The sequence below is a fragment of the Microbacterium sp. LRZ72 genome, assembly GCF_033792225.1.
In the GTDB taxonomy this organism is placed as follows: Bacteria; Actinomycetota; Actinomycetes; order Actinomycetales; family Microbacteriaceae; genus Microbacterium.
Genome location: NZ_JANGEX010000018.1, coordinates 1 through 49,359 on the forward strand (window position 1 = coordinate 1; position 49,359 = coordinate 49,359).

The 49,359-nt window shown below is 70.6% G+C and carries 48 protein-coding genes, 2 tRNA genes, 1 other RNA gene and 1 pseudogene; 22 read left to right on the top strand and 30 right to left on the bottom strand.

The window, feature by feature from the left end:
- Positions 1–150: 150 nt before the first annotated feature.
- A tRNA-Lys gene (locus tag M4I32_RS13900) sits at positions 151–223 on the bottom strand.
- A 100-nt stretch (positions 224–323) separates the two neighbouring features.
- Between M4I32_RS13900 and M4I32_RS13905 the strand changes: the two genes are divergently transcribed.
- Both M4I32_RS13905 and M4I32_RS13910 read left to right on the top strand, forming a co-directional pair.
- Positions 324–1,145, top strand: a complete 822-nt coding sequence (locus M4I32_RS13905) for an inositol monophosphatase family protein (RefSeq protein WP_319035081.1) — start codon at positions 324–326, stop codon at positions 1,143–1,145.
- A 28-nt stretch (positions 1,146–1,173) separates the two neighbouring features.
- Complete coding sequence (locus tag M4I32_RS13910) at positions 1,174–1,752, top strand: hypothetical protein (RefSeq protein ID WP_319035082.1); 579 nt, start codon at positions 1,174–1,176, stop codon at positions 1,750–1,752.
- Here the strand turns inward: M4I32_RS13910 and M4I32_RS13915 are convergent.
- Complete coding sequence (locus tag M4I32_RS13915; RefSeq protein ID WP_319035083.1) at positions 1,730–2,383, bottom strand: DUF4166 domain-containing protein; 654 nt, start codon at positions 2,381–2,383, stop codon at positions 1,730–1,732. The two genes, M4I32_RS13910 and M4I32_RS13915, sit on opposite strands and share 23 nt — an antisense overlap.
- 26 nt (positions 2,384–2,409) lie before the next feature.
- Between M4I32_RS13915 and M4I32_RS13920 the strand changes: the two genes are divergently transcribed.
- The 7 genes from M4I32_RS13920 to M4I32_RS13950 all read left to right on the top strand — a co-directional run bounded on the left by M4I32_RS13920 (position 2,410) and on the right by M4I32_RS13950 (position 8,825).
- Positions 2,410–3,405 carry an epimerase gene (locus M4I32_RS13920; protein ID WP_319035084.1) on the top strand — a complete coding sequence of 332 codons (996 nt, stop codon included), beginning with the start codon at positions 2,410–2,412 and terminating at the stop codon, positions 3,403–3,405.
- Positions 3,395–4,069, top strand: a complete 675-nt coding sequence (locus M4I32_RS13925) for a TetR/AcrR family transcriptional regulator (RefSeq protein ID WP_319035085.1) — start codon at positions 3,395–3,397, stop codon at positions 4,067–4,069. The genes M4I32_RS13920 and M4I32_RS13925 overlap by 11 nt, the downstream gene beginning before the upstream one ends.
- Positions 4,070–4,204: 135 nt before the next feature.
- Positions 4,205–4,939, top strand: coding sequence for a hypothetical protein (locus M4I32_RS13930; RefSeq protein ID WP_319035086.1), 735 nt, complete (start codon positions 4,205–4,207; stop codon positions 4,937–4,939).
- Between the two features lie 3 nt (positions 4,940–4,942).
- Positions 4,943–5,356 (top strand): phage holin family protein, encoded by a 414-nt coding sequence (locus tag M4I32_RS13935; protein ID WP_319035087.1) that lies wholly within the window; start codon positions 4,943–4,945, stop codon positions 5,354–5,356.
- Complete coding sequence (locus M4I32_RS13940; protein WP_319035088.1) at positions 5,353–5,931, top strand: DUF3618 domain-containing protein; 579 nt, start codon at positions 5,353–5,355, stop codon at positions 5,929–5,931. The genes M4I32_RS13935 and M4I32_RS13940 overlap by 4 nt, the downstream gene beginning before the upstream one ends.
- Positions 5,928–7,010 (top strand): YihY/virulence factor BrkB family protein, encoded by a 1,083-nt coding sequence (locus M4I32_RS13945; RefSeq protein WP_319035089.1) that lies wholly within the window; start codon positions 5,928–5,930, stop codon positions 7,008–7,010. Before M4I32_RS13940 ends, M4I32_RS13945 begins: the two co-directional genes overlap by 4 nt.
- A 420-nt stretch (positions 7,011–7,430) precedes the next feature.
- Complete coding sequence (locus tag M4I32_RS13950; RefSeq protein WP_319035090.1) at positions 7,431–8,825, top strand: lipocalin family protein; 1,395 nt, start codon at positions 7,431–7,433, stop codon at positions 8,823–8,825.
- A gap of 84 nt (positions 8,826–8,909) precedes the next feature.
- Here the strand turns inward: M4I32_RS13950 and ssrA are convergent.
- Positions 8,910–9,279: a transfer-messenger RNA gene (gene ssrA / locus M4I32_RS13955) on the bottom strand.
- A 152-nt stretch (positions 9,280–9,431) separates the two neighbouring features.
- On the opposite strand from ssrA, the gene M4I32_RS13960 reads away from it, so the two are divergent.
- On the top strand, positions 9,432–10,811 hold the full coding sequence (locus M4I32_RS13960; RefSeq protein WP_319035091.1) for a M20/M25/M40 family metallo-hydrolase: 1,380 nt from the start codon (positions 9,432–9,434) through the stop codon (positions 10,809–10,811).
- Positions 10,808–12,277 (top strand): MFS transporter, encoded by a 1,470-nt coding sequence (locus M4I32_RS13965; RefSeq protein WP_319035092.1) that lies wholly within the window; start codon positions 10,808–10,810, stop codon positions 12,275–12,277. The genes M4I32_RS13960 and M4I32_RS13965 overlap by 4 nt, the downstream gene beginning before the upstream one ends.
- Positions 12,278–12,283: 6 nt before the next feature.
- Here the strand turns inward: M4I32_RS13965 and smpB are convergent, their stop codons facing one another.
- The 4 genes from smpB to prfB all read right to left on the bottom strand — a co-directional run bounded on the left by smpB (position 12,284) and on the right by prfB (position 16,130).
- Positions 12,284–12,760, bottom strand: coding sequence for an SsrA-binding protein SmpB (smpB, locus tag M4I32_RS13970; protein ID WP_319035093.1), 477 nt, complete (start codon positions 12,758–12,760; stop codon positions 12,284–12,286).
- Positions 12,761–12,848: 88 nt separating this feature from the next.
- Complete coding sequence (ftsX, locus tag M4I32_RS13975; protein ID WP_319035094.1) at positions 12,849–13,763, bottom strand: permease-like cell division protein FtsX; 915 nt, start codon at positions 13,761–13,763, stop codon at positions 12,849–12,851.
- Entirely contained in the window at positions 13,760–14,956 is a 1,197-nt protein-coding gene (ftsE, locus tag M4I32_RS13980; protein ID WP_319035095.1) for a cell division ATP-binding protein FtsE, read from the bottom strand. The genes ftsX and ftsE overlap by 4 nt, the downstream gene beginning before the upstream one ends.
- 64 nt (positions 14,957–15,020) lie before the next feature.
- Positions 15,021–16,130 (bottom strand): peptide chain release factor 2, encoded by a 1,110-nt coding sequence (gene prfB / locus M4I32_RS13985; RefSeq protein ID WP_319035096.1) that lies wholly within the window; start codon positions 16,128–16,130, stop codon positions 15,021–15,023.
- Between the two features lie 92 nt (positions 16,131–16,222).
- On the opposite strand from prfB, the pseudogene M4I32_RS13990 reads away from it, so the two are divergent.
- Positions 16,223–17,453, top strand: a pseudogene (locus tag M4I32_RS13990) (MFS transporter).
- 22 nt (positions 17,454–17,475) lie between these two features.
- Here the strand turns inward: M4I32_RS13990 and M4I32_RS13995 are convergent.
- From M4I32_RS13995 to M4I32_RS14035, 9 genes are all read right to left on the bottom strand, one after another.
- The gene (locus M4I32_RS13995; RefSeq protein WP_319035097.1) at positions 17,476–17,913 is read right to left on the bottom strand and encodes a pilus assembly protein TadG-related protein; all 438 of its coding nucleotides are present in this window, start codon (positions 17,911–17,913) and stop codon (positions 17,476–17,478) included.
- Positions 17,913–18,386 carry a TadE family protein gene (locus tag M4I32_RS14000; protein WP_319035098.1) on the bottom strand — a complete coding sequence of 158 codons (474 nt, stop codon included), beginning with the start codon at positions 18,384–18,386 and terminating at the stop codon, positions 17,913–17,915. Before M4I32_RS14000 ends, M4I32_RS13995 begins: the two co-directional genes overlap by 1 nt.
- Positions 18,361–18,771, bottom strand: a complete 411-nt coding sequence (locus M4I32_RS14005; RefSeq protein WP_319035099.1) for a TadE family protein — start codon at positions 18,769–18,771, stop codon at positions 18,361–18,363. The genes M4I32_RS14000 and M4I32_RS14005 overlap by 26 nt, the downstream gene beginning before the upstream one ends.
- Before the next feature lie 4 nt (positions 18,772–18,775).
- Positions 18,776–19,006, bottom strand: a complete 231-nt coding sequence (locus M4I32_RS14010; RefSeq protein ID WP_413466832.1) for a hypothetical protein — start codon at positions 19,004–19,006, stop codon at positions 18,776–18,778.
- 49 nt (positions 19,007–19,055) lie between these two features.
- A complete protein-coding gene (locus M4I32_RS14015) occupies positions 19,056–19,985 on the bottom strand; it encodes a type II secretion system F family protein (RefSeq protein ID WP_319035100.1) in 930 nt (309 codons plus the stop codon).
- Complete coding sequence (locus M4I32_RS14020) at positions 19,982–20,836, bottom strand: type II secretion system F family protein (RefSeq protein WP_319035101.1); 855 nt, start codon at positions 20,834–20,836, stop codon at positions 19,982–19,984. Before M4I32_RS14020 ends, M4I32_RS14015 begins: the two co-directional genes overlap by 4 nt.
- Positions 20,833–22,038 (bottom strand): CpaF family protein, encoded by a 1,206-nt coding sequence (locus M4I32_RS14025; RefSeq protein ID WP_319035102.1) that lies wholly within the window; start codon positions 22,036–22,038, stop codon positions 20,833–20,835. Before M4I32_RS14025 ends, M4I32_RS14020 begins: the two co-directional genes overlap by 4 nt.
- A gap of 74 nt (positions 22,039–22,112) precedes the next feature.
- Positions 22,113–22,724 carry a CoA-binding protein gene (locus M4I32_RS14030; protein WP_413466833.1) on the bottom strand — a complete coding sequence of 204 codons (612 nt, stop codon included), beginning with the start codon at positions 22,722–22,724 and terminating at the stop codon, positions 22,113–22,115.
- Between the two features lie 4 nt (positions 22,725–22,728).
- Positions 22,729–24,018 (bottom strand): O-acetylhomoserine aminocarboxypropyltransferase/cysteine synthase family protein, encoded by a 1,290-nt coding sequence (locus M4I32_RS14035; RefSeq protein WP_319035103.1) that lies wholly within the window; start codon positions 24,016–24,018, stop codon positions 22,729–22,731.
- A 59-nt stretch (positions 24,019–24,077) separates the two neighbouring features.
- Here M4I32_RS14035 and M4I32_RS14040 point away from each other — a divergent pair.
- From M4I32_RS14040 to M4I32_RS14050, 3 genes are all read left to right on the top strand, one after another.
- Positions 24,078–24,159 (top strand) — tRNA-Leu (locus tag M4I32_RS14040).
- A gap of 59 nt (positions 24,160–24,218) precedes the next feature.
- Positions 24,219–24,983 (top strand): DedA family protein, encoded by a 765-nt coding sequence (locus tag M4I32_RS14045; RefSeq protein WP_319035104.1) that lies wholly within the window; start codon positions 24,219–24,221, stop codon positions 24,981–24,983.
- A 198-nt stretch (positions 24,984–25,181) separates the two neighbouring features.
- Positions 25,182–26,207: a hypothetical protein gene (locus tag M4I32_RS14050; RefSeq protein WP_319035105.1), complete on the top strand. Its 1,026-nt coding sequence runs from the start codon at positions 25,182–25,184 to the stop codon at positions 26,205–26,207.
- A gap of 99 nt (positions 26,208–26,306) precedes the next feature.
- On the opposite strand, the gene M4I32_RS14055 is transcribed toward M4I32_RS14050, so the two are convergent.
- A complete protein-coding gene (locus M4I32_RS14055; RefSeq protein WP_319035106.1) occupies positions 26,307–27,164 on the bottom strand; it encodes a Ku protein in 858 nt (285 codons plus the stop codon).
- A gap of 63 nt (positions 27,165–27,227) precedes the next feature.
- Here M4I32_RS14055 and M4I32_RS14060 point away from each other — a divergent pair, with 63 nt between their 5' ends.
- Complete coding sequence (locus tag M4I32_RS14060) at positions 27,228–29,699, top strand: ATP-dependent DNA ligase (RefSeq protein ID WP_319035107.1); 2,472 nt, start codon at positions 27,228–27,230, stop codon at positions 29,697–29,699.
- 18 nt (positions 29,700–29,717) lie between these two features.
- Here M4I32_RS14060 and M4I32_RS14065 read toward each other — a convergent pair whose 3' ends face one another.
- The 4 genes from M4I32_RS14065 to murI form a co-directional block, all read right to left on the bottom strand.
- Positions 29,718–30,635, bottom strand: coding sequence for a cation diffusion facilitator family transporter (locus M4I32_RS14065; protein ID WP_319035108.1), 918 nt, complete (start codon positions 30,633–30,635; stop codon positions 29,718–29,720).
- A 119-nt stretch (positions 30,636–30,754) separates the two neighbouring features.
- Positions 30,755–31,366: an RdgB/HAM1 family non-canonical purine NTP pyrophosphatase gene (rdgB, locus tag M4I32_RS14070; RefSeq protein ID WP_319035128.1), complete on the bottom strand. Its 612-nt coding sequence runs from the start codon at positions 31,364–31,366 to the stop codon at positions 30,755–30,757.
- A 17-nt stretch (positions 31,367–31,383) separates the two neighbouring features.
- Positions 31,384–32,133, bottom strand: coding sequence for a ribonuclease PH (rph, locus tag M4I32_RS14075; protein ID WP_319035109.1), 750 nt, complete (start codon positions 32,131–32,133; stop codon positions 31,384–31,386).
- Positions 32,134–33,003: a glutamate racemase gene (murI, locus tag M4I32_RS14080; protein WP_319035110.1), complete on the bottom strand. Its 870-nt coding sequence runs from the start codon at positions 33,001–33,003 to the stop codon at positions 32,134–32,136.
- A gap of 43 nt (positions 33,004–33,046) precedes the next feature.
- Between murI and M4I32_RS14085 the strand changes: the two genes are divergently transcribed.
- A complete protein-coding gene (locus tag M4I32_RS14085) occupies positions 33,047–34,372 on the top strand; it encodes a nicotinate phosphoribosyltransferase (RefSeq protein WP_319035111.1) in 1,326 nt (441 codons plus the stop codon).
- Positions 34,373–34,390: 18 nt separating this feature from the next.
- Here the strand turns inward: M4I32_RS14085 and M4I32_RS14090 are convergent, their stop codons facing one another.
- Genes M4I32_RS14090 through M4I32_RS14100 form a run of 3 tightly spaced genes read right to left on the bottom strand, consistent with a single transcriptional unit; the run spans position 34,391 to position 37,402 of the window.
- Positions 34,391–34,657 carry a DUF3039 domain-containing protein gene (locus M4I32_RS14090; RefSeq protein WP_319035112.1) on the bottom strand — a complete coding sequence of 89 codons (267 nt, stop codon included), beginning with the start codon at positions 34,655–34,657 and terminating at the stop codon, positions 34,391–34,393.
- A gap of 40 nt (positions 34,658–34,697) precedes the next feature.
- Entirely contained in the window at positions 34,698–36,230 is a 1,533-nt protein-coding gene (locus M4I32_RS14095; protein WP_319035113.1) for a hypothetical protein, read from the bottom strand.
- Positions 36,206–37,402 (bottom strand): ABC transporter ATP-binding protein, encoded by a 1,197-nt coding sequence (locus tag M4I32_RS14100; RefSeq protein WP_319035114.1) that lies wholly within the window; start codon positions 37,400–37,402, stop codon positions 36,206–36,208. The genes M4I32_RS14095 and M4I32_RS14100 overlap by 25 nt, the downstream gene beginning before the upstream one ends.
- Between M4I32_RS14100 and M4I32_RS14105 the strand changes: the two genes are divergently transcribed.
- From M4I32_RS14105 to M4I32_RS14115, 3 genes are all read left to right on the top strand, one after another.
- A complete protein-coding gene (locus M4I32_RS14105; RefSeq protein ID WP_319035115.1) occupies positions 37,401–37,871 on the top strand; it encodes a hypothetical protein in 471 nt (156 codons plus the stop codon). The genes M4I32_RS14100 and M4I32_RS14105 overlap by 2 nt on opposite strands.
- A gap of 286 nt (positions 37,872–38,157) precedes the next feature.
- Positions 38,158–38,850, top strand: coding sequence for a phosphocholine cytidylyltransferase family protein (locus tag M4I32_RS14110; RefSeq protein ID WP_319035116.1), 693 nt, complete (start codon positions 38,158–38,160; stop codon positions 38,848–38,850).
- Between the two features lie 47 nt (positions 38,851–38,897).
- On the top strand, positions 38,898–39,779 hold the full coding sequence (locus M4I32_RS14115) for a hypothetical protein (protein ID WP_319035117.1): 882 nt from the start codon (positions 38,898–38,900) through the stop codon (positions 39,777–39,779).
- Here M4I32_RS14115 and M4I32_RS14120 read toward each other — a convergent pair.
- Positions 39,776–41,062 (bottom strand): CDP-glycerol glycerophosphotransferase family protein, encoded by a 1,287-nt coding sequence (locus M4I32_RS14120; protein WP_319035118.1) that lies wholly within the window; start codon positions 41,060–41,062, stop codon positions 39,776–39,778. The genes M4I32_RS14115 and M4I32_RS14120 overlap by 4 nt on opposite strands.
- Before the next feature lie 136 nt (positions 41,063–41,198).
- Between M4I32_RS14120 and M4I32_RS14125 the strand changes: the two genes are divergently transcribed.
- Positions 41,199–42,224 carry a glycosyltransferase gene (locus M4I32_RS14125; RefSeq protein ID WP_319035129.1) on the top strand — a complete coding sequence of 342 codons (1,026 nt, stop codon included), beginning with the start codon at positions 41,199–41,201 and terminating at the stop codon, positions 42,222–42,224.
- Between the two features lie 13 nt (positions 42,225–42,237).
- Here the strand turns inward: M4I32_RS14125 and M4I32_RS14130 are convergent, their stop codons facing one another.
- From M4I32_RS14130 to M4I32_RS14140, 3 genes are all read right to left on the bottom strand, one after another.
- Complete coding sequence (locus tag M4I32_RS14130) at positions 42,238–43,701, bottom strand: CDP-glycerol glycerophosphotransferase family protein (protein ID WP_319035119.1); 1,464 nt, start codon at positions 43,699–43,701, stop codon at positions 42,238–42,240.
- Positions 43,698–44,984, bottom strand: coding sequence for a CDP-glycerol glycerophosphotransferase family protein (locus M4I32_RS14135; RefSeq protein ID WP_319035120.1), 1,287 nt, complete (start codon positions 44,982–44,984; stop codon positions 43,698–43,700). The genes M4I32_RS14130 and M4I32_RS14135 overlap by 4 nt, the downstream gene beginning before the upstream one ends.
- A gap of 97 nt (positions 44,985–45,081) precedes the next feature.
- On the bottom strand, positions 45,082–46,545 hold the full coding sequence (locus tag M4I32_RS14140) for a S1C family serine protease (protein WP_319035121.1): 1,464 nt from the start codon (positions 46,543–46,545) through the stop codon (positions 45,082–45,084).
- 147 nt (positions 46,546–46,692) lie between these two features.
- Between M4I32_RS14140 and M4I32_RS14145 the strand changes: the two genes are divergently transcribed.
- Positions 46,693–47,895: an aminotransferase class I/II-fold pyridoxal phosphate-dependent enzyme gene (locus M4I32_RS14145; protein WP_319035122.1), complete on the top strand. Its 1,203-nt coding sequence runs from the start codon at positions 46,693–46,695 to the stop codon at positions 47,893–47,895.
- 22 nt (positions 47,896–47,917) lie between these two features.
- On the opposite strand, the gene M4I32_RS14150 is transcribed toward M4I32_RS14145, so the two are convergent.
- Both M4I32_RS14150 and M4I32_RS14155 read right to left on the bottom strand, forming a co-directional pair.
- Positions 47,918–48,718 carry a carbon-nitrogen hydrolase family protein gene (locus M4I32_RS14150; RefSeq protein ID WP_319035123.1) on the bottom strand — a complete coding sequence of 267 codons (801 nt, stop codon included), beginning with the start codon at positions 48,716–48,718 and terminating at the stop codon, positions 47,918–47,920.
- The gene (locus M4I32_RS14155; RefSeq protein ID WP_319035125.1) at positions 48,715–49,242 is read right to left on the bottom strand and encodes a DUF6328 family protein; all 528 of its coding nucleotides are present in this window, start codon (positions 49,240–49,242) and stop codon (positions 48,715–48,717) included. Before M4I32_RS14155 ends, M4I32_RS14150 begins: the two co-directional genes overlap by 4 nt.
- Positions 49,243–49,359 lie beyond the last annotated feature (117 nt).

Consider the following 49,359-nt stretch of genomic DNA (forward strand, 5'->3'; position numbering starts at 1 on the left):
AGGACTCTGGCTCAGATCAGGATGGGCAGGACGCTACTGACACGCCCGCCCCATCCACACTTTCTGGCCGATAACCCCGCGCCGAACGGGACGACGGGCCGGGCAAGAGAAAAGCCCCGGAGACTGGCGAGAGTCTCCGGGGCGATCCCGTGCACCCCCAGGGACTTGAACCCTGAACCCACTGATTAAGAGTCAGTTGCTCTGCCGATTGAGCTAGAGGTGCGTGGGCGCGGCGGGTGGAGCCGCCACGACCGAGGATCAACGTTACCATCACGATTACGCCCGCCGCCAATCGAGCAGGCCGCCGCCGGTATCCTGAAGCGGTGACTACTCCCGCCGGTCCCCCGGGTGCGCCACCGCTCCCCTACGACGACGATCTGCGCCTCGCGCTGCGGATCGCCGACGCCGCCGACGCCGAGTCCATGGCGCGCTTCGACGCCGCCGACCTCGAGGTCGAGACGAAGGCCGATTCATCCCCGGTCAGTGAGGCGGACCTCGCCGCAGAGCGGGCGATCCGTCGGATGCTCGAGGCCGAACGCCCGGCCGACGGCATCGTCGGCGAGGAGTTCGGGCGCACGGGCGACGCGTCGCGCCAGTGGATCGTCGACCCGATCGACGGCACCGCCAACTACGTGCGCGGCATCCCGATGTGGGGCACGCTGATCTCGCTCGTCGAGCACGGCCACCCCGTGGTCGGCGTCGTCAGCATCCCGGCCCTGGGGCGGCGCTGGTGGGCCGCCGAGGGAGCCGGAGCGTGGACGAACACGTCCGCCCGGCCGACGCGGCTGCGCGTTTCGGCGATCGACGCGATCGAGCAGGCGTCCATCAGCTTTCAGAGCCTCGCGCAATGGCGCGAGGCGGGGCATCTGAACGCCCTTCTCGAACTCGCCGAGCGCGTGCACCGCGACCGCGCGTACGGCGACGTGTGGCCCTACATGATGCTCGCCGAGGGGCGGCTCGAGTTCGTCGCCGAATTCGACATGAAAGAGTACGACATCGCCGCGTTCGTGCCGATCATCACCGAGGCCGGCGGGCGTGTCACGTCGTTCGACGGCGACGCCGCCATCGACACCGGCTCGGCATTCGCCACCAACGGCGTGCTCCATGAGGCGCTGCTCGGCCACTTCCACCCCCCTGCTCCGTGACCGACGCCCCCGCGACGAAGGCCCCTGAATGACATCTGCGACGCCCGCCCGCACCCTCACCCTGATCGCCCTCGCCGCCATGCTCACGGCGTGCGCCGGGGCGCCGGAGGAGCCGCCGGAGGAGACGGGGGATCCCACCCCCACGGTCTCGGCGGAGCCCTCCACCGACGCGACCCCGGATGCCGGGCCCGCCATCTCCCCGGCCGACGTGGAATGCGCCGACCTGCTGCCCGAGAACCTGTTGACCACCTTCGATGAATCCGGCTGGACGGTGAAGGAGGAACCGTTCCGGCTCGGCAGCGCCGAGATCGCCGACGGACTCTGGTGCGCGTGGGGAGACTTCTCGGCCGCGGCATCCGACAACGTGCAGATCTACGGATGGGCCCTGATCGACGCCGATACGGCCGACGACGCCCAGCAGGACCTCGTGGGCGAGGGGTGGGTCCGCGAGCAGGGAGACGATGGCGTCTACATCACAGAGAATCCGGACACCACGGTCGCCACCGACGACGAGGGATACGGTGTGACGTATCAGTTCGGCGACGGCTGGGTGATCGTCTCGGACACGAAGGCGAGCCTGCTGGTCATCCAGCGCCCCGGCGAGTGAGCGTGCGACGCTCATAGGTGAACGCGCCCGAGTACCCATAGATCTCACCCACGACGGGTGCGTTGACCGTGAGTTCGACGTGCTGACAACGGTCACCCGGCGCTGCAGCACTCTCCTCCAACACGAGGGTCGCCCACGCGGGCAGCGGCACCCGCAGCCGGCCCAGACGAAGCGCCAGGCGCTGCGACGTCATTCGCAGTCGACCGTCCACCACCGACAGCGCGAGGTGCACTTCGAACTCGCCCCGCCGGCCGACTCGGTCGATGAGCAGCTCGTCGTCGACCCGCATGGAGTCCACCATCATCCGCGTGCTCGAGCCGAAGAAGAACGTCCGTCTCGCCGACAGCGAGCCATCGGCGTGCGCCGCGTTCTCGATGACGAACGGCACGAGCTCCTCACGTTTCGGGAAGGCGACGCCCCGCCATCCGAGAAGGACGAAGACCGGCCACAGCATGCGCATCCTCAGCCCCGCGGACGTGTATGTCCCGACACCCACGCCCCTCGAGCCCTCCGGCAGGAAGCCGAAATACTCGCGAAGCTGCGGATCCAGCGCTGCGAAACGCTCGCCCAGCACGCGTTCGTAGACGGACTGCCGGCGCGGGGTGAACGCGTCCCGAGCATTACTGAACATGTTCAGTAATGTAGTACCTTCACAGCATGAGCGATACGACTCGGCCCGTCGCGGTGATCGCCGGAGCGAGCGGCTTCATCGGACGCGCCGTCACCCGGGCTTTCGCCCGCGACGGCTACGAGCTCCGCGTCATCGGGCGTGAGACGGGCACGCGCTGGGGCGACATGGCAGGCGTTCGTCGGGCGGTGGACGGCGCGGATGTCGTGGTGAACTTCGCCGGCAGGTCCGTGAACTGTCGCTACACCGACCGCAACCGGCGCCGCATCCTCGACTCGCGCGTCGACACCACGCGGGCTCTCAGCGCAGCGATCGAACAGTCGGCGCGACCGCCGCGGCTGTGGATGAACGCGTCGACGGCGACCATCTACCGACACACGATGGACCAGCCGCACACCGAGGCGGACGGCGAGATCGGCGAGGGCTTCTCCGTGGATGTCGCCACCTCATGGGAACGCGCCTTCTTCGCGGCGCCGCTCCCCCACACCCGCCGCGCCGCGTTGCGCATGGCGATCGTCATCGGCGACGGTCCGGCGACACGGATGCTCCTGACCCTCGCCCGCGTCGGACTCGGCGGTCCGCAGCGCGACGGATGGACTGCGCCCCACCACCGGTATCGCGGTATCGGCGAGGAACCGAGCGGACCGGCGCGTGCGCCGTGGTATCGCACGCGCGGACGCCAGAAGTTCAGCTGGGTGCACATCGACGACGTCGTCGGGGCGATCCGCTTCATCCGCGACGACGAGCGGCTGTGCGGCCCCATCAACATCGCCTCGCCGCGCCCTTCCGACAACCGCACTCTCATGCGGACCCTCCGCCGAGTGACGCGAACACCCGTGGGACTGCCGACCCGTCGGTGGATGCTCGAGCTCGGAACGTGGGTGCTGCGCAGCGAAGCCGAGCTCATCCTCAAGAGCCGATGGGTTCTTCCCGGCGTGCTGTGCGACGCCGGCTTCACGTTCACGCATCCCGACCTCGCGGCCGCGGTGGCCAGTGTGCGGGCGGAAGCGCGCGATGGCCGGTGAAGCGGGGCAGGGCAGGGGCGACCGCACACGGCAGCGCATCCGAGCAGCGGCGCTGCGGTCATTCCTCGAGAACGGATACGATGCGACCACGATCCGCAGGATCGCCGATGAACTGGGGATATCTGTCGGGGCGACGAACTATCACTTCCCGTCCAAGAACCACCTCATCCAGGAGCTCTACCTCGACGTGCAGCGGGCCCATCGTTGCGCCGCCGAGCCGCGGCTCGAAGGCGAACACCGCCTGATCGAACGACTGCGGGTCGTATACGCCACCGGACTCGATCAGCTCGATCCCTACCACGCGCACGCCGGAGAGTTCCTCTCCGCCGCCGCGTCGCCCCGTTCGCCGATCAATCCGCTGTCGTCGGATTCTGCGGAAGCATTGGCGATCGTGCAGGGCCTGTTCACCCACGCGCTCGAGGGTGCGCACTCCCCCGGTCTCGCCGAAGACATGCGTGCTCTGCTGCCCCGAACCCTGGTGCTCGCGCACCTGCTGCTCGCCCTCTTCTGGGTCTACGACACCTCACCAGGACAGCGACGCACCCGCCGCCTCCTGGATCGCGGATTGCGATTGCTCGCCACCGCACTCCCGCTCGCTCGCCTCCCCTTCCTGCGTCGCCCGCTGAAGGATCTGCTCTCCCTCGTCAGCGGCGTGAAGGCGTAGCGGGAGCGGACGTCACGGGGCGGCGCACTTCAGCACATGCGAGCGCGATTGGCAAGCCCCCTCACGCGACGGCGCCGACCTAATACACAGGGCTCCTGCCGACTTCGAGTGAAGCGGCGTCAGGAAGGAGCAATCATGTCGGAGAGCCAGCATCCGGGATCGCCCACCTCTGCCGGGACCGCCCCGGACGAGCGCAAGACCGATACCGCGCGCCGGGAGGCCAGCGGCGTCAAGGACACCGCCGCGAACGATGCCGCCCACGTCGCCGACACGGCGAAGGACGAGGCGGGCACGGTCGCGCAAGAAGCCAAGACGCAGGTGCGCGACCTCTACGCACAGACGCAGCACGAACTGCGGGAGCAGGCGGGAGCCCAGCAGGAGCGAGTGGCCCACGGCATGCGCGCGATGAGCGACGAGCTCGGTGAGATGTCGCGCAATTCATCGTCGCAAGGCGTCGCGAGCGACCTCGTGAGCCAGGCGTCCACCCGGCTCGCGGATGCCGCGGACTGGCTGGGCAGGCGTGATCCGGGCAGCCTTCTGCACGAGGTGAAGAGCTACGCCCGCCGCAACCCCGGCACATTCATCGTCGCGGCCGGGCTCGTCGGTGTCGCAGCCGGACGACTCACTCGGGCGCTGGCATCGGACGCCCACGACGATTCCTCTCGATCCCACACGCAGGGCACCTCGCGAGACACACCCGAGACCTCCGTCGGGGAGTCAGGGACCCCCCGCGACGTGACGAAGCCGGCCGACAAGCCGAGTGTCCCGCCGGCGACGCCCGCGGCGGCGACCGGGCAGGGAACCCCACCGCAGGACACACCCGTCTATGCGGATGCCGCGAGGGGCACGCAGCGGCCCGGAGGGCTGTAGCCGATGGCCGAGCCGACACCGTCCGAGGAGCAGGCGGCCTCGACCAGCCTGGGCGACCTGCTGCGCGAGGTCACCTCCGATCTGTCCGCGCTGATGCGCCAGGAGCTGGCGCTGGCGAAGGCCGAGGCCAAGGAATCCGCGGCCCGCGCCGGGCGGGCTGCGGGCCTGACGGGCGGCGCGGCTTACGCCGCGCTGATGGCGGTCTTCTTTCTGTCGTTGGCCCTGTGGTGGGCGCTCGGAACACTGGTGGGAGGCGGCTGGTCTGCCCTCATCGTCGCGGCGATCTGGGCTGTCCTCGCCGGCATCCTCTTCGCCATCGGCCGTTCTCAGATGAAGCAGATCCGAGGCGCTCCCGAGACCGCCGAGACACTGAGCAAGATCCCGCCCGCTGTGAAGAGAAACGAGGAGAACCGATGAGTGAATCCACCGACGCGATCCGCGCCGACATCGAACGCCAGCGCACCGAGCTCGGGGAGGACGTCGACGCCCTCGCCGACAAGGTCACGCCGTCAAAGATCGCCCACCGACAGACCGACAGGATGAAGGGAGCCCTGGCTTCCGTGAAGGAGAAGATCATGGGTGCTGCCGACGACGTCCGCTCGTCGACCGGATCGCACGGCTCAGCCGGCGAAGAGCTCTCACAGGCCAAGGACCGCGTACAGGCCAAGGCCGAGGGCAACCCGCTCGCGGTCGGCCTGATCGCCTTCGGCGCGGGGCTTCTCGTCTCGTCGCTGATCCCGGCCTCGTCCAGAGAGCGGCGGGTCGCCGCCGAGGCCAAGCAGAAGGCACAGCCGCTGGTCGACGAGGCCAAGTCGGTGGCACAGGATGTGGGGGCGGGCCTCGAGGAGCCTGCACGCGACGCCGCGAACGCGGTGAAGGACACGGCGTCGGATGCGGCCGCCCACGTGCGCGAGGATGCCACCGAGGCCAAGGACGACGTCTCCCAGCGGGCGCAGGAGGCCCGCGGCAACGTCGGTGGAACGCCATCGTGACGGTGGGGCAGTCGAGCGGCACGTACGCCCCGGCCCCCGAGGACGCGGCGAAACCGAACAGCCCGGGCGACATCGACAAGAGCTCGTGGAAGTACGTCGCTTCGAGGACCGTGCGGGAGTTCACCCGCAACCAGTGCATAGACATCGCCGCCGCGCTGACGTTCTTCGGCGTGCTCTCGATCTTCCCCGCGCTGTTGGCGGTGTTCTCCCTGCTCGGCGTCTTCGGGCAGGGGCAGGCGACGGCGGATGCGGTGCTGCGCATCATCGAGCAGGCGGCACCGGGGGGTGCGGCCGATGTACTGCGGACCCCGATCGAGCAGATCGCGATATCGCCCGGAGCAGGATTCGCGCTGGTCGGCGGCGTCGTGCTGGCGATCTGGACGGCGTCGGGATACGTGAGCGCCTTCGGGCGTGGCATGAACCGCATCTACGAGATCGAGGAGGGCCGTCCGTTCTGGAAGCTCAAGCCGCAACAGCTGCTCGTGACCGTCGTCATCCTCCTCCTGGTCGGGACGGCTGCGCTCCTCCTTGTCGTCAGCGGACCTGTGACCGACGCGATCGGCAGCGCCCTCGGTGTGGCAGCGACGGCCACCACGGTCTGGAGCATCGCGAAATGGCCCGTTCTGCTCCTGATCGTCATCCTGGTCATCGCGATCCTCTACTTCGCGACGCCGAACGTCGAGCAGCCGGAGTTCCGCTGGATCAGCTTCGGCGCGGTCATCGCCATCGTGACGCTCGCCGTCGCCAGCGCTCTGTTCGCCCTGTACGTGGCGAACTTCGCCAACTACAACCGCACCTATGGCTCACTCGCCGGGGTGATCGTGTTCCTGCTGTGGCTGTGGATAGCGAACCTGGCACTGCTGTTCGGTGCCGAGTTCGACGCCGAGCTCGAGCGCGCGCGGCAGCTGCAGGCGGGCGTGCCGGCCGAGTCCGGCATCCGACTGCCGCCCCGCGAGCGCACGCAGATCGAGAAGACGCAGGAGAAGGAGCGCGAGGACCAGGCCGAAGGGCGTCGGATCCGTCGGGAGCACAGGGACGGCGGCGTACCCCCTCCCGAGCGCGGCGGGAACCGCACCTGAGCGCGAGCGCACGCAGGGAGGGGACGCCCGTGTGCCGCCGGCCGCGCGCCGAAAGGCGGGCAGCGGATGTGGAAGACTGCCCGGGTGAGGTCTTCGCGCGTCCCTGCAGTGCTGCTCGCCGCCGCCGTCATGTTCGGACTGAGTTCCTGCACGTTCGGCACGCAGGCGGCCGACCCCGACAGCGCCCCGTCTCCGCCGCCGACCTCCGCGCCGGCTCCCACGTCGACGACAGGCCCCGCGCCCACGCCCACGCCGACCGCGTCGCCTTCACCGACGTCGCCTCCGACCGCTCCCGGTGACCCCGGTGGAGGCAACTCCGGCGGAGGTTCCGGCGGAGGCAACTCCGGCGGCGGTTCCGGCGGCGGCAACGCGGGAGGGGGCGGCACTCCGGAGCCACAGCCGACCTCGCGTCCCACTCCGGTGCCGACCCCGACGCCCACGCCCACCGTGCCGCCGGCGTGCCCGACGAGCAGCACAGATCCCGCCATCCCGGTCCTGGATTTCGGTTCCATCGCCTCGTATTCGACGACGGCGCTGGCTCAGGGCGAGGACTGCACGGGCTTCCGGTCATTCCTCTCGACCGGGTTGCCGCAGTACGACTCGCAGTCGTTCGAGTTCTTCGGTCACCTCGTCGACGAACAGGGCGCGACCAACTCGATCGCGCTGATGTCGCAGGGCAACACGGTTGTGCCGGGGCTCCAGGTGCCGTGGTTGACGATGGAAGAGTCGGGCCTGATCTTCAACCGACTTTCGCTCGACCAGGGTCCGACATTCGGCGGCATCGACGGTCTCGCCGACATCTCCGTGCCCACCACGATCAGCTATCAGCCGTGGAACATCCATGTCGAGCAGCAGAACACCGGCGATCCCGAGCAGGTCGTCGACATGCGTGTCGTATCGGGGGCGATCGGAGCCGTGGGGTCGGTGTACGAGCTGACCGTTTCGGTCGAGACCGGGATGGCCGGATCGAACGCGCGGGAGTGGACGACGCTGTCGATCCGGGCGAAAGACGTCACCGGGATCATCCAGTGGGGGTACGGCCCGAACGGATTCTTCCCGCTGTGGATGTTCGACGGCGAGCCGTTGCCCGCATCCGGAGGGCCGATCCCCACCACGGATCAGCGCACGCCGATCATGAATCAGTACGACGGCGACATCGGCGCCTATCTGGAGGCGACCGGCGACCCCATGACCGGCCAGGGATCGCACTACTACTCGATGCCTCTAGTCGAGGTCGAGCAGTGGTCGGTGCAGGTCGGGTCGTCGTACGTCGCGAGCGGCACCGAGGGCCTGCTGTTCTTCGACAACCTCACCGAGACCTACAACGACGCGGCGCAGTACGTCGTGGGCAACGGGTACGAGTGGACCGAGTTCTCGGTGCAGCTCCCCGACAGCCTGGAGGGCATGCTGATCGCCACGACCGGCCAGCAGGAGGTCGGCCAGCTGCACTACGCGATGATCGGAGGCGCTGGTTCGTCGCAGTCGGCCAACGGCACCCTCCAACCCACCGCCAACTGGCCGCAGGACGCGATCCACATCACCCCGACCGCCAACACGTGGACGTCGCCGCATAGCTGCTACGTCTACCACCTGGACTACGACGTCCAGCTCGATGGCTCATCGACGCGCCCCGCAGCCGATCTCGTCTTCAGCGCCACCGCACCCGATCAGGAGCTCAACGCCCTGAACCGTGCGGTGTACGAGGGCCTCTTCTCCTACACGGGCACCCTGGGGGGCGAGGCCGTGAGCGGCTACGCCTGGGGGGAGATCCAAGGTGTGCCGCCGACCGGGAACCCCGTGCCGCCGCACTGCTGATTCGCGAAGATGGCCACACGACGAAGGGCCCCGACATCCGCGTGATGATGCGGTTGTCGAGGCCCTGTCTCGTGCGAACGGCGGTGGTGGAGATGGGGGGAATCGAACCCCCGTCCATCGCTGTGTCTCTGCGGTTTCTCCGGGCGCAGTCTGTGCAGACGTTCTACTCGGCCCCGACCTTTGTCACAGACACCTAAGTCGACGGGCCCAGCCTGAAAAAAGTCCCACACGACGCTCAGGCGCCGTCGTGCAGCAAGATCCCTAGATGACGCCAGGATCCGTGTCGGGATCACCCACGGTCTGACGGACTATCGGGCTCGCTTACGCAGCGAGGGCGAAGTCAGTGCGATTGGATTCGGCACTTATAGTTTTGCAAGGAGCGTTAACGAGATAACCCTGCATCCTCGGCCCGCTTGACGCAGATTCGCAGGCGATGTCGAAACCGATCATCCCCGTGAGTCCTTCTCGTCGAAGGAGCCGCTGTTCGCACGCTGTGGAGTTGTCTCTCGAGCGCATTGCACCCGAGCCCTTCACTGTACAACGGATGCCCGGGTCGTCGCATTCCCGGCTCCCCTGTGCGTCGCCCGGCGCCGCTAGGGTGGGCGCATGACACCCGATCCGTCATCCGTGACACCCAGACCCGGGTTCGCAGAGCGGCTCTCGCGCATGATCCGCATTCCCACCGTCAGCGCCGAGATCGACGAACGGGGCGCCGCCCCTTTCGAGCAGTTCGTCTCGCTGCTCGAAGAGCTCTATCCGCTGGTCCATGAGCGGCTCGATCGCGAGAGCGTCACCGATCTCGGCCTGCTCTACCACTGGCGGGGGTCGGATGCCACGGCCGACCCCGTCGTGCTGATGGCGCACTTCGATGTGGTCCCCGCCGACCGGTCAGACGGGTGGCGACACGATCCGTTCGCCGGCGTCGTCGCCGACGGGTGGGTGCACGGGCGGGGCGCCCTCGACGACAAAGGTCCGCTCGCCGTCGTGCTCGAGGCCGTCGAGAATCTGCTCGCGGCCGGCTTCGCCCCCGCCCGCGACGTCTATCTGTCGTTCGGCGGCAACGAGGAGACCTTCGGCGCCGCCGCGCTCGGGACCGCGCGCACCCTTCACGAGCGCGGCATCCGCCCGTGGCTCGTGCTCGATGAGGGCGGGGCGGTCGTCGACGCCCCCCTGCCCCTCGTGCGCGGGGAGGCGGCGATGATCGGCGTCGGCGAGAAGGGCGTGCTCAGCCTGCGCCTGTCCGCCCGGGGCGAGGGCGGCCACGCCTCGGCCCCGCCCACGCGTACCGCCGTGCGCCGCATCGCGCGCGCCGTCGACCGGGTCTCGCCGGCGACATTCCGCGCCCGCACACCTGCCGCCATCTCACGGATGCTGGGGCTGTTCGCCACCCGCGCCTCCCCGCCGGTCGCGGCGCTCTACCGGCTGCTCGCCGCATCGCCCCGGCTCACGGCGCGCGTGTTCACGCTGCTCGGGGGCGAGCCCGCCGCGCTGGTGCGCACGACGGTGGCCGCCACGATGCAGACCGGCGGCTCGGCGGCCAACGTGCTGCCCTCCACGGCGACCGCTACCCTCAACCTGCGCATCGCCCTGGGCGAGAGCGTCGCCACCACCATCCGGCGGGTGCGCCGCCGCATCCGCGACCGCCGGGTGCACATCCATGTGCTCGACGCGAGTGAGCCCTCCGCCGAATCCTCCGTCGACGGGGCACCCTTCGCGCTCATCGCCGCGGGCGTCGCGGCGTCCTACCCCGAGGCGCTGCCCGTTCCCTACGTCATGATGGCCGCGACCGATTCGCGCCACTTCCACCGGTACTCCCCCGCGGTCTACCGCTTCGCACCGCTGCGGATGTCGTCGGCGCAGCGCGCCTCGATCCACGGCGTCGACGAGCGCGTCGAGGTGGCCTCGCTCGAGCGGGGCGAGCTGTTCCACCGCACGCTGCTGCTGAATCTGCCCGGCACCACGAACGACGAGGACACGGCACCGTGACCGCACCGCGCCTGGGCGTCCTCGCCTCGGTCGTCGGATTCCTGGCCTTCGTCGAGTTCACGAGCGGGATCATCCAGGGCTACTACACGCCCATGCTCACCGACATCGCCCGACACTTGGGCATCCACGACGCCGACGTGAACTGGCTCGAGGGCTCGCAGCTGATGCTGTCGGCGCTCGTGGTACCCGCACTGGCGAAGCTCGGCGACATGGTCGGGCACAAGCGGATGCTGATGGTCTCGACCGCCGTCACGGCCGCCGCGTCGCTCGTGCTGCCGTTCACCGACTCCTTCACCGTCTTTCTCGTCGCGTGGGCCCTGCAGGGCTTCTACGTCGTGTGGCTCCCGCTCGAGATCGCGCTGATATGGTCGCGCTCGCGCACCATGTCGGGGCGCTCGGTGATCACCGCCCGGGCGGCCGGCATCCTCGTCGCGGCCCTCGAGGCGGGCGCGATCAGCGGCGCTCTCGTCGGCGGCGCGCTCGTCGATGTGCTGCCGCTGTGGATCGTGCTCCTGATCCCGGCGCTCGCCGTCGTCGCGTGCTTCTTCGTCATCTGGCTGGGCGTGCGCGAGTCCCCCGATCCCGTGGGCGGCGCCTTCGACACGGTCGGACTCGTGCTGATCTCGTTCGCGCTCATCGCGTTCACGGGCGGCCTGAGCTTTCTGCGCCTCAACGGCGTCGGCGACGTGCTCTCGTGGGCTCTCGTCGCGCTCGGGCTGCTGCTGCTGTGGCCGTTCGCGGCGTGGGAGCTGCGGCATCCCGACCCGCTGATCGACGTGCGCATGTTCCGCTCGCCCGCGCTGGGTCCCGTCTTCCTGACCGCCGGGCTGTTCGGCGTGAGCGTGCTGGGCGCCCAGGCGCCGCTGTCGACCTTCGCGCGCACCGACCCGGGCGTATACGGGTACGGGCTCGGCACGACCGGGTTCGCCACGTCGCTGATCATCGGCGTCTACCTCGTCGCGATGATCGTCGGGGCGCTCTCGTTCCCCCTCGTGGCGCGGCTGACCGCGCCACGCCTGGCGCTCATGGGGGCGTCGCTGCTGGTGGGCATCGGGTTCCTCATGTTCCTGCCCTTCCACCACAGCTACCCGCAGGTGATCACGAACATGGTGATCGTGGGGCTCGGCTCCGGCGCCCTCGTCGCCGCGCTGCCCGCCGCCGCCGCATCCGCCGCTCCCCCGACCCAGACGGGTGTCGCCACCGGCCTGACCAATTCCGTCAAGACCGTCGGCGGTGCGATCGCCTCGTGCGTGTTCGGCATCGCGCTGCTGCAGGGCGTCGCCGGCGCCGCCGCGGCGTCCGAGGGCACGGCGGGCTCGCTCGCGGGCTACTTCACCGTGTGGGTGCTGTGTGGTGCGACCGCCCTGGTGGCTGCACTCGCCCTGGCCTTCGTGCCTCGGCGGGCCTTCACCGACGCCGCCGAACACGAGCCCGTCGCGGCCGACGCCCGTCCGCCGGTGATGTAGCGACGCCTACTCGTTCATGCGATTGCGCGTGCGCATCGCGCGTTCCGCGTCGCGCTTGTCCTGTCGTTCGCGCAGGGTCTGCCGCTTGTCGAACTCGCGCTTGCCCTTCGCCAGCGCGATCTCGACCTTGGCGCGACCGTCTGAGAAGTAGAGCTTGAGAGGCACCAGGGTGTACCCGCCGGCGGATGCCGCGTGCCCCAGCTTGACGATCTCTTCTTTGTGCAGCAGCAGCTTGCGCGTGCGCTTGGCGGCGTGGTTGGTCCAGTGCCCCTGCGAATACTCGGGGATGTGCACGGCGTCGAGGAACGCTTGCCCCCCGTCGACGTACGCGTATCCGTCGGTGAGGTTGGCGCGCCCCTGTCGCAGCGACTTGACCTCGGTGCCGGTGAGGACCAGACCCGCTTCGTAGGTCTTTTCGATGGTGTAGTCGTGACGCGCGCGGCGGTTGGTCGCGACGACCTTCTCACCGCGTTCCTTGACCATGACACCCTCCGACCCGTTCGCGCCGCATGTGGACGCGGCAGCCCATGAGTCTACCGCGCCGGCCGGCCAGGGCCACGCGAGCCGGGGATCAGGCTCTCAGCCAGCGCCGGATGGCGAACCCGGCCGAGAGCGCGGCCAGCAGCACGCCGACGACGATCATGACCGGCACGACGATGGCGAGCTCCGTCGCGCCCACCCACGTCGTGATGAAGGCGACGCGGTCGCGCAGATACCCCTCGACGCCGAATTCCAGCCCCGCCCACACCGCGAGGCTGGCCAGCGCCGAACCCAGCAGAGCCGCCAGCACCCCCTCGAGGATGAACGGCGTCTGGATGAACCTGTTCGAGGCGCCCACGAGGCGCATGATGCCGAGCTCCCGCCGTCGCGCGTACGCCGACAGGCGGATCGTGGTGGCGATCAGCAGCACAGCGGCGACCAGCATGAGACCGGCGATTCCGACCGCGATGTAGGTCGCGACGGTGAGCGCCTGGAAGAGCGGATCGAGGTACTGCAGCTGGTCGGCGACCTCTTCCACGCCGTCCATGCCGCTGAACGCCTCGATCAGCACGTCCGATTGCGATTGGTCGACCAGGTTGATCCAGAACGTCTCGTTCATCTGATCGGCGGTGATGACGCCCGCGAAATCCTCGCCCATCTGGGCGATCAGGTTCTCGTACGCCTCCTCGCGGGTCTCGAAGCGCACCTCCTGGATCAGCGGAGCCAGCGTCTCGGATTCCAGCTGCGTCTGGACCTGCTCCACCTGCTCCTCGGTCGCGGTGCCGTCGACGCAGGTGGGTCCGACCGAGATCGAGGTGCACATGTACACCGCCACCTGGGCGCGGTCGACCCAGAACTCCTGCATCTTGCCGATCTGCATCTGCATGAGCATCGCGGCGCCGACGAAGGTCAGCGACACGAACGTCACCAGCACGACCGAAATCACCATCGAGGCGTTGCGGCGCAGTCCCGTGAGGGCCTCCGCCAGAATGAGCTGAATCCTCACGAAGTGGGCCCCACGTTCTCGTCTTCGTCGGTCTCGCCGAGGCCCAGCCGGTCGGCCACACCGACCTCGGGCAGTTCGGGCACGTCGACCTCGATCGGGCCGGTCAGCGACGCACGCGGAGCGTCGTGCGCCGCCGGGGGTGCCGACGGGGTCGCAGCGTCCTCGGCGGCCGATTCGGCCTCCACGGCCGCCGCGGCGTTCGCGCCGGTCATCGCGGCGACGGCGGCATTCGCCGCCGCCAGCGCCTCGGCATCCGGCACCGGCGCGGTCTCCTCCGGCGCCGTGGGCTCGGGCACCGTCGTCGCGGCGGACGGAACGGTGACGGCAGCATCCGGGGTCACCCCCGACGCCGTGGCGTTCTCGGTCGCGAGCAGGCGCTCGTAGGCGAGCGCGGTGGACGGATCGGCGGTTCCCGCGGCGACCCGCTGCTGAAGCTCGAGCACTGCGGTCAGCGCCGCGATCGACTCGGCGCCCTTCGGCTTGGCGGGCGCGAGGCTCGGCAGCTGCGACGTGTCGCCGTAGCCGCCGTGCACCTCGTCGCGCACGATCTCGCCGTGTGCCAGCTCGATCACGCGGCGCTGCATCTGGTCGACGAAGCCGGCCTCGTGGGTGGCCATCAGCACCGTGGTGCCGTTCGCGTTGATGCGGGCGAGCAGCTGCATGATGCCGATGGATGTCGCGGGGTCGAGGTTTCCGGTGGGCTCGTCGGCGAGCAGCACCTGCGGGCGGTTGACGATCGCGCGGGCGATCGCCACGCGCTGCTGCTCACCGCCCGAGAGCTCGTTCGGCATCCGCTTCTCCTTGCCGGCGAGGCCGACCAGCTCGAGAGCCTCGGGCACGGCCTGATGGATGAAGCCGCGCGACGCACCGGTCACCTGCAGAGTGAAGGCGACGTTCTGGAAGACGGTCTTGGACTGCAGCAGTCTGAAGTCCTGGAACACGGCGCCGACGTGGCGGCGGAAATAGGGCACCTTGCGGTTGGACAGCGTGGTGAGGTCGCGGCCGAGTACGACGACCCGGCCCTGGGAGGGGGCGTCTTCGCGGAGGATCAGCCGAAGGCATGTCGACTTTCCCGAGCCGGAAGGGCCGACGAGGAAGACGAAGTCCCCGCGGACGACTTCGAAGTCGACTCCGCTGAGGCCCGGCTTCTGGGAACCGCGGTAGGTCTTGGTGACGTTCTCGAACCGGATCATGGCGTAGAAAGCCTAAGCGCGCGGCGCCGCAGCGCCCGAAGCGACACCCGTCAGTCGAGGTGCGTCATTCTTCGACGGGGCGCTTGCGCCAGCGGATGCCGGCCGAGATGAATCCGTCGAGGTCGCCGTCGAAGACGGCACTGGGGTTGTTCACCTCGTGCTCGGTGCGCAGGTCCTTGACCATCTGGTAGGGCGCCAGCACGTACGAGCGCATCTGATCGCCCCAGCTGGCGGTGATGGTGCCGGCCAGCTCCTTCTTGGTCGCCGCCTCCTGCTCCTTCTGCAGCAGGAGCAGACGCGCCTGCAGCACGCGCAGGGCGGCCGCCCGGTTCTGGATCTGCGACTTCTCGTTCTGCATCGACACGACCAGGCCCGTGGGCAGGTGGGTGATGCGCACGGCGGAGTCGGTGGTGTTGACCGACTGGCCGCCGGGTCCGGACGAGCGGAAGACGTCGACGCGCATGTCGGTCTCGGGGATGTCGACCTCCTGCGCCTCTTCCATGAGCGGGATCACCTCGACCGCGGCGAACGAGGTCTGCCGCTTGCCGGCGGAGTTGAACGGGCTCATCCGCACCAGGCGGTGCGTGCCCGCCTCGACGCTCAGCGTGCCGAAGGCGTAGGGGGCGTCGACCTCGAAGGTCGCGGACTTGATGCCCGCCTCCTCGGCGTAGGAGGTGTCCATCACAGTGACGGAATACTTGTGCTGTTCGGCCCAGCGCAGATACATCCGCAGCAGCATCTCGGCGAAGTCCGCCGCATCCACCCCGCCCGCGCCGGCGCGGATCGTGACAACCGCGGGACGGGCGTCGTACTCGCCGTCGAGCAGGGTCTGCACCTCGAGCTGCCCGATGGCGCCCTCGAGCGAGACGAGTTCGCGGCGCGCCTCTTCGGCGGCTTCGTCGTCTTCCATCTCGTTCGCCAGACCCACCAGCACCTCGAGGTCGTCGAGGCGCCGGTCGATCGACTCGATGCGGGCGAGTTCGCTCTGGCGATGACTCAGCGCGCTGGTGACCTTCTGCGCAGCGGCCGGGTCGTCCCACAGGTCGGGCGCCCCAGCGTGTTCGCTCAGGCGCGTGATGTCGGCGCGCACGGCCTCGACGTCCACGACGCTCAGGATGTCGAAGAAGGTCGAGCGGAGCGCCTGGATGTCGGAGGAGAGATCGAGTTCGAGCATGACACTCCAGACTAACGTGGATGCCCGTGCCCCATCCCGCCTCCGGCCCCGACGCCCTGACCGTGCGCGCGCTCGTGGGTCGCCTGGCGCCGATGATCTACGGCCCCACGCTGCTGTTCGCTCTCGGGCAGGGAGCGATCCTGCCCCTGATCCCCGTGATCGCCGCCGACCTCGGCGCCGACCTGGCCATGGCCGGGCTCGTCGCGTCGGCGCTCGTCGTCGGCCAGCTGATCGGCAACCTCCCCGCGGGCTGGTGCGTCGCGCGATTCGGGGAGCGCGCGACCATGGCGGGGGCCGGCCTCATCGCGCTGCTCGGCGTCGCCGGGCTGCTCTGGTCGCCCGGCGTCGGCGTGCTCGCGGCATCCATCCTGCTGATCGGCTTCTGCGCCGCGGCCTTCGGCCTGGCGCGCCACTCGTTCATGACCACGCGCGTGCCGCTGACCCACCGGGCGCGTGCCCTGGCGCTGCTGGGCGGGGCGTTCCGGCTGGGCATGTTCGTCGGCCCCTTCGTGACGGCGCTGCTGCTGTTCCTGTTCGCCACCCCGAACGCCGCCATCTGGTTCTTCGGCGGGTGCCTGGTGGCGGTGCTGCTGCTCGTGCTGTGGGGCCCCGACCCCGAGACCGCACTGCACTCCCCCGCGAGCGTCGCGCGCGAGACCGGGTTCGACACCGAAGACACCGGCGAGGCGGTGACCGGGTCGATCCCGACGGCCGAGCGGGTCGGGGTGTGGCGCACGATGTGGCGCCATCGCACGGTGCTGCTGCGTCTGGGGGGTGGCCGCGGCGTCGCTGTCGGCGGTGCGCTCGGCCCGTCAGCTGGTGCTGCCGCTGTGGGGTGTGTCGATCGGCCTGGACGCCTCAACCATCGCGCTCGTCGTCGGGGTGGCGGGTGCCATCGACTTCGCCCTGTTCTATGCCAGCGGCCAGGTGATGGACCGGTTCGGCAGACTGTGGGCGGCGCTGCCGGCCATGGTGCTCATGGGATGCGGCTTCATCGCCCTGGCATTCACCCACGACCTCGCCGACGCGCAGATGTGGTTCGCCGCGTTCGCGATGGTGCTGAGCGTCGGCAATGGCCTCTCGAGCGGCATCCTGCTCACCCTCGGCGCCGATCTGGCCCCGCGCGACGACCCCGCGCCGTTCCTCGGCTCGTGGCGCACCCTCACCGACGCCGGCGGCGCGTTCACGCCGCTGCTGGTCTCGGGGCTGACGGCGGTCTGGTCGATCGCGGGCGCGACCGCCGTGGTCGGGATGCTGGGGCTGCTCGGCGCGGTGGGCTTTCTGCGCTGGGTGCCCCGGTTCGTGCCGCGCGCACGGCCCTGAGCCGCGGCGCGCGGCGCGCGCGTCAGCCCGCGGCGGTGCGCGCGATCGCCTCGGCCGACAGCGCGACACCGCCGGGCACGAACGGCGAGAGCAGGATCGGCCGCCACGTGCTCGCGACGACGACCCGCGCGCTGACGCCGTCGGGGGTTCCGGCATCCACCAGGCGCACGTCGTCGCCCGCGTCTGCGGCGACCGACACGAGCGCGGCCGCCTGGGCGTGCACGTCGGCATCAGCAAGGACGACGACGGGCTCGCCGTCGTCGGCGGCCAGATGCAGTTCGAATCCGTCGGCGCCGGCGAGCGCCGCGGCATCCGCCACCGCCTCGAGGCGGTGCTGGGCGAGCGCCAGGGAGGTCGCGTTGACCGCGACCACCAGCAGCGCGACCGCGAGCACGGCGTAACCGAGCGTGAGCACCAGCACGCTGCCCTCGTCGTCGGTGTTGCGCTGTCGTGGCGGCATCAGCCGTTGCCCCAGAACCGCGACGTGCGCTGCACCGCCGAGGACTCCACCACGATCTGCGCGAGCCGGTCGAGACCCAGAACGGCCGGCACGAGCGGCAGGCGCACCGCGGCGGCCGCCTCGACCACGACGACGGTCCCGGCCGCGGGGCAGGCGGGGACGCGGGGCACGCACGTGACGGTCATGTCGATGTCACGGGGCTCCATCCCGTACTGGGCGGCCGTGCTGCGAAGAGCCTGCTGCGCCCGCACCTCGGCCGTTCCCGCGTCGGGCGCCTGCGCGATGGCGCGCACGACGTGGCGCGACACCGACGCGGTGCCGAGCGCCTGCTCCTGGATCTGCCCCAGCGCCACGATCAGGTAGACGAGCGGGACGAGCAGAACCAGCCCCACGGCGATGAACTCCAGCGACGCCGACCCGTCGTCACGGGGACCGGCGGCGGCGCCGCTAGAGCAGGCTCTCGACGGGGGCATGCGCATCCACCTCCAGCCCCGCCGCCGGGCCCCACAGGCCCAGCACGGGCAACGCCGCCGTGACCCGGACGTGCACGGCCGGGTACCCGAGCTCGGTGCTGCGGCGCACCGAGACGTCATCGATCCGGGGTCCGAGCGTTCGACCGGTGATCTCTCCGACTCGTGCGGCCGCCGCGTCATCCGTGGCCCCGACCAGCGCCGCGGCGTGCGCGCCAGCGACGGCGGCGTCGTGCACCACGTTGCGCACGTACACGGCGATCCCGAGCTGGATCACCGCGAGCATCAGGAACGTCAGCACCGTCCCCACCAGCACGAACTCCACCGCCGCCGACCCCTCGTCATCTCCCAGAACGCGCGCCGTCGTCGACCGCGAGCGCGTCGTCATCTCGTCAGAATCCCGACACCTGCGAAATGGCCTGCTCGAACAACGCGGCGAGCGCCGGCCCCGCCAGAGCCCACAGCACGACCACGAGACCCGCCGTCATGAGCGTGATCAGCACCCAGCCGGGCACGTCGCCGCGATCGTCGCAGAGCTCCGCGGCGACGCCGCGTCGGCAGGCGCGCGCGATGTCGGCAAGGCGTGGACGGGAGGGTCGGGCCGACGAGATGTCGATGGTCATCGGATGGCCTTTCGGTCGATGGTGGATATGGGGTCGGACTCGGCAGCGGTCACCCGATTCCGAAGCGGAGCAGCACGATCCCCGGGTACACGGCGAAGAGCACCGAGAGCGGAAGGATGAGGAACACGAGCGGGAACATCATGGCGATCTCGGCGCGCCCGGCACGCTCGATCAGCGCACGCCGGGTCTCTTCGCGGGCGTCGACGGCCTGGTCCTGCAGCACCTGCACGAGGGGGGCGCCGCGTTCGAGGGCGGCGATGAGGTGGTCGACGGCCCGGCGCACGCCCGGCTGGGGCACGCGCTCCGCGAGTCGTGCCAGGGCGTCCGGGAGGGCGATCCCGGTGGCGACGTCCGCGGTCACGCCGCGCACCTCGCGGCACAGTTCGCCGCTGCCGACGTCGCCCACGCGCCGCAGCGCATCGAGCAGGCCCTCCCCCGCCGACAGCGACAGGCTGAGCAGCTCGAGCACCGACGGCAGCTCTTCGTGGATGCGGGCCGCCCGTGCACGGGTGGCACGCTGCAGTCCGAGGTCCCAGAGCACGGCGCCGGCGCCGGCCGCGAGGATCGGTACGACGGCGAGACCCGGCGTTGCGCGCCCGATCAGGGCGAGCACCACGACGGCGACGGCACCCGCCGTGGCGCCGCCGACCGTCCAGACCAGCCGACGCACCCGGTACGCGGTCGGGTCCATCCGCCATCCCGCGGCACGCAGACGCTGAGCGAGAGCCGTTGCGGCGGGCGACGGCATCCGCGAGCGGACGAGACGCGGGGCGCGGGGGGCGACGACGCCCACCAGTTCGAGGTCCCCGCGCGCGGCGGCGACGTCGCGTACGTAGGGAGCGACGCGCCCGGACAGCACGGGCGTGCCCCACCGAGGCATCATCAGCACGAGCAGCCAGAGCCCCGCCCCCAACATCGTCCCCAGCACCGTCCCCCACAGAAGCGCGGGCGCCACGAAGGGTCCGACGCCGCCGCTCATGCGAACCACCTGCGCGGCTCGGGCAGCTGCCCCAGCCGCACCATGAGGCGGTATGCGACCACCGAGACGACACCGCCGACGGCGACGACCAGGATGCCGTCCGGCGCCGAGTAGGCGCGCGCCCCTTCGGGACGCAGCGACAGCAGCACGAGGATGACCCAGGGCGCGACCACTCCCAGCACCGCGGCGCCGCGCACCCACGACTGCCGCGATTCGACCTCCGCCCGCACAGTCGCCTCCGCCCGCACCGACGCCGAGAGCGCCCGCAGCACCGTTCCGATCTGCGCTCCGCCAACCTGCCGCGCCATCCGGAGCGTCTCGATGATGCGGTCGCCCACCGGGTCCGCCACGGCGAGCTTCAGCCGGCGTGCGCTGGAGTCGAAATGACCGGATGCCGCGTAGTCGCGGCCGAAGCGGGCGAACGCGGGACGCAGCGGGGGCGGCGCGGAGTGCGCGAGCGCGGCCAGGGCGTCGGGAAGCGACATCCCCGCTCGCACGGAGGCGATCAGCAGGTCGCAGACGTCGGGCCACATCGCCCGCCGCGACCGCAGCAGCCGGGCCCGCCGCGCGCGCAGCCAGAACACCGGTGCCGCACCGCCGATGGCCGCCGCGCCGACGACGAGCACGCCGGCGCCGAGCAGCAGCATCGCCACGGCGCCCGCGACGAGGCCGCCGAGCACCATCACGACGACGAGCACCCGCGGGGGCACCGATGCGTACCCCGCCTCGCTCAGCAGGCGGGCCGCACGGCTCTCCCGGCTGAGGCGTGAGCCGGACCCGGCGGGCCACCACCACCGCGAGAGGATCAGCAGGATGCCGAGGCCCAGGCATCCGCCCCACACCAGGGTCACGCGCGCACCGCCCGGGCGGGCCGCGCCGAATCGGCAGGCGTGTCGCCGTGGGCCCCGGCGGCCGGAACGACCTCGACCGCGCCCTGGATGACGCGTCCCGTCGTCCGCACGATCTCGGTGATGCGTCGACGACCCTGCCGGTCCCTGGAGCAATGGACCACGATATCCACGCTCGAGGCGATGGCGGGCAGGAGGAACGAGGAGTCGATGTTGCGCCCGGCCAGCAGCGGCAGCGCCGCCAGCTTGCGCAGCGCGTCGCTCGCCGAGTTCGCGTGGATGGAGGCCATGCACGGCAGACCCGTGTTCAGCGCAAGCACCAGGTCGAGCGCCTCGGCATCGCGCACCTCGCCGATCACGAGACGATCCGGGCGCATGCGCAGGGCCTCCTTGACCAGCCGACGCAGGCTCACCTCGCCGGTGCCCTCGAGGCTGGGCTGGCGGCCCTGCATCGCCACGAGATCGGGCGCGGTGGCCGCGAGCTCGAACGTCTCCTCGACGGTGATCACGCGTTGGTCGCCATCGCACGCGGCGATCAGGGCGCCGAGCAGCGTGGTCTTGCCGGCGTGGGTGGGACCCGACACCAGGATGCTGCGCCCCTCCGCCACGGCCTCCTCGAGCACCTCGACCTGGCTGGCGTCGAGCGAGCCCATCTCCCGCAGGGTGTCGAGGTCGCGGTAGGCCGCGTGGAACTTGCGGATGTTCACCGCCCAGTGCCGTCGCGTGATGTCGGGGATCGCGACGTGCACGCGAGACCCGTCCGCGAGCGACGCGTCGACGAACGGCTGGCTGAGGTCGACGCGGCGGCCGCTGGGCTGCAGCATCCGCTCGACCAGGTCGCGCACGTTCTCATCGGTCAGCACGATCGGCAGGCGCTCGCTCACCCCGCTCCGCGCGGCGAAGATGCGATCGGGAGCATTGATCCAGATCTCCTCGACCGATGGATCCTCGAGGTAGCGCTGCAGCGGACCGAGGCCGGCGACGTGCGCGATCAGACCCCGGGCGGATGCCGCTTCGTCGTCGATCGGCGGCAGGCCCCGGGCCAGTGCGGTGTCGTTGTAGGCGCGCACCGCATCGAGCGCGATCCGCTCGGCCGTCGTCCCGTCGCGCGCGGGGTCGATGCCCTCCTCGCGCAGACGCTCGCGCACCTGGACGAGCACGGCGGCATCCGTCTCGAACGGGGCGGCGGGTCCGGGCGTGGGCACGCGATCATCCTCGCAAGAGCCCGCACGGCACCCGCGAAGTTATCCACAAGCAGGGGCAGCCCGCCCCCGCACGCTCAGCGCAGCGCGGTGCGCGCCGTGATCTGCCCGGTGTCGAAGCCGAACAGGTGCAGGCCACCGTGGAACCGCGCGTGCTCAACCTTGATGCACCGGTCCATCACGACCGTCAGGCCCGCCGCCTCGGCCTGGCGCGCGGCATCCTCGTTGTAGATGCCCAGCTGCACCCAGATGGCCGGCGCGCCCACGGCGATGACCTCGTCGACCACGGCGGGGATGTCGTCGGCCTTGCGGAAGACGTCGACGATGTCGGGCACCTCCGGCAGTGACGCCAGGTCGGGATACACCGGCTGCCCCAGGATCTCGGTGGCGTTCGGGTTGACGAAGTACACGCGGAAGTCGCTGGACTGCAGCAGGTACGTGCCCACGAAGTAGCTCGAGCGCTCCGGCTTCGGCGACATGCCGACGATCGCGACCGATCGCGCCTGCCGCAGGATCTGCAGGCGCTCCTGCGCGCTCGGTCCCACCCAGCCGCGCTGCAGCCTCATCATGCGCGCCAGCGGCGAGGATGCCGGCATCTGGCAGGTGAGTCCATTCGTCAGCTGCGCGGTCACCGTCTCGGGCGACTCATCGGCGGGCGTCGTCCCTTCGGCGGGCGTCGTCGTGGTCATGGACTCAGCCTTCCACGGCCCGGGTCAGGGCCTGATCGAGATCGTCGATGATGTCTTCGGGGTCCTCGATGCCGACGCTCAGGCGGATGACGCCCGGCAGCACGCCCGCCTCGACGAGCTGCTGCTCGGTCAGCTGCGCGTGCGTCGTCGACGCGGGGTGGATGATGAGGGTCTTCGCGTCGCCGATGTTGGCCAGGTGGCTGGCCAGATTGACCGATTCGATCAGCTTCTGCCCCACCTCGCGGCCGCCCTTCACGACGAAGCTGAACACCGCGCCCGGTCCCTTGGGCAGGTACTTGAGGGCGCGCTCGTGATGGGGGTGACCGGGCAAACCGGCCCACTGCACGGCCTCGATGCGCGCGTCCTGGTCGAGCCACTCGGCGACGATGCGCGCATTGTCGACGTGCGCCTGGATGCGGAACGGCAGCGTCTCGATGGACTGCGCCAGCATCCACGCCGACTGGGCGGAAAGGGTAGGGCCGATGTCGCGCAGCTGCTCCGCGCGCAGGCGGGTGAGGAATCCGTACTCGCCGAAGTTGCCGGTCCAGCTGAGCCCGCCGTAGCTCGGCACCGGCTCCTGCATCAGCGGGAACTTTCCGTTCTCCCACGGGAACCGGCCGCTCTCGACCACCACGCCGCCGAGCGTCGTGCCATGACCGCCGAGGAATTTGGTCGCCGAGTGGGTGACGATGTCGGCGCCCCACTCGATCGGCCGGTTCAGGTAGGGGGTGGCGACGGTCGAGTCGATGATGAGCGGCACCCCGGCGGCATGTGCCACCTCGGCGAGCCCCTCGACGTCCGCGATCTCGCCGGAGGGGTTGGCGATGATCTCGGCGAAGACCGCCTTCGTGCGATCGGTGATCGCGGCGGCGTAGTCGGCGGGGTCGGAGCTGTGCACGAACGTCGTCTCGATGCCGAACCGGCGCAGCGTGACGTCGAGCTGCGTGATCGATCCCCCGTACAGGCTGGCCGAGGCGACGATGTGGTCTCCGGCGCCCGCGAGCGCGGCGAAGACGATGTACTGCGCGCTCAATCCGCTCGCCGTGGCGACGGCCCCGATGCCGCCCTCGAGGCTCGCGATGCGCTCCTCGAAGCTCGCCACGGTGGGGTTCTCGAGCCGACTGTAGATGTTGCCGTACTTCTGCAGCGCGAAGCGCGCGGCGGCATCCGCGGTGTCGTCGAAGACGAAGGCGGCCGATTGGTAGATCGGCAGCGCTCTCGCCCCGCTGACCGGGTCGGGGATGTTGCCGGCGTGGATGGCGCGGGTGCGGAACCCGTATTCGCGGTCGACCATGTCGGCCACGCTACCTGAGCCGGACGAGCGGCTGCCCACGCACTAGAATTGCCCCACCCGCGGGAGTGGTGGAATTGGCAGACACGCAGGATTTAGGTTCCTGTGCCCCAGGGCGTGTGGGTTCAAGTCCCACCTTCCGCACGCGATGGAGCGACCCCGGCTCCGCGCGCCTCCCGACACCCGACCGACCGGACCCGCCCGTGCAGCAGCTCGCACTCATCCCCTGGCTCGACCCCGAGACGATCATCACCGCCGCCGGCCCGTGGGCGCTGCTCGTCGTCTGCGCCATCATCTTCGCCGAGACGGGGCTGCTGGTCGGGTTCCTGCTGCCCGGCGACACGCTCCTGATCATGGCGGGCCTGCTCTCACACCCGTCCGACGTCGCCCCGAACGGCGTCTTCGGCGTGAACGTGTGGGTGGTCGGCCTGCTGATCGGTCTCGCCGCCTTCCTCGGCGGCGAGGTCGGCTACCTCATCGGCCACAAGGCCGGCCCCGCGATCTTCGAGCGCAAGGAGTCGGGGCTGTTCAGCCGCCGCAACGTGGAGCGCACCAACGCGTTCTTCGAGCGCTTCGGCGGCCTGACGATCATCCTCGCCCGATTCGTGCCGATCGTGCGCACGTTCGCCCCGATCGCGGCCGGCGTAGGCCACATGAACAAGTGGCAGTACACGCTCTACAACCTGATCGGCGCCGTCATCTGGGGCTTCGGGCTCACCGTCATCGGGTACCTCATCGGGCTGATCCCCGGGGTCGGCGACTTCGTGGCCTCCTACATCGACGTGATTCTGCTCATCGCCGTCGCCGCCACCCTGGCGTTCGTCGCCTTCCACTACTTCCGCGAGAAGGCGCGCGCCCGCCGCGACGCCGCATCCGGCGGCGCGCGCATCGACGCCGACGAGGCGCGCCGCCTGGCGCTGGACTCCGAGACCCTCGAAGCCGCGCCAGACCTGGGCGACGACCGGTAGCTCGAACCCCCGCATCCCTGCGCTCGCCTGTCACGAATCGCGGGCCGGATGCCGCCCCGCCATCTGTGACAGGTGAGCGACCGGGCTCCGCGTCCGGCCGAGAGAGGCGAGCGCAGGGTAGCGACGTCGGGGCCGACCGGCAACCCGCATGCGGAGGCGCAGCGCGGATGCCTAATCTCGCGGCGTGCGGAGGGGACGATGATCGGCCTGCTGACGGGCGTGTGGCCGCTGTGGCTGAGCATCGGCGTGCTCGTCGCGGCGGCCGGCGTGCTGTGGGTGGCGGGCACTCGGCTCGCACACACCGCGGACGAACTATCCGACCGCACCGGGCTCGGCGAGGCGATCGGCGGTGCCCTGTTCCTCGGCGGCGTCACGTCGCTCAGCGGAATCATCACGACGGTCACCGGTGCGCTCGCCGGCGATGCCGGCTTCGCTCTGGCCAACCCGGTGGGCGGCGTCGCCATCCAGACGGTCTGGCTCGCCATCGCCGACCTGATCTACCGTCGCGCCAACCTCGAGCACGCCGCGGCGTCGCTCCAGAACCTGATGCAGTCGCTGATCCTCGTCGCGCTGCTCTCGCTGCCGGTCATCGCCTATGCGACACCGCAGTTCGTGTGGGGGTGGGTGCACCCCGTGACGATCTTCATCCCCGTCCTGTACGGCTACAGCCTGTTCCTGCTGCGTCGGATGCAGGCCACCCCGATGTGGAAGCCGCAGAAGACGGACGATACGGTCCCGGATCAGCCCGAGGAGCCGTCGTCGACGTCACTGCGCGCGCTGTGGGCGATGTTCGCCGGGCTCGCCGTGGTCGTGGGCATCACCGGATGGGCCATCGGCCGCGCCGGCCTGGGCCTTGTCGAGGCGACAGGCTGGCCGAGCGACGTCACCGGGTTCACCATCACGACCGCGATCTCGTCGCTGCCGGAGCTGGTGACACTCATCGCCGCCGTACGGATGGGGGCCCTGACTCTGGGCCTCGGCAACATCATCGGCGGCAACGTGTTCGACACGCTCCTGATCTCGATCTCGGACGTGGCATACACCGAGGGGACGATCTACCAGGCCGCGGGAACGTCGAGCCTGGTGCTGCTCGCCGCGACCGCTTTCATGGCGTCGGTGCTCGCGGTGGGCCTGCTGGCCCGCGAGCGCAAGGGGATCGGGTTCGAGGGCTTCGCCATACCCGGAATCTACGTCGCCACCGTGGTGCTGGCGATCACGGCCTGACCCCGCCGCGAATCCCGTACACACCACGCATGTCCCACCTTTACCTCTCACCCGCCCGCGGAACGGTGAGAAGTCGGGACATGCGCCGGACGCGGGCGGTCAGGAGGCCTTCGCGGGCTTCTTCTTGCGCTTGGGCGCATCCTTCGATGCCGCCTCGTCGTTGCCGCCGCGTGCCGCGCGCGAGCGCTCGACGCTGGCCCGCAGTGCGTCCATCAGGTCGATCACCTCGCCGCCGGTCTCCTCCTCGCGCTCGCCGAACGTCTCGGAGGTGTCGAGCGCATCGCCCTTCTCGAGCTTCGCCTCGATGAGGGTGCGCAGCTCCTGCTGGTACTCGTCGGCGAACTGGTCGGGCTCGAAATCGCCCGAGAAGCTGTCGACGAGACTGGCCGAGAGCTCGAGCTCCTTCTTCGATATCTTCACCGGCTGGTCGAGGGAGGGGAACGATGCCTCCCGCACCTCGTCGGCCCACAGCAGGGTCTGCAGCATCAGCGCGTCGCCACGCACGCGCAGGGCCGCCAGGCGCGTCTTCTGCCGCAGGGAGAAGCGCACGATCGCGGTGCGGTCGGTCTGTTCGAGGGTCTTGCGCAGCAGCACGTATGCCTTGGGCGACATCGAGTCGGGCTCGAGGTAGTACGACTTGTCGAGCATGATCGCGTCGACCTGGTCGGACGGCACGAACTCCACGACCTCGATCTCGCGGCTGCCTTCCGAAGGCAATGCGGCGAGATCGTCCTTGGTCAGCACGACGGTGCGCTCGCCGTCGTCGTAGGCCTTGTCGATGTCGGAATACGGCACGACCTCGCCGTCGATCTCGCACACCCGCTGATAGCGGATGCGGCCGCCGTCCTTGTTGTGCACCTGGTGCAGCGACACGTCGTGATCACCCGTCGCGGCATAGACCTTCACGGGCACGTTGACGAGACCGAACGCGATGGCGCCCTTCCAGATCGCTCTCATAGACCCAGTCAACACCCCCGCGGCGCCCTCGGCCAGACCCGCATCCGCGAGTAGCGTGAGGGGGTGGCGGGCGAGCAGACGGTGCGGATCGCGGGGCGTCGTCTGCGTGTGACCAACCTCGACAAGGTGCTCTACCCCGAGACCGGCACCACCAAGGGCGAGGTGATCGACTACTACACCCGCATCGCCCCGCTGCTGCTCCCCCACGTCGCGGGGCGTCCGGTCACCCGCAAGCGGTGGCCGGACGGGGTCGGCACGACCCAGAATCCGGGAACGTCGTTCTTCGGCAAGCAGCTCGAGGCGGGTGCGCCGGAGTGGGTGCGCCGTCGTCCGATCGAGCACTCGGGGGGTCCCAAGGACTACCCCGTAATCGATGACGTCGCGACCCTCGTCTACCTCGCGCAAGTCGCGAGCCTCGAGCTGCACGTGCCGCAGTGGAGATTCGCACCCGACGGAGGGCGAGGGCACCCCGACCGACTCGTGCTCGACCTCGACCCGGGCCCGAACACCGGACTCGCGGAATGCGCCGAGGTCGCCCGCTGGTGTCGCACGATCCTCGAGGGCATGGACCTGACTCCGTATCCGGTCACGAGCGGCAGCAAGGGCATCCACCTCTACGCGGCGCTGCCGGGCGACCAGACGAGCGAGAGCATCTCGGCGTTCGCCAAAGAACTTGCCCGCGCGATCGAGGCCGACCACCCCGACCTCGTCGTCAGCGCGATGAGCAAGTCGGTGCGCGCCGGGCGGGTGCTCATCGACTGGAGCCAGAACAACGCGGCCAAGACCACGGTGGCGCCGTACTCCCTGCGGGGGCGACCGCGGCCGACCGTCGCCGCCCCGCGCACGTGGGACGAGCTGGACGCCCCCGACCTCGCGCACCTGACCTTCGACGAGGTCCTGATGCGGGTGGATGCCGCCGACGACCCGATGCGCGCGCTCGGCCGGGCGGTCGGCAGCGGCGACGACGGCCCCCTCGCGGCGTACATCGCCAAGCGCAGCGCCGACCGCACGCCGGAACCGGTGCCCGGCACCGCCCGCGGAGCGGCCGCCCCGCCCGACGACCGGCCCCGCTTCGTCATCCAGGAGCACCATGCGTCGCGGCTGCACTGGGACCTGCGGCTCGAACGCGACGGCGTGCTCGTCAGCTGGGCGGTGCCGCGCGGGGTGCCGCAGACGCCGTCTCGCAACAACCTCGCGGTCATGACCGAGGATCATCCGCTGGAGTACGCCACGTTCGAGGGCACCATCCCCGCCGGCCAGTACGGCGCCGGCACGATGACGATCTGGGACGAGGGCCGCTACGACCTCGAGAAGTGGCGCGACGACGAAGTGATCTTCACGGCCGAGGGTCGTGCGGGCGGACCGCTCGGAACCGTGCGTCTGGCGCTGATCCGCACCGACGGCTCGGGAGAGAAGTCCAGCTGGCTGCTGCACCGCATGAAGACGGATGCCGCGGGGAGGCGTCAGGCGGCGGCCTCCTCCGCGCACGACCGCGACGCCGACCCCGCGTCGGCACACCCGCACCCGACTGCTCAGAAGGAGCCGCCGGCGCGGCACCGCCTGGCACCCATGCTGTCGGAGTCGGCGAGCGAGGGAATCGCGCGCGCGTCGGCCGAGCGCTGGGCGCACGGTGAGCGTGGCCCCTGGGTCGAGTTCAAATGGGACGGCATCCGCGCGCTCGGCGTCTGGGACGGCTCCGCGCTGCGGCTGATCGGTCGCCGCGGCACCGACTTCACCGAGCGCTACCCCGAGGTCACCGGCGCCGCCGCCGCGCTCGGGAGCGAACCCGTCGTCGTCGACGGCGAGCTGGTCGCCCTCGACGACCGCGGGCGACCGAGCTTTGCGCGCCTGCAGAATCGCATGAACCTCACGCTCGAGCGGGAGATCCGCCGCGCGGCCCCGCGCACCCCCGTCACGTTCTACCTCTTCGACATCCTCGAGCACGCCGGCGAGGACGTCGCCGGGCTCCCCCTGTTTCGACGGCGCGCTCTGCTCGATCGGGCCGCAGCAGGAACGTCGGGCGCGATCACGCTGCCGCCGGTCGTCGACGACGTGGATGCCGCGCTCGAGACCGCGCGCGCGTTCGACCTCGAGGGCATCGTCGTGAAAGACCCCCGCTCCCCCTACCGCCGCGGCGAGCGGGCCGGCACCTGGCTCAAGGTCAAGCTGACCCGCACCCAGGAGGTTGTCATCGGCGGCATCCGACCTGGACGAGGCGGGCGCGCGGGAACGATCGGGTCGCTCCTGATCGCGGTGCCGGACGACGAGGGCCTGAAGTATGCGGGGCGCGTGGGCACGGGCTTCACGGATGCCGCCCTCACGCGGCTGCGCGACGCCCTCGAGCCGCTGCGCACCGACGAGAACCCCCTGGTCGGCGTGCCGCCGGCCGACGCGGCCGATGCCCTGTGGGTGCGTCCGCAGCTGGTCGGCGAGGTGGAGTTCGCGGAGTTCACCCCCGGAGGCATCCTGCGGCACCCGCGCTGGCGCGGGCTGCGGCCCGACAAACGTCCCGACGACGTGGTCCGCGAAGACTGACCTCCCGCCACGCTCGGATCAGGCGTGGGCGGCGTCGCGGTCGGAATGGCCGGCGGGCTCGAGCTGGAACGTCGAGTGCGCCACGTCGAAATGCTCGGCGAGGCAGGCCTGCAGACTCTCGAGCAGCTCCGCCGAGCCGCCATGCTGCAGCACCGCCGGCTCGACCACCACGTGGGCGGTGAACACCGGCGCACCTCGCGTGAGCTGCCAGACGTGCACGTCGTGCACGTCGGTGACGCCGGGGTTGCGCAGCATGTGGCTGCGGATCTCGCTGACGTGCGTGCCCGCCGGCGCGGACTCGGCGAGCACCGAGAAGACCTCGCGCAGCAGGCCGATCGCGCGCGGCAGGATCATTGCGGCGATCAGCAGCGAGGCCAACGCGTCGGCGGGTGCCCAGCCCGTCGTGACGATGACGATCGCCGCGACGATCACGGCGACCGACCCGATCAGGTCGCCGAGCACCTCGAGGTAGGCGCCGCGCACGTTGATGCTGGTGCGCTGGGCGCGCCCGAGCAGCCACAGCGCGACCGCGTTGGCGAGCAGCCCGATCAGCGCGACGACGAGCATGATCCCGCCCTCCACGTCGACGGGTTCCGGAGCGATCAGACGGCCCACGCCCTCCACCCCCACCCACGCGGCGAGGGCGATCAGGATGCCGGCGTTGGCGAGTGCACCGAAGACCTCCGCTCGGCGATAGCCGTAGGTGTGCCGGTCGTCGGCGGGTCGGGCCGCGACGATGCTCGCCACCAGCGCGATCACGAGCGCCGAGGTGTCGGTGAACATGTGCGCGGCATCCGCGAGCAGTGCCAGCGAGCCACTCAGCACCGAACCGACGATCTGCACGATCATCACGGTCGCGGTGATCACGAGCGAGATCGTCAGAAGTCGCCGGGCCGAGGCCCCACGGATGCCGGAGACCGGCGCGTGATCGTGCATACGCCCAGGCTACGGCTCGGATCCCTCGGCGGCGGCCTGTCGCGCGCAGTCGGGAATGAGTCCGATTCTCATGCTCGATCCGGCCCACCCCTCGTCCCTCGGGAGGTGACCCGCGTGTTCTACAGCGCGGAGAGGATCGGACCGAGCCGCTCGAAGGCGCGCGCACGGTGCGACTGCGCGTTCTTCTCCGCGGCGCTCAGCTCCGCCGCAGTCCGCTCCGAGCCCGGCGCCTGGCCATCGGGGACGAACAGCGGGTCGTACCCGAAGCCGCCCGCGCCGCTGGGCGTCAGGGCGAGACGACCGGGCCAGCGTCCCTCGACCACATGCTCCACCCCCTCGTCGCCGTTCTGGCCCGGCACGACGAGGGCGATGGTCGAGACGAACTGAGCGCCCCGGTGCGGGTCGGAGATGTCGGAGAGCTGGTCGAGCAGGAGCGCGGTGTTCGCCCCGGCATCCTTGGCGTGCCCCGCCCAGTAGGCCGAGAAGACGCCCGGCGAACCGCCGAGCACGTCGACGCAGATGCCGGAATCGTCGGCCAGCGCCGGCAGGCCCGTGTGCGCGGCGGCCGCCCGTGCCTTGATGAGCGCGTTCTGCACGAAGGTCAGCCCATCCTCCACGGGCTCGGGCCCGTCGTACCCGCTCACCTGCAGGTCGGGCCTGTGCGCGGCGACGATCGCGGCGAACTCCGCGATCTTGTGCGGATTGTGGGTCGCGAGGACCACGCGGAGCATCGTCGGTCCGCTCATCATCACTCCCCCGCTACGGCCGGCTGCAATGCGGCGAGCTGCTCGGTGCGCAGGTCGTCGCACCCGGCGACACCCAGCTCGAGCAGAGCGTCCAGCTCGCGCTTGTCGAACGGTGCGCCCTCGGCGGTGCCCTGCACCTCGACGAACAGGCCCCGTCCCGTCACGACGACGTTCATGTCGGTCTCGGCCCGGACGTCCTCGACATAGGCCAGATCGAGCATCGGCGTGCCGTCGATGATGCCCACCGAGACCGCGGCGACCGAGTCGTGCAGCACCTGCGAGCGCTGAGCGATGAACTTCTTGGCCCGCCCCCACTCGATGGCGTCCGCCAGGGCGACGTACGCGCCCGTGATCGCGGCCGTGCGGGTGCCGCCGTCGGCCTGGAGCACGTCGCAGTCGATCACGATGGTGTTCTCACCGAGCGCCTTCGTGTCGACGACCGCACGCAGCGCCCGGCCGATCAGGCGGGAGATCTCGTGGGTGCGCCCCCCGACCTTGCCCTTTATGCTCTCGCGGTCGTTGCGGCTGTTGGTCGCCCGCGGGAGCATCGCGTACTCGGCAGTGACCCAGCCCTTGCCCTTGCCCGTGAGCCAACGGGGCACGCCGTTGGTGAACGAGGCCGTGCAGAGCACCTTCGTGCCGCCGAAGCTGATCAACGCCGACCCCTCCGCGTGCGCGTTCCAGCCTCGCTCGATCGTCACGGTCCGCAGCTGGTCGGCGGTGCGCCCGTCGGCGCGGATCGTCTCTGTCATTCACATCTCCTGGTTCGTCTGTCGTTCGGTGGGCTCGTGATCCTGATCCTCGCCCGGCAGCACGTCGATCGTGCCCGTCTGCACCAGTCGCACGCTCTGCACCTCGCGCCCCGTGAGGCGGTTGGCCAGGTCGATGAACTCGGCCACGGACGTTCCGGTCGCCTCGTAGTCCTGGGTGCCGGGCCGGTCCGACGACGTCAGCAGGCCGCGCGTGACCAGCTGTCGATAGACGTCCTTGGCCGTCTCGGTGTCGCTCGAGACCAGCGAGACGTGCGGGCCCATCACGTAGCTGATCGCCCCCTTGAGGAATGGGTAGTGGGTGCAGCCCAGCACGAGCGTGTCGATGTCGGCGTGGCGAAGCGGTGCCAGGTATTCCTCCGCCACCGCGAGCAGCTCTGACGAGCCGGTGACCCCGGCCTCGACGAACTCCACGAAACGCGGGCATGCGGCCGCGAGCACGTCGAGCCGCTCGTCGACGCCGAGCATGTCCTGGTACACGCCCGATCCGATCGTGCCCTCGGTGCCGATGACGCCGATGCGGCCGTTGCGCGTCGTCGAGATCGCGGTGCGCACGGCGGGACCGATCACCTCGACGACGGGCACGTCGTAACGCTCGCGTGCGTCGCGCAGCACCGCGGCGGAGGCGGTGTTGCAGGCGATGACGAGCATCTTCACGCCCTGCTCCACGAGCGCGTCGAGCACCTCGAGCGAATACCGTCGCACGTCGGCGATCGGCTTCGGCCCGTACGGGGAGTGCAGGGTGTCGCCGATGTAGACGAGCGATTCGCGGGGCAGCTGATCGCCGATCGCCCTCGCCACGGTAAGGCCGCCGACCCCGGAGTCGAAGATCCCGATCGGAGCGTCATCCATGGTGCACCACACTACCGGCGGGCCCGCCGCTAGAGTGACCGCCATGACCGACCCGGCCGGCCCCAGCATGGGGTTGCACACCGACCGCTACGAGCTGACCATGATCGACGCGGCGCTGCGCGACGGCACGGCGCATCGCCGTTGCGTGTTCGAGCTGTTCGCCCGGCGGCTGCCCGGCGGTCGGCGATACGGGGTGCTCGCCGGCACGGGACGACTGCTGACGCTGCTGCGCGATTTCCGTTTCGACGACGACGAGCTGCGCTACCTCCGCGACGAGCGGATCGTGTCGCCAGAGACCGTCCGCTGGCTCGCCTCCTACCGGTTCCGGGGCTTCATGCGGGGATACCGCGAGGGCGAGCTCTACTTTCCCGGATCCCCCGTGGCGACGGTGGAGGGCACGTTCGCGGATGCCGTCATCCTCGAGACGCTCGCCCTCAGCGTCCTGAACCACGATTCGGCCGTGGCCACAGCGGCCGCGCGCATGAGCACGGCGGCCGGAGAACGGCCCGTCGCAGAGATGGGCTCTCGGCGTGCCGGTGAGGGTTCGGCCGTGGCTGCCGCCCGCGCGGCCTACATCGCCGGGTTCACAGCGACCAGCAATCTCGAGGCCGGCCGCCGCTGGGGAATCCCCACGATGGGCACCGCGGCGCATTCCTGGACGCTACTCCACGAACGTGAAGAGGATGCGTTCCGCGCTCAGATCGACGCCATGGGTCGCGAGACCACACTCCTGATCGACACCTACGACATCCCTCGGGGGGTCGAGACCGCCGTGCGCGTCGCCGGCCCGCAACTGGCGGGCGTGCGCATCGACTCCGGGGATCTGCCCACGGTCGCGGCGCAGGTGCGCGCACAGCTGGACTCCCTCGGCGCGACGGCGACGAAGATCACCGTGACCAGCGACCTGGACGAGTACGCGCTAGCGGCGCTCGCCGCTTCACCGGTCGACTCCTATGGTGTGGGGACCTCCGTCGTGACCGGGTCGGGACACCCCACCGCCGGCATGGTCTACAAGCTCGTCGCGCGCGAGGACGCCGCCGGCGACTGGGTCCCGGTCGCGAAGACCTCGGCGGAGAAGACCTCCGCGGGTGGACGAAAGCGAGCCGTGCGCGCACTCGAGCACGGTCGTGCGATCGCGGAAAGGCTCTATCGCGGCGACGAGGCGACCGGGGAGCCGGCCTCGACGGTGGAACGGGGCCTGCAGGTGCCCCTCGTCGAGGCGGGCGAGATCGACAGCACCGCCGAAGGACCTGAGGGCACCGCCGCGGCGCGCAATCACCACCGCGAGGTGCGAGCCGAACTGCCCCTGCACGCCTTCGCACTGAGCAGGTCGGAACCGGCGATCCCGACCGTCACCGACACGCTCTGATGCGGCGCGGCGGCCGGCTCACTTGACGAGGGACTCGTAGATCTCTTTGCACGCGGGGCAGACGGGGAACTTCTCGGGGTCGCGTCCCGGCGTCCACTTCTTGCCGCACAGGGCCCGGACAGGCTTGCCCGTCATCGCGGACTCGAGGATCTTGTCCTTCTTGACGTAGTGCGAGAAGCGCTCATGGTCGCCGGGCTCGATGCCCTCTTCGCGGTGAAGTTCCTCACGCTCGCGGTCGAGGGTGCCGACCCCACCCTGCTCGGGACTGTCAAGAGGAGTGCTCATGGCTCGTCAGTCTACTGGGACCGACGGCCTGCGAGGAGGCTCACGACAGATCCGCCAGTTCGAGCAGTCGCGCGCCCCGACGGGAGAACAGCCACCCGCCCACGGCCACGCCGATCACGAGCACTCCGACACCGACCCCGAGCCCGCCCCACAGCGACGCCCAGGCTCGCGACGGGTCTCCCGAGAGAGTCAGCCAGCCCCACCACAGCGCCGGCGACGCCGCCAGGAGCGCGCCGAGCAGCACGATCGCCTGCGCGGCGATACCGGAGGACCCCGTGCGCTGCGGCTGGCGGAACGGGCTGTCGCCCGGGTGGGTGACCGGGTAGGGGGCCACGGCTGACGCAATGCTCGACAGCCCCAGCCCGGAGAGGAACAGCGCGGCGCAGACGCCGAGCATCGCGAACATCAGCTCTTCCCGCCCCGCGAGCGTCACCGAGACCGCCGCGACGACGACGAGAAGCGGCGTGCCGAACAGCAGCAGCGGCGCCAGGCGTCCGACACGGTCGGCGGCCCCCGAGACGCCGGACGAGACGTGCAGCCAGACGGCGGTCGAGTCATAAGCGACGTCGTCATGCGGCAGCCAGCCGAGGAACAGTGCCACCAGCGGCGCGGGTATCAGCGCGACCACTGACCAGGGAGCGCCCGCGACCAGAGGCGGGATCATCACCAGGAGCGCGGCGACGGGCACGATCGCCATGTTGACGAGGTAACGGCGGTCGTGCAGCCAGTACGCCATGCTGCGTGCCGCGATGGCGCCCGCTGCGGAACCCGGCATCACCGAGAACCACCCCATCCCCCGGTCCGGTCCCCCGGCGGGCACCGCGAGGGTGAGCAGGCGACGTCCGGCCGCGGCCCAGAGCAGCCCCAGCACGGCGAGCGTCACGAGGGCGATCGCCACGTGCAGGCCGTCGGCGACGAACATCCACGCCCAGGCGGCGCCCATCGGCGTGAGCGCGAGGGCCTGCGCGACCGTGTCGACAGCCTCGCTCCACGGCCCGGTCGCCGCGAGATAGGTCGCGACGACGGCCGTTCCGAGCACCCCCATGGTCAGGATGCCGGCTATCGGCCTGGAACGTGCGACCCGCGGTCGGCGCGCGGCCAGAGCGTGCCCCAGCCGAGTCACGAGCGCACAGGTGCCGATCGCGGCGATGGCGCCGGCTACCACCGCGGCCGGCGGAACCGCGGCGGCGCCGATGTTCACGGCGGCGATCACCGTGAGCAGGATCACGGCGAGCAGTGGCGGACTCAACGCACCGACAGCGACCAGAAGGGTGAGTAGACGGCCCTGCGGCATCGCAAGCACGGCGAAGCGCTGCGGGTCCAGCGGATCGTCCGCGGCGAACAGCTGCGGGGCGACGAAGAGGGCGATGACCACGAGGGCTCCGCCGATGACCACCAGATCTCCGGCGGCCGCGGGCGAGGCTTCCGCCGCCAGCGGGATCGCGTAGGCCGCGATCCCCGTGGTCACGAGCAGAAGGATTGCGGAGCCGAGCGCCGCCACGCGGTCGCGGGCGCGCCCCCGCAGCGCTCCGACGAGCAGGGCGAGCCTCAGTCGGAGAACTTGTGCAACCACTCGAGCTCCTCCGAATCGTCGAGTCCACCGGAGAGCTCGAGGAACCGCTGCTCCAAGGTCAGTTCGCCGCGGACCTCTGCGACGGGCCCCTCTGCGAGCAGGCGTCCGTCGACGAGCACCGCGACGCGACTGCACACCCGTTCGACGAGCGCCATGCCATGGCTGGACATCACCACGGTGCCGCCGTGCTCCACGTAGGTCTGCAGGATGCCGAGGATGACATCGGCCGAGGCCGGATCGAGTGCCTCGAACGGCTCGTCGAGCACCAGCACGCGTGGAGAGTGGATCATGGCGCCCGCCAGCATGATCTTCTTCGTCATGCCGGCGGAGTAGTCCGACACGACGCGAGCGAGCGAGCTCGTCAGGTCGAAGGCTCGGGCGAGGTCGTCGATGCGGCGGTGCACGACGGCGGAGGGCAGTCCCCGCAGCACGCCGTAGTAGTAGAGGAGCTGGCGGCCCGTCAGCCTGTCGAAGGTGCGCAGGCGGTCCGGCAGCACCCCGAGCATCTTCTTGGCCGCTGTCGGCTCCGCAGAGATGTCGATGCCGCCGACGGCGATGCGTCCTTCATCGGCGCGCAGAAGCCCCGACATCATCGACAGCGTCGTCGTCTTGCCCGCCCCGTTCGGCCCGACAAGACCGAAGAACGTGCCCGCGGGAACCTCGAGGTCGACGGCGTCGACGGCGATCTCCCCGCGGAAGAGCTTCGTCACGGCCGTCAACGCCAGTGCCGGGGCAGCGGGATCGAACTGGTTGTCGCTGCCCGCTTCGGAGTGCGCGACGACGTCGGGCTGAGACGCGTCATCCAGCTCCGGCTCGGGAGCCGGGCCGGCCTCGCTTTCGGGCTCGGGGTCCGGTTCGGGCTCGGCCTCCGGTTCAGGCTCGTGCTCCGGAGCGGTCTCGGGCTCGATGACCGGGGCGGGCTCGAGCCTGGGCTCGAATTCGACCCCGGTCCCCAACTCGGTCTCGGCTTCGGCTTCGGCTTCGGCTTCGGCTTCGCTCGGAGAGTCGGGTTCGCCCTCGGCTTCCGCCTCGGTCGCGCGCTCGGTCACGCTCTCGCCCTCCGGCGCGTGCTCCCCGTCCGACTCGGGCTCGACCGGCCGCAGTCGGATGGGGATCGTCGGCGGCACCGCGTCGGCCCGGGCACTCGCCGCCAGCGCCTCTGCCGCAGACATGGGCGGCAGCGGGGGCGACACGAAGACGGTTCCGAGGACGAGGGGCGCCTCGGCGGCATCAGAGGGCGCCGTCGCCGATGTGGACTTGGGTGTGCTGGACTTCGATCCGGTGGGCTTCGAAGGGCGGGATTTCGGCCCGGCGGATTTCGACGCCGTGGGCTTCGACGGCCTTGCTGCCGACGAAGTGGACTTCGATGAGCTGGACTTCGACGAGGAAGACGTGGACCTCGCCGACTTCGATCCGGTGGACTTCGACTCCGCCGGCTTCGACCCCGCAGGATTCGGCGCCGGCGATCTCGTGCCCGACGCCCCGGTCCCGGCCGGCTTCGCGCCCGTCGACTTGGCCGCCCGCGCCGCCGATGTCTTCGTCGCACGAACGGGCGACGGCGCTCCCGGCGCCGGCTTGGCGCGCGGTGCACGAGGCTTGCGCGCCGCGGGTGCGCCCTGTTCGGCGACCTCGTCGCCCTGATCCCCCGCGCGCTCATGCGCGGAGTCATCGTCGGATGGCTGCCGCGAAGGTGGCGTGGATGCGGTCACCCCTCCAACGTACCAACCATCGCCCGGCAGGCCGGGCCGCCGGATGCTGTCGGCGAGCCACAACCCGGCATCACGAATCGACAACGACAGGGGCGAATTGTGCCCGTTCCCAGCTGATTTCGCTACCATCGCAGAGACACGACGGAGTGACGCGTTCATGAATCGCCGGTGAACACCGCGACGAACAGCGTCGCACACCGCACACTCCCAGGAGATCCATGACTTTCCAGATCGTGATCCTCGCCGCGGGCATGGGCTCGCGGCTCGGGCGCAGCCTTCCCAAGCCCCTCACGACGCTCGGCGACGGCCGCTCGATCATGCAGCAGCAGCATCAGAACATCCGCGCCGCTTTCGGCTCCGAGGCGCGCATCACGACCGTCGTCGGCTACCGCGCTGAGACGATCGTGGAGGCGTTCCCCGACGTCGACTACGTCTACAACGACCGCTACGACCAGACCAACACGTCGAAGTCGCTGCTGCGTGCGCTCACCTCCACCGGCCGCGCCGGGGTGCTGTGGATGAACGGCGACGTCGTGTTCGACCCCCGCGTGCTCGGCCGCGCGATCGCGCTGGTCGAACGCGGGCAGTCCTTCGTCACGGTCAACACCGCGAAGGTCAGCGACGAAGAGGTCAAGTACACGGTCGATGAGCAGGGCCGGATCGACCAGCTCTCCAAGACCGTCGCCGGAGGCGTCGGCGAGGCGGTCGGCATCAACTACATCTCGGCCGCCGACAAGCGGGCGCTGATCCACCAGCTCGGGCGCGTCGACGATCAGGACTACTTCGAGCGCGGTCTCGAGCTGGCGATCGCCGAGAACGGCGTGCGCATCGAGCCGCTCGACATCTCCGACCTCTACGCGGTCGAGATCGACTTCGCCGAGGACCTCGAGCGAGCCAACCTCTTCGTGTAGCGCCTCGTCGAGAGGCTTCCCAGCACCGATCTCTAGAATCGGGCGCGATGGCCGAAAAGGTGCACACGATCCACTCCCTCCCGGGCGACGCGCCCTGGGAGCGGGGGCTGCCGCCCGCGGGATCCGAGGAGCACCCGCGTGTGATCCGGACGCTGGATCGCGTTCTCACGATCCAGCGGCCCCTCGTCGTCGCACACATCCGCAGCATCCGCGTCCGCAACCCGCGCGCGACGCCCGCGGACATCGTGCGGGTGCTGGAGCGGCGCTACCTCGCGGCCGTCACCACCGGCGGGGCGGCGGTCGGAGCGACGGCCGTCGTGCCGGGCATCGGCACCGGCGTCACGCTGGCTCTCTCCGGCGTCGAGACGGTCGGCTTTCTCGAATCGACGACGCTGTTCGCGCAGTCCGTGGCCGAGGTGCACGGGATCGCGGTCGAGGATCCCGACCGTGCGCGGGCTCTCGTGCTCACCCTCATGCTGGGACGCGAAGGCATCGATCTCGTCTCCCAGCTCGCGCGGCAGGCGTCAGGGCGCGGCGGGACCCGCTCGGCCTACTGGGGCGAGATGGTCACCAAGACGTTGCCGAGGGCGGCCCTGGGTCCCCTCGTCGACCGGCTCAAGTCGAGCTTCATCCGCCAGTTCGCGGCCCGCGGCGGTGCCTCATGGCTGGGAAAGGCGCTGCCCTTCGGCGTCGGTGCGGCCATCGGCGGCGTCGGCAACAACATTCTCGGGCGGCGCGTGCTCGTCGGCTCGCGCCGCGCATTCGGGCTTCCCCCCGCATCCATGCCCGGGGAATTGGAGCCCGCCGCCGACGCCCGTCTCGGCGCCCCCACCGCACGCGGAGCGCGGCACCTCGGTTCGGCCGTGACGGGCGCCCTCTCCGCGGCCGGCCGGGGACTGGACGCCGCACGGCGACGTCAGCGGCCCTAGATCCCCGTCGTCTCGTCGAGGTCCGCCTCGTCCTCGGGCGGCTCCGGCTCGCCGCGGGCCTCGGCACGCTCGTGCCACTGATCCCACGCGTCCATCAGCTCCTCGACGGCGTCCTGGAACGCGGCGGTGGGCGCACCCGGGCTCGTGTCGCCGAAGTAGTGGGACACCCACGCGGCCAGGCGCGTCGTCGCCGCAGGGTCGGCCCGCACCCGGTCGACCTCGCGGGCGATCCGGCCCGCATCGTCCGCGTCGAGCCATTCGCAGTCCGAGAGGTAGCCGTGCGTGTCGACGCTCGCGCGTTCGTCGACCGGCCGGGTCACCAGCAGCGGCTTGCCCGCCGCCAGACGGTCGTAGACCATCGCCGAGATGTCGACCACCGCGACATCCGCCGCGACGAGCTGCCACCCCAGGTCGGCGCCATCGTCGTAGACGTGCTGCGCACGCGGATCCTCCGCGTTCGCCGCCGCGAGCGCCTGGATGATCCGCCGGTTCGCAGCGCCGTAGGCCGCATCCACGACGCCGCTGCGGGGGTGCGGGCGGTAGATGACACGATGGCGACCCGTCGCGAGCAGAGCGGCGACCATCGCTTCGCCGTGTGTGCGGATCGAACCGTAGTGCGCCGAGGGGCGGTCACCCTCCCAGGTCGGCGCATACAGCACCACGGTGCGGTCGTCTCGGTCGTACGGCAGGGCGCCGCCGTAGTGGTCGGCTTGAGGTCGCCCGATCTGCATGGTCCGCGCATCGAGGTCGTAGTCCCACAGCACACGAGCAAGCCGCTCTCGAGCCGCGCGCCCCGCGATCAAGGCGTAGTCGTACGCCTTGAACTGGTTCGTCGTCATGTACATCTTGTCGGACTCGCCGTGGTTGATGAAGACGTGCCAGCGCCGGCCGTAGCGGAACATCTGAAAGTTGCGCGTGTTCTGGTTGACGTAGAACACGACGCGGATGTCCTGCTCGGAGACGAAGTGCTCGAGATCGCGCACGGTCGGCACGAACGCGATCGGCGGCGCGTCTTCGGCGAGCATCGCCTGCGCGCCGGTGGCGGATCGCGAGAGCACGACGACCGGCCACCGGCGCGCGAGATCGGCGAGCGGCTTGTACCACTGCCTGATCTGGTACATGTTGACCGCGCCATCGGCGAAGTAGACCGCGATGCGGTAGTGGTGCGCGGGATGCGGCGGACGCTGGGCCAGCGTGCGTCGCACACTGCGAACGGCCGAACGGGAGGCGGCCGCCTTGCGAAGCAGCGCCCCGGCCTTGCGTGCGTCAGAGACCAGTCCCACGCGCCCACCCTACCCAAGGGGCAGGGGCGGCCGGGCGTGGCATGATCGTCGGATGCAGGTCGACGGTGCCGGAGGCGCGGAGCCACCACGACGGGACGCCCCCGCGGTGCCTCCCCGGTCCGGCGTTTCGTACGTGATGCCCGTGCTGAACGAGCGGGACTATCTCGAGCGGGCCGTGCGCACGGTGCTGGCGCAGCGCATCGACCAGCCGATGCAGCTGATCCTGGCACTGGGCCCGTCGAACGACGGCACGACGGCTCTCGCGGCCGCCCTCGCAGACAGCGACCAGCGCATCACGCTGGTAGAGAACCCCGACGCCGATATCCCGAAGGGCCTGAATGCGGCCATCCGCGCGAGCGCATACCCGACGATCGTCCGCGTCGATGCGCATTCCGAGCTCGACCCCGAATACACCCGCCACGCGCTCGCCGCACTCGAGCGCACGCGAGCGGCCAACGTCGGCGGTGTCATGCGCGCCGACGGGCGCTCCCCGTTCCAGCGCGCCGTCGCGCGGGCCTACAACTCGCGCATCGGCCTCGGCGGGGGCGCCTACCACGTCGGCGCGCCGGAGGGCGAGGCGGAATCCGCCTACCTGGGCGTGATGCGACGGGCGGTGCTCGACGAGGTCGGCCTGTTCGATGAGAGCATCCGGCGCGGCGAGGATTGGGAGCTGAATCTGCGCATCCGCACGGCGGGCTACCGGGTGTGGTTCGATCCCGCTCTCGCCGTCACGTACTGGCCGCGCGAGAGCTGGTCACGCCTCGCCCGTCAGTTCGTGGCCACGGGCTCGTGGCGCGGAGAGCTGGTGCGGCGCTTCGGGCGCCGCAACTCGCTGCGGTTCTTCGCCCCGCCCGCCCTCGTGCTCCTCGTGCTGCTCGCGCTGGCTGTCGGCGTGCTGCAGGCGACCGCTGTGCTCGCCGGCATCCCCGCCCTCATCGCCTCCGTCGCGTACGTGCCGGTGGCGCTCTACCTGCTGCTCATCATCGTCGTCGCCGCCGGCCCGGCGGGCGGTTCGGGGGCCCGCGACAAGCTGTGGACGCTCATCGTGCTGCCCACGATGCACGTGGCGTGGGGGCTGGGCTTCATCGCGGGCATCGTGCGTGGTGCCCGCGGCACCGTCGACACGTCTCGGCTGGGCGATCGCAACACACCGCTGCCGTGAACCGACGCGCGCCTCAGGCGGAGCGCGCGACGAATCCCTGATCGAGCAGCCGCGCAACGACGCGCTCGGCGGCGTGGCCGTCCTCTCGCGCGTTGAACGCACGGCGCCACGCCTCGTAGCGCGGCGCGAAGAGGTCTGCGAGTCCCTCGTCGCCGAGTGCCCGGACGAGCTCGCTCTGCGAGTGCACGATCGGACCTGGGGCGCGCTCGCCGAGATCGAAGTAGAACCCGCGCAGCTGCCCCCGATAGTGATCCAGGTCGGGGACGAGGAAGTACATGGGCTTGCCCGTCACAGAGAAATCGAACATCACCGACGAGTAATCCGTGATGAGCGCGTCCGCCGCCGTCAAGAGAAGCGCGATGTCGGGGAATGCCGTCACGTCGATCACCCGCGGGCCCACCGCGTCCTCGCCCGGCTGCAGGGTCCTCGAGTGACCGCGCACGAGGACGACGGCATCGGCCTCACGCGCGAGGACGGCAGGGTCGACGAAGTCGACGATCTGCTCACGATCGTCCCGCCAGGTCGGGGCGTACAGCAGCACCCGCTCGTCGGCGCCGATGCCGAGCTGCCGGCGCGTGCGGCCTCCGTCCCCGCGCACGAGCACGTCGTTGCGGGGATAGCCCTCCACCCACACGGGCCGGCCCAGGAACGCGTAGGCGCGCTTCAGAACGCGTGCGCTGTAGGGATTCTGCGCAAGCAACGCGTCCCACCGCCGCGCCTCGCGCACGACCGCGACTGCGCGCCGGGGGGCGAAACCCGGACGGTGCAGCGCCAATCGCTTCAGGGGGGTGCCGTGCCACGTCTGCAGCACCCGCTGCCCGGGGCGACGCACGAACCGCCGCCGCAGCCAGTCGTTGACGACGAGCAGGCGCGCAGCGCCCCTCGCACGCCACCACTCGGGGCTGCCTTCGATCACCGGGACCGCGCCCTCGGGCACCGGTACCGAGAGGTCCACGACGCTCCAGTACCGGGTGACGCCGGGCGCGACCCTCGCCAGTTCGGCGTCGATGGCCCGGGGGTTGCACGAGATATTCCTCCCGTAGAAGCTCTCGAAGAAGACCGCGTTCTCGAGCGGGTCGCGGGCACCGGCATATCGCCGCTCCAGGGCGTCCTGACCCTCCCCGGAGTCGTAGGCGGGGTCGACGGGCGGTCCGATCTGCACGACGCCCGCACCATCCCAGGCGGCACGCATCCTTTCGAGCACGGTCAACGGCAGCGGCGGCGCCTGCAGCGGCTGCGCATCGGCACCGGGCCAGCGGACGGTGAGGCGGTACGGTCCCGACGGCAGCGGCAGGACGGGACCGCCCCAGCGACTCGTCTCGAGCGGAATCCGGGCTCGCCAGGTCTTTCCCCCGCCCGTCAGACGTGCACTGACCCGCGCGCGCCGCCCCACCAGTTCGACGCTCTCGGGGCGTTCGCCCTCACCCGCGATCTCGAGAGCCGCCGCGCCATCGGTCTGCCATCGCGCCGTGGTCATTCCTGCCCTCTCGTCGCCGGTGCACGCGGGGAAATCCCCGTCCTGCTCAGGATGGCACGGTAGACGCGACGGGCGTTGCCGCCGTCCCGGAACGCATGCACGCGTTCGCTCAGCTCTCGCGAACGATGCCGTGCGACGGCGTCCGCGGTCCTGTCCTGGAGCAGCTCCTCGATCACCGGCACCGCCTCGTCCCAGTCCGCGGGCGAATCCGTCCCGGCGATGTCTTCGTATCGCCCGTAGAAGCCGCGCTGCACGGCGTAGTCCGCGGCATCCGGTGCCACGTGCACGACCGGAAGGGGCACGAGGGCGGCGTCGAAGACGAGCGACGAGTAGTCGGTCACCAGCACGTCGACACCGGCGAGGACGGGGGTCGGGTCGGCAAGAAGATCGCTGCCGAGCGCGCGCACGCGATCCGTCGCCCGGGGCGGCGTGTAGTCGCCGCCGCCGAGGGGATGGGACCGCACCAGCAGCACCGCATCCGCGCGTTCGAGGGCGGCGACGAGGCCCTCCCACTGCCCGGGGGTCGGCACCGCCGGATCAGGCGTTCCGTCGCGCCAGGTGGGCGCGTACAGCACGATCCGGGAGCGAGGTGTGGGCAATGCCCCCACCGCCTCCGTCACGAGCGCACGGGCTCGCTCGCGACGCTCCGAGGGCGCCCCTTCGCTCAGCACGTCGGTGCGCGGCTCGCCGACGACCGGCACCCGCTCGTCGTCCAGGCCGAACGCCGACTCGAGGCGTCCCCGCACCAGGTGCGATGCGGCGGGGATGAGGCAGATGCGCCGCGTGGTGCCCCGATAGAGCGCGCGCAGCATCGCCCGCATCGCGCGGGAACGGGGCAGGATGCTGCTGCGCACGGTCGCGGGCGAGTCCAGCCCGATGCGCTTGAGCGGGATCCCGTGCCAGAGCTGGACGATGAAGCCGCCGTGGACGGCATAGCGGTTGACGTCGCCGAAACCGTGCGTGACGACGATGACGCGCGCCCGGGCGGTGACCCAGAAGCCTCGCGGCGAATAGGCTCGCACCGCGGGAATCCCCGCCGCCCGTGCCTGTTCGTCCTGCGCCGGGGTGGTCGTCAGCCAGAGAGCCGGGTGCCCGTCGCGCTCGACCTGCCGCCACAGCGCCAGCGCGCCGTCGGCGACGCCGACCGCGCACCCGACGACCCATGCATCGCGGCGACGCGGAATCAGCGCCGTCGCCAGCCTGCCCAGGAGGTAGATGGGGATACGCGCCAGCTTGGCCGCGTTGCCGGCGGCGAACGAGAAGGCTGCCATGTTCTCCCCCACGCGGCCCGAGCCTACCTCGCTGCGCGCACGAACGGATGCCGCCGCGGGCAGGGAAAAGGCGCCCGCGGCTGCTGCCGCGGGCGCCTGGCCCCAAGTTCTACTCGCCGAGCGACCCGAGGGTCGCCTCGACCTGCTGCGTCTCTCCGTCCCGGACGAACGTGACCGTGACGTCCGAGCCGCCGGCAGCGGCTCGCACGAGCGCGGTCAGGTCGACCGCGTCGGTGACCGGCAGGCCGTCGAACGCCGTGACGACGTCGCCCTCGCGCAGACCCGCGCTCTCGGCACCGCCCCCGGGGGTCACCGAGTCGATGTACGCACCGGCGATCGAGGCGTCCTCGATCATGCTGGCGGGCACGACGGTCGCGCCAAGCAGACCGTGCGTGGCCACACCGGTCTCGATGATCTCGGCGGTCACCCGCTCGACGATGTTCGAGGGGATCGCGAACCCGACGCCGATGGAGCCCGATCCGTCCGACGAACCGGCGGAGGCGATCGCGACGTTGATGCCGATCAGATTGCCGTCGCCGTCCACGAGAGCCCCGCCGGAGTTGCCGGGGTTGACGGCGGCATCCGTCTGAATCGCGGAGATCTTGATCGACTCGGCGCTCTGCGGAGCGCTCTCCTGGCCCGGGATGTCGAATTGGAACGGGCCCTGTGAGTTGCCGTCCTCCTCGCCCTGTTCCTCGCCCGAGTCCGGAGCGGCCGCCGAGGAGATCTCGATGCTCCGGTTCAGCGCGCTGACGATGCCCGTCGTGACGGTGTTCGACAGCCCGAGGGGTGCGCCCACGGCCACCGACTGGTCACCCACGTTGAGCTGCGACGAGTCGGCGAAGTCGATCGGGGTCAAGCCCGATGCATCCTCGAGCTTGATCACGGCGAGGTCGTAGACCGGATCCGTCCCGATGATCTCGGCACCGTAGATGCGCCCGTCGGATGCGGTCGCCCGGACCTCCGCGGACCCCGATGCGCCGCCGAGCGTGACGACGTGGGTGTTGGTGACCACGTAGCCGTCCTCCGAGAGCACGACACCGGAACCGCTGCCGCCGGCCCCCGCGTTCGCGTCCGACGCCTCGATCGTGACGACGCTCGGCACGACCTTGGCGGCGATGCCCGTCGTCGCGGTGACGTCATCCGTGTTGTTCACCGTCACCGCTCCCCCGGCTTCACCGGCGACGACCGTGGTCGAGGGTGCCCAGAGCTGCGAGCCGAGGTAAGCGCCGCCGACACCGGATGCGCCGCCCACGAGCGCCGCGGCGACGATCAATCCGGCGACCTTCGCCCCGCCCACCTTCGCGGTGTTCGCGGTACGGGTTGTGCCGGATGCGGAGGCGAACGTCGCCGACGTGTACGGCTGGGTGGGCTGCGTCGCCTGCGCCTGGGGCACCTGCTGCGGGGGCACCTGCTGCGACGGCATCTGCGGGGTCGGGGAGGAGCCGGTGGGCGCCGTCTCGTGCGCCGTTGAGGCCGCAGTGGGCGGCAGCGGCGGGCGGGGCGGGTACACCGGAGTCTGGTCGGACTCGCCGCGCGGGTCGTTGGCGTCGGGATGCTGCGTGTCGCTCATCTGATGCTCCTTCGATTAAGACTGGGTCCACCCTCCCCCCGCACCCTGTGGGATTCCTATGACGCGCCCGCATTTCGGCTATGCGAGTCCGGTGGCCTAGCCTGGAGCGCGGTCGTTCCGCGGGGTTCGACGGGGAGGACGACGCGAGTGCGCGACGTATCGGGAGCCTGGAGACGTGCCGCGAGCGGCGCCGGGTTGCTCTCCCCGTCCGGTGATGTCGCCCCCACGATCTTCGGTGAGATGAGCGCGCTGGCCGCCGCCACGGGGGCGATCGATCTGGGCCAGGGCTTCCCCGACGAGCAGGGGCCGGCCGAGGTGCTCGAAGCCGCACGCGAGGCCATCGCCGCCGGGACCAACCAGTATCCGCCCGGCCGCGGCACTCTTGCGCTCCGAGAGGCCATCGCCGGGCACCAGCGCCGGTTCTACGGACTGGACGTGGACCCCGAGACCGAGGTGAATGTGACCGCGGGGGCGACCGAAGCCCTCGCCGCGGCGCTGCTCGCCCTCATCGAGGGGCCCGACGACGAGGTCGTCGTGTTCGAGCCATACTACGACGCCTACGCCGCCCTCGTGGCCCTGGCGGGCGCGCGACTGGTGACCGTGCCGCTGCGCTGGCCGCACTTCCTCCCCGACCGCGATCGACTCGAGGACGCCGTCACCGACCGCACCCGCGTGATCATCGTCAACGATCCGCACAATCCCACGGGCACCGTGCTGCCCGACGAGATCCGGGAGCAGATCGCCCGCCTCGCCGAACGGCACGACGCCGTCATCGTCACCGACGAGGTGTACGAGCACCTCGTGCTCGAGGGCCGGCATCGGCCGATGGCGACGTTCCAGGCGGCATCCGATCGCACCCTGACGATCTCGTCGGCCGGCAAGACGTTCGCCGTCACCGGCTGGAAGATCGGTTGGGTCTGCGGTCCTCCGCAACTGGTCACGGCGGTCACGACCGTCAAGCAGTACCTCACCTACTCGGGTGGGGCGCCTTTCCAGCCCGCCATCGCCCGGGGGCTCGGACTCGCAGACGCCTACTTCGACGGGATCGCCGACGACCTGCGACGCAAGCGCGATCTGCTCGGTGCCGCCCTGGTCGAGGCGGGACTGACGACGACCACGCCCGCGGCCTCCTATTTCACGATCGCGGATGCCGCCCCGCTCGGTGTTGCCGACGCCGAGCAGTTCTGCCGTCGCCTCCCCGACCTCGCCGGCGTGGTCGCCATCCCGGTCACGGCGTTCGTCCGTCCCGAGCATCGCGCCGAGTACGCGAGCCTCGTGCGCTTCGCCGCGTGCAAGCGCGAGGACACCCTGCGTGAGGCCGCGCGCCGGCTGGCGGCGCTCCCCCGCTGAGTGCGCACCCTCGGCCGCTTTCCTAGCGCGGCTCGACGCCGAAGCGTCGCAGCGCGAGCGCGGGATTGATCCGACGCACGCGGGCGACGGCATCCACGTCCGCGAACGCCACCGCGACGTCGGTGCCGGTGCCCACCGCCGCCACGGCGACGCCCTGCGGATCGACGACCGTGCTGTGCCCCACGCCCAGAGGCGGTGGATGATCCGCCGCCGCCACGTACACGGTGTTCTCGATCGCGCGGGCGTGCAGCAGCGTGCGCCAGTGGTGCTCCTTGAGCGGCCCACGCACCCACTCGGCGGGAACGAGCACGACGTCGGCTCCGGCATCCGCCAGCAGTCGCGTGACCTCGGGGAATCGAAGGTCGTAGCACGTCTGCAGCCCGAAACGCAGCCCGCCGCGCTCGAAGGTCTGCGGCGGTGCGATCTCGCCGGGCGCGATCCAGTCGGACTCTCGCTGCCCGAACGCGTCGTAGAGGTGCAGCTTGCGATAGACCGCCTGCACGCCGCCGGCATCCACGGCAACCAGGGTGTTGCGCACCCGATCGTCGTCGGCCGTCTCGACCAGACCGGCCACGATCATCACGCCCACCTCGGCCGCGAGGTCCATGAGCGCTTCCGTGAACGCCCCGCCGACCGGCTCGGCGTTCTCACGCAGGCTCGCATCGAACGGGTCGACGAAATAGCTGGCGTACTCGGGGAAGACGACGACCTGCGCGCCCCGCTGCACGGCGGTTCGGGTCAGCTCGCCGATTCGCGAGAGATTGACGGCCTTGTCCGCCGTGGGCGCGAACTGCGCGACGGCGATGCCGACCGAATCCGTCATGATCGCCGCCCTCTCTCCGCCCGCTCGCGGAATCGCCAGCCGACGGGCACTGCGACCCAGAGGACGACGATGCCCGAGGCAAGGCACACCGCGACGAGCGCCGCGGCGCGGGAGTCCAGCACGAAGTCGAAGATGAAGGCCACCACGCCGACGACGAGCACCGACACGGTGACCAGTGCGGTGATCAGCGAGATATGGCCGTACGCCACCGTATGGCGCTTCGCGCGACGCCGGAAGAGCGTCCGGTGCAGCGCGACCGGCGCCAGGGCGATGATCGCACTGACGGCCGCGGTGACGACCAGGAACAGGTAGAAGTTGCGCTGGCCGGAGGTCAGGTCGCTGAAGGCCGGCTGGAACGCGAGGGCGAGCAGAAAGCCGGTGAGGATCTGCGTGCCGGTCTGCAGCACGCGGAGCTCTTGGAGCACCTCGATCCAGTTGCGGTCGTAGCGCTCGGTCTCGGTCTCGTCGCGCCCCTCGCCGGTCGGGCGCGGACGGCCAGGCGTCCCATGCTCCATCCCGGTCATGCTCCCATCTTCGCGGTGGCGCCACGGAGCGGCAACCCGCCGGGCTATAGGCCAAAAAGTGTGGATGGGATCTCGATCTAGCGGCGTGATTACGGGGTAGGACAGGGATCGTTATGG

What these genes read in the sequence shown, in the direction of transcription:
- M4I32_RS13910 (WP_319035082.1), top strand. Translation starts at nt 1,174, where the DNA reads ATGACATCTGCGACGCCCGCCCGCACCCTCACCCTGATCGCCCTCGCC.
- M4I32_RS13915 (WP_319035083.1), bottom strand. Translation starts at nt 2,383, where the DNA reads ATGTTCAGTAATGCTCGGGACGCGTTCACCCCGCGCCGGCAGTCCGTC.
- M4I32_RS13920 (WP_319035084.1), top strand. Translation starts at nt 2,410, where the DNA reads ATGAGCGATACGACTCGGCCCGTCGCGGTGATCGCCGGAGCGAGCGGC.
- M4I32_RS13925 (WP_319035085.1), top strand. Translation starts at nt 3,395, where the DNA reads ATGGCCGGTGAAGCGGGGCAGGGCAGGGGCGACCGCACACGGCAGCGC.
- M4I32_RS13930 (WP_319035086.1), top strand. Translation starts at nt 4,205, where the DNA reads ATGTCGGAGAGCCAGCATCCGGGATCGCCCACCTCTGCCGGGACCGCC.
- M4I32_RS13935 (WP_319035087.1), top strand. Translation starts at nt 4,943, where the DNA reads ATGGCCGAGCCGACACCGTCCGAGGAGCAGGCGGCCTCGACCAGCCTG.
- M4I32_RS13940 (WP_319035088.1), top strand. Translation starts at nt 5,353, where the DNA reads ATGAGTGAATCCACCGACGCGATCCGCGCCGACATCGAACGCCAGCGC.
- M4I32_RS13960 (WP_319035091.1), top strand. Translation starts at nt 9,432, where the DNA reads ATGACACCCGATCCGTCATCCGTGACACCCAGACCCGGGTTCGCAGAG.
- smpB (WP_319035093.1), bottom strand. Translation starts at nt 12,760, where the DNA reads ATGGTCAAGGAACGCGGTGAGAAGGTCGTCGCGACCAACCGCCGCGCG.
- ftsE (WP_319035095.1), bottom strand. Translation starts at nt 14,956, where the DNA reads ATGATCCGGTTCGAGAACGTCACCAAGACCTACCGCGGTTCCCAGAAG.
- prfB (WP_319035096.1), bottom strand. Translation starts at nt 16,130, where the DNA reads ATGCTCGAACTCGATCTCTCCTCCGACATCCAGGCGCTCCGCTCGACC.
- M4I32_RS13995 (WP_319035097.1), bottom strand. Translation starts at nt 17,913, where the DNA reads ATGCCGCCACGACAGCGCAACACCGACGACGAGGGCAGCGTGCTGGTG.
- M4I32_RS14000 (WP_319035098.1), bottom strand. Translation starts at nt 18,386, where the DNA reads ATGCCCCCGTCGAGAGCCTGCTCTAGCGGCGCCGCCGCCGGTCCCCGT.
- M4I32_RS14005 (WP_319035099.1), bottom strand. Translation starts at nt 18,771, where the DNA reads ATGACGACGCGCTCGCGGTCGACGACGGCGCGCGTTCTGGGAGATGAC.
- M4I32_RS14010 (WP_413466832.1), bottom strand. Translation starts at nt 19,006, where the DNA reads ATGACCATCGACATCTCGTCGGCCCGACCCTCCCGTCCACGCCTTGCC.
- M4I32_RS14015 (WP_319035100.1), bottom strand. Translation starts at nt 19,985, where the DNA reads ATGAGCGGCGGCGTCGGACCCTTCGTGGCGCCCGCGCTTCTGTGGGGG.
- M4I32_RS14030 (WP_413466833.1), bottom strand. Translation starts at nt 22,724, where the DNA reads ATGACCACGACGACGCCCGCCGAAGGGACGACGCCCGCCGATGAGTCG.
- M4I32_RS14035 (WP_319035103.1), bottom strand. Translation starts at nt 24,018, where the DNA reads ATGGTCGACCGCGAATACGGGTTCCGCACCCGCGCCATCCACGCCGGC.
- M4I32_RS14050 (WP_319035105.1), top strand. Translation starts at nt 25,182, where the DNA reads ATGATCGGCCTGCTGACGGGCGTGTGGCCGCTGTGGCTGAGCATCGGC.
- M4I32_RS14055 (WP_319035106.1), bottom strand. Translation starts at nt 27,164, where the DNA reads ATGAGAGCGATCTGGAAGGGCGCCATCGCGTTCGGTCTCGTCAACGTG.
- M4I32_RS14065 (WP_319035108.1), bottom strand. Translation starts at nt 30,635, where the DNA reads ATGCACGATCACGCGCCGGTCTCCGGCATCCGTGGGGCCTCGGCCCGG.
- rdgB (WP_319035128.1), bottom strand. Translation starts at nt 31,366, where the DNA reads ATGCTCCGCGTGGTCCTCGCGACCCACAATCCGCACAAGATCGCGGAG.
- rph (WP_319035109.1), bottom strand. Translation starts at nt 32,133, where the DNA reads ATGACAGAGACGATCCGCGCCGACGGGCGCACCGCCGACCAGCTGCGG.
- murI (WP_319035110.1), bottom strand. Translation starts at nt 33,003, where the DNA reads ATGGATGACGCTCCGATCGGGATCTTCGACTCCGGGGTCGGCGGCCTT.
- M4I32_RS14085 (WP_319035111.1), top strand. Translation starts at nt 33,047, where the DNA reads ATGACCGACCCGGCCGGCCCCAGCATGGGGTTGCACACCGACCGCTAC.
- M4I32_RS14090 (WP_319035112.1), bottom strand. Translation starts at nt 34,657, where the DNA reads ATGAGCACTCCTCTTGACAGTCCCGAGCAGGGTGGGGTCGGCACCCTC.
- M4I32_RS14105 (WP_319035115.1), top strand. Translation starts at nt 37,401, where the DNA reads ATGGGCGGCAGCGGGGGCGACACGAAGACGGTTCCGAGGACGAGGGGC.
- M4I32_RS14100 (WP_319035114.1), bottom strand. Translation starts at nt 37,402, where the DNA reads ATGTCTGCGGCAGAGGCGCTGGCGGCGAGTGCCCGGGCCGACGCGGTG.
- M4I32_RS14110 (WP_319035116.1), top strand. Translation starts at nt 38,158, where the DNA reads ATGACTTTCCAGATCGTGATCCTCGCCGCGGGCATGGGCTCGCGGCTC.
- M4I32_RS14115 (WP_319035117.1), top strand. Translation starts at nt 38,898, where the DNA reads ATGGCCGAAAAGGTGCACACGATCCACTCCCTCCCGGGCGACGCGCCC.
- M4I32_RS14125 (WP_319035129.1), top strand. Translation starts at nt 41,199, where the DNA reads ATGCCCGTGCTGAACGAGCGGGACTATCTCGAGCGGGCCGTGCGCACG.
- M4I32_RS14130 (WP_319035119.1), bottom strand. Translation starts at nt 43,701, where the DNA reads ATGACCACGGCGCGATGGCAGACCGATGGCGCGGCGGCTCTCGAGATC.
- M4I32_RS14140 (WP_319035121.1), bottom strand. Translation starts at nt 46,545, where the DNA reads ATGAGCGACACGCAGCATCCCGACGCCAACGACCCGCGCGGCGAGTCC.
- M4I32_RS14150 (WP_319035123.1), bottom strand. Translation starts at nt 48,718, where the DNA reads ATGACGGATTCGGTCGGCATCGCCGTCGCGCAGTTCGCGCCCACGGCG.
- M4I32_RS14155 (WP_319035125.1), bottom strand. Translation starts at nt 49,242, where the DNA reads ATGACCGGGATGGAGCATGGGACGCCTGGCCGTCCGCGCCCGACCGGC.